Origin of the sequence: Methylophilus sp. 42 (genome assembly GCF_000384155.1) — a bacterium.
In the GTDB taxonomy this organism is placed as follows: Bacteria; Pseudomonadota; Gammaproteobacteria; order Burkholderiales; family Methylophilaceae; genus Methylophilus.
The window spans coordinates 1,035,440-1,093,110 of the sequence record NZ_KB913031.1 but is presented as its reverse complement, the minus strand read 5'-3'; the positions used below and the strand labels follow the sequence as shown (position 1 = coordinate 1,093,110).

Here is a 57,671-nt window from a genome sequence, read left to right as displayed (position 1 = left end):
GCCGCGCTGGCCTCGGCGCTGGCCTTTGCCAGTGGCGCCATCTTGCCACTGATCACCGCTTGGCTGGCACCGCATACGCAAGCACAAACCTGGTTGACGGTGAGCACCTTGCCATTTTTAGCCTTGCTGGGGATTGTCGCTGCGCGCACTGGCGGTGCGAGCATCGTGAAAAGTGTCAGTCGTGTCGTCGTTTGGGGTGCACTTGCCATGGCGGCCACGGCGCTGATCGGTCACTGGTTTGGCGTCAATCCGTGATCCGTCACCCCAATAAGCACTAGTCTTTAGCCGCTTTAAAAACCACGTGTGCCAGACCGTCCAGATTGCCGTCTGGCATGGGCTGGTAAGCCGCAATGGTATTGCGGTAGGCGACAAACTGTCCTTCATACCATAGCGGGATCACTGGCAATTGACTATGAATGCGCTGCGTCACCGCTGGCCAATCCTCTTTTTCCAACAATTGATCCAGCACGCCATCCTGATAGCGGCCACGGTTGAATCCCTGTGGCGGCAAGCTATTAGAAGCAAATACCTGGCTGTAAATCTCCGGTGTTTTAATACCAACCCAGGTCAGGCCATACAGCTGAAAATTACCTTTTTGCACATCGGCAAAAAAGGTGCCCCAATCCAGGCTCTTGATTTGCAGGTCTATGCCCGCCTCCTGCATTTGCGCCTGCAAAATCGTCGCTAGCCGCACACGCTGAGGATCGGTGCTGGTTTTATAAGTCAGCGTCAGTGGCAACTTAATGCCTGCAGACTGCAATAATTGCCTGGCCAGTGCCGGTTGATAAGGGTACGGCTGCAAAGCCGCATTGCCAGCATAATGCTCAGGCGGCAAGATCGCACTGGCCTGGCGGCTATGGCTGACCATGACTTTATCAATAATCGCCTGGGTATCAATCGCGTAGGCAATCGCGCGCCTGACGCGTGCATCGCGCAGAAAATCGGCCTGTACATTCAACCCTAGATAAGAATAATTAGCACCTACCCCGGTTTTCACCGTGATATTAGGCTGTTTTTGCAGATACTTAACCAGTTCAGGCGGCAAGTCTCCCTGGATCAAATCAGCTTCACCGCGTTTGAGTTTAAGTACCCGCACATTGGGGTCTTTCACTTCGTCAAAACGCACGTTGAGGCCATCACTTAAGCGCTGCAACTGCAATGCTGACTGCCACTGATCCAGTTTAAACGGCCCGCTCCCCACAGGCGCATGGCCAAAGTCATGCCCGGTCGCAATCAGGCGCGCTGGCAAAATGCCAACCATCAAGCGCGCAGCAAAGTGAGGGTCCGGGCGGCTGAGTTCAAAATCGATGGTGTTGGTATCCAGCGTTGTAATCTGCTGGATATGCTTGAATTCAGCGGTGTGCGGCGAATCCTTGAGTTGTAGCAGGCTGTCGTAGGTCGCTTTCACATCCGCGGCCGTCAAGGGCTGGCCATCGTGGAAGGTGGCAGATTGAGATAACTGGAAGCGGTAATGCGTCGCATCGCGCATCTGCCAGGTCGCCAGCCCTGGCACTTCGCGCGAGCGGCTGTCGAACTCCACCAGACGCTGGTAAATCAGGCGATTAATGCGTTCAGAAGCCGCATCCGTCGCATAACGTGGATCCAGATTCGCTGGTGCCTGCGCCACAGCAAACACCAGCGAACGCGGCTCGTTTGACGGCTGGCAACCAGTCAACGCCCACGCTAACAACACCCCCGGCAATAACCGGCCTAACATCCTGCCCATCGCCTTAAATCTTCTCAAAAATCGCGATAGATTCAACATGCGCCGTATGCGGAAACATATTCATCACGCCAGCAGCTTCCAGGCGATAGCCTTTAGACTGCGTCAGGATTGCCGCATCGCGCGCCAGCGTCGCCGGGTTGCAAGACACGTAGACAATACGCGATGGCGCATGGCCAGCGTTGGTGTCCTCCGCATCGGGCAGTGACTTGATCAACTCAATCGCACCATCCCGCGGCGGATCCACCAGCCACTTATCAAACGCGCCCAGCGACTGCAATGACTCCGGCGTCATATCGAACAAATCAGATTCAGCAAATTCAACATTGCTGACACCATTGAGCTGTGCATTTTCCACCGCGCGTTTTACCAACGCTTGCGATCCTTCCACGCCATAGACACTGGCGCCGCTGCGTGCAATCGGTAGGGTAAAGTTGCCCAGACCACAGAAAAAGTCAGCAATGCGTTCACCGGCTTGTGGCTGCAATAATTGCAGCGCACGACGAATCATGACGCGGTTAATCGCCGGGTTGACCTGTGTAAACTCAATCGGGCTAAACGGATATTGCAGGTTAAACTCAGGCAAACTGTAATGCAGCATATCGCCATGCGTGAACAAGGGCTTGACGGTGTCCGGACCCTTGGTTTGCGTCCACACCTGGGCACTGTGCGTGTCTTCAAAGGTTTGCAGCAAGGCGATATCGGCCTCGGTCAGGGCTTCCATAATGCGGAACACCAGTACAGTCGCATCTTCACCAACCGCCAACTCAATTTGCGGCACTGCCTGCTTGATAGACAGCTGGCCGATCAAGGCTTTCAACGGCACGATCAGGTCAGACACTGGTTGCGTCAGCACTTCACAGCTATCCATAGAAGTCACATAGCTGGTGCCTTTTTCATTAAAGCCGACCAGCACGCCGCCCTTTTTCTCGACATAGCGCACGCGCAAGCGAGCCTTGTGGCGGTAATGCCATGGCGTGCCCTGAATCGGCGGCAGGACTTTCTCAGCGCGCACGCGGCCGATATGCCATAAATCAGCCTCCAGCATGCGCTGCTTGGCTGCCACCTGCGCGGAAAACTCCAGATGCTGCATGGCGCAGCCACCGCAAGTGCCAAAATAGGCACAGCCGGGCGTCACACGCTGGCTGGACTGTTTCAACACCTCGACCGTCGTCGCCAACTCATAGGTCGCCTTGACATGATGCGAGACAAACTTCACCTCTTCAAATGGCAATGCGCCTTCAATAAAAATGACCTTGCCATCGACATGGGTGACACCGCGACCTTCCTGGTCGAGGGATTCAATGGTGGCAATGCGGGGAGTCTGCGCTGCCCTGGCGGCAGACGACAGGTTGGAGGATCTTTGACGGTTGTTTCTCATAACCTGTTATTTTACCTGAATTGGGCATACAATCATCCAGCAAACCAATCAAAATAAGGAGTCTGTGATGCTTAAACAATGGCGCTTAACCACGACACTGGTGGTAGCACTTTTTTCATCGTCTTTCTGCTTCGCTGACGAAGTGGCTATTCAGCAAGAGGTCCACGGCGTGGACTATGTCACCGGTGGCATAGGCTCAGAAGAAGTCGACGCCATGGAGTCCTTTAAAAAGCAATTCAATCTGTATTTCCTGTTTTCCGAAGGCAAAGTCGGCCGCGTGATTGATGATATCAACATCAGCATCGTCGACAGCAAAAATCAGACCGTATTTGCGCTGGAGCACGCTGCACCCAGGTTGTTGTTAAACCTGCCCAGCGGCAAATATCAGGCTATTGCCAGTTACCTTGGCAGTGAACAGCGTTACCGCTTTACGCATGACGCCAAAAAGCACCAACGCGTGATCCTGAACTGGAAAAACAAGATTGATGAAGATACTGTAGAACCAACAGTAGAAGATACTGCAGCACCAGAAGTGCCTGCCACTGAGACGCCTTAAAAACCTTAACCGCCGCTAAACGCCGTCAAGGGTTTATCGGCGGTAATATTAAGATGTTAGATATCGCCAAACCAGACGTTTAACCTCAAGCCCAGGCAGCCATAAACTGTTGCCAGTGCTCACCGCCGTAACCGGATAAGGTTTCGCGCACCAGCTGGATTTCAGCCGCATAATTGGCCTCATTCAAGTGACCGCGCATTTTGAGAAAGCGTAAATAGACCAGATGCGTGTTGGCGACATCGGTTTCGCAATAATCACGTATCGCTTTCACCTCTCCGTTCAAATAAGCCTGCCACACCTTGCTGCCATCCATACCAAGCTTGCCAGGAAAACCGCATAACTGCGCCATCTGGTCCAGCGGTGCGTTAGCGCGCCCACTATACATAGCCAGCACATCCATTAAGTCCAGATGACGCATGTGATAGCGACTGATGTAGTTATTCCACTTAAAGTCTTTGTCGTCTTCACCCAGATCCCAATAGCGCGGCGCGGCAATGCCATGCACCATGGCGCGATAATGCAGCACGGGCAAGTCAAAACCACCGCCATTCCAGCTCACCAGGTTAGGTGTGTATTTTTCAATGCCGTCGAAAAAGCGCTGGATAATTTCGGCTTCAGTCGACTGCTCATCGCCCAGGGTCCATACGCGAAACTGGCTGCCCTCGCGCAAAGCGCAAGATATTGCACAAACGCGCTGCAAATGGTGCGGCAAAAAGTCGGTGCCATTCTGCTGGCGGCGCTGGTGAAAAGCGATATTAGCCACGTCAGCATCACTTAAACTGGCAGGCAAGTCATGTAACTGACGAATCCCGTCCACATCCGGGATGGTTTCAATATCAAACACCAAACTTAGCATGACTATACTCGTGAAAAAATTGCTTTTTAAAATAACACAGCGCCCAGGCTTAGACCAGAAAACCTTATCTTCACGCGTCGTTTGTACAAAAAATGGGGCAATTGTATCAATTGATACAATCCACGGCCATTTGTATCAATTGATACATTTAAATAACTGATTTATAAATACTTTTTGTGTTTTTTCAAGCAATCAAAAAACCACGTTCCGCTTTAATCTGGCCATGTTCAGTTAACACGATGTATTGCCAGGGAGCAATCACATCAGCCCTGAACCTTTGACACTTACGGATTAAAATTTACGGAGCTCTCATCATGACATCAATCAGTTCACTAGGCAGTAACAGCAGTATTCAATCTTTGTCGCAGGTCAGTCAGCGTAGCGGCATGCAACCTCCACCACCGCCACCCGATGGCGAAGGTCAAGGCAAGGATGGTGGCGGTTTGCTGGGTGCCATTGATTCTGCACTGAAAAGCGCAGGCATTGAAGGTGGCCTGGAATCCATTTTTGGTCAGTCCGGCACCAGCAGCACAAGTACGAGCACCAGCGCAGACAGTACAGACACCTCTACCAGCAGCGACAGCACCACCGATGCCGCCAGTGCGCTGAATAGCTTTTTACAAAACCTGATCAGTGCCTTGCAGTCCCAGGGCACAACGAACACCAGCAGCACAGACAGTAGTGACAGCGACACTGAGGCCAGTGCAACTCAAGGCATGCCACCGCCGCCACCTTATGGTGGCCATGGCATGGAGGCCAAATTGCAAAGCCTGATTTCTGCTTTGGGGAATAGTGATTCAACGGATAGCACAACATCTGATACCAGTGCTGATAGCAGCACTAGCAGCGACCTGCAAAGCAGCTTTCAATCACTCGTGAGTGCGCTAGGTGGCAGCAGCGATAGTGCCAGCCTGAGCGGGTTCTTGCAGGCATTGTCTACCGGCATGCAACACCGCGGCCCGACTGGCAATGTGGTCAGTACCACTGCTTAAGGCACATTGACGCCTCGACTAGCAGCTGCCACATGCTTGTGGTCGCTGCTAGCGCCATTCATATGGGTCAGGCAAACTCCAGTTGCAGGATATCGGTTTCAGAGTCCTCGTCCAACCACTCGGCAGGTGCTTTATGCAAGCGAACCGGGGCTTTCATCTCTTCACCATCAAACGTCAGAATGGCGTAGCTGACTTCATGCGGCGCTTCGATCGGCGTGAACTTGGCAAAACCAAAATCAGCATTACGCATCACTTGCCAGGCGCCTGATGGTTCAGCATATTCTGCTTTGGAAAAGTAATGTGCAATTTGCCTGTCAGTCGCGGCTTTGAGGGCGCAGTCATTTTCGCGCGACATCACAGACCAGCGATAATCCAGACCATCGGCAATCGGCTGCAATTGCATCAGATACCAATGCACGTTTTCACGTGCCAGCTGTATCAAGGATCGCACACGGCCAGTATGGTGATTCAGGATGTAGTAAATCCCCAAATCCTGCTGGTGAATACTTTCACCCAAGCGAGGGAGAACGAAAAGATTAGCTGCCACAACGGACTCCTTTCATCGGAACATGCACTTAGATTGTATGCAATGACCATGCCTGAAACTGAAAGCCGATACTTTTACTGCGTTGTTTATCGAATTGCCATGACCGACAATCGCAGTGCGTCGCACAGGTCATTTCAGTATCCGACGCACCCCACATCAGCCAAGCTGTTGTTTTGCCAGTCTATTTACGCACCCACTGCCCATCACGTTGCACAAACCAGCCAGCTTGCGCTTTATCAATCCAGCGCTGGGCAAATGTACGTTGTATCTCGCCTTCCCATTCAGGGTGACCATTTGCGGCAGCCATGCCCTGATATAACCTGGCGCGGTCAGTGTTTTCATCTTTGACCAGCGCAGCTAACGCACTACGTTGGGACAATGGCACCAAACCGGCCTCTTTTACCGCGACAAAGCCGTCTGCGGTTAAACCCACAGTCCCAGACTGGTAGTGCGGCAGCAACTGCAAATGGCGGCTTTGCATGCTGGCTTTGACCGCAGCAACCGCCGGGGTATTCACATCAAGATCCGCCGCGGCATATACCGGCAACGCCTCAAAAAGCATCGCCAGGCAGCCCAAAAACACACCAACCTTCAAAGTGTGATAACCCTGGCGCAGGAATAGTTGCAACAAACGTGAACAATTATGTAGCAATCTCATCATGGGGCGGACTCCGGATTCACGGTCGGCGTTACCGGTGTTGCAGACGGGGTCACCGGGGTGGCAGTCGGCGCAGAATGCTGGCTCGATGCCGGGGATTGTCCGGCAGGCACCTGCCAGATTTCGTCTATGACTTTGTCCGCTGCTTTTTCTGCAGCGGCGGCCGGAAAGTAGATATTAATGGTGACACAAGCGCTCAAGCCCGTGGCCGATAGTACCAATAGCCACGTACGCATCCAGCCCTGTTTTATTAAAGTCAGGTTCAATCTGCTTCCTTTCTGACAACCGTTTTGTGCTTCATCATATAGTCAAGTTTAATCGATAATGATTTTACTATTGCTATCCGTCACGCGCTGCATGCGCCCCAACACGTCTTTCCAGCTGACATATTGCGTATAGCCATTGACGTTGACCGACGGCGCCCCTTTGCCTTTGACGATCACAAAGCCATCTGGCAGTGGTTCGACACCGCCCATTTTGCAAATATCGCCGCGCAACTGGCAACTCAGGCCAATTTTTTCATAACCGAACTCTTTAAAAAAGCGCAAGAAAGTGCGTTGCAAGGCCGCCGCCGTGCCCTCACCGCCCAAGGCCGTAATATTCTCTACCGCACGCTGCGAGATTTTCTTCTCGAACGGGCCGTCGGCAGTGCGCACAAAAGCATCCATAGATACCGGTTTCCAGTTTTGCAAGCGCAAATCCTTAATATCGCCTTCCAGCTTACCGCTGATGGAGCCAAAGTTAAATGTGCGCGTGATTTCACCTAGGTCAATCTCACGCATGGTGAAATTGGCGTGTAACTTGGGCACGGCGCCCAAAGGGTCATCAATATCTAGGTCAGACATGCCCACCATGCCATTAAACAGTTTGAATTGCATATCGCCCACCATACGCAATTCGTGGTTAGCGTACGTCACCAGGGGAATCGTGCCTGCAATCTGGCCGCGCATCACCGGCCAACCCAGCGCCTGGCTGAAGCTAGACATGCTGATCGGTTGCAAGTCCATCTTGACATGCCAGACCATGCTTTGGTTAATCCAGGCAGCGGAAATATCCTGAAAATCCAGTCCGCCATCCAGAATCGGCAACTGCAAACGCGGCGCCGTAATCGAAAAACGGTCCACCTCAGCCTGCCAGCGGGTTTCACCCAAGGGGATTTTTAGAATATGGCCGGACTGGTAACCCATGGCAATCTGCCTGGGACGATCATAATCCCAGGGAATATCGGCATTAAAGTGGCTAAAGCCAAACTTACCTGCCTGGTCTTCCACATTCGCGTCTGTGATATTGAGGTGAAACTTGAGCGGCTGCAAGCCTTTGGCCTCAAACGACCAGTCTGCCTTGCCAGATACATTCAAGTGGCCAAACGCTGAATGCGGAATCAGTGGCTGGATAAACGCCTGGTAAACACCGTTAAAATCCACCTCTTTGGCATCGACCTTTAAAAACTCAAATTCTTTGCTGATGAGGTTGATGCGGCTTTGGCTATGCAAGGTGCCCACGCCCTGCAATTCCAGAGTCGCCTGCTTGATATCAGCATAAGGTTGACGGTAAAAGCCACGAATCTCAAACCGCTTGCTGCCCTCGGCGAAATAAAACGGTTGCCAGAACAACTCGCCCTGCTGCCATTGAAACACGCCCTGCCAGCGCCAGCCACCGGCTTGTTCGTGCGCAGACAGATTGACCTTGCCGGTGAGTTTATCCCCTGCATGCAAACCCGATGCATCACTAAACCTGGCCTCGCGCACTGCCAATTCCAGGTCGACACCTCTGGCCGCTGGGCCAGTTTTGTCCTGTTCTTTCCAGGTTGGCGTCACCAGCACATTGAACGGCACATGCGAACGCACATCATGGTATAAGCCGTCTTCGCAGCGCCAGGGTTGTGTCGCTGCCTGCGCGGGGACCTGGCAATTCAGGTGAAACGTACCCCATACTTCATCCTGCAAGGCCTTAACCTCTGCATAAAAAGACAATACAGGCTGGCGAGTTTGTGGCCGCAAATCAAGAAATATCTTAGGCTGGCGTACCTGGTAAGGTTGCATTTGCAACTGGTCAGAGGTCACCAGCAAGGTCGGCCGCGTGCCCATATCCAGCCGAATATTGGGATTATCCAGGCGGGCATCGCCGAGTTGCAAACGATCAGCATGCACTTGTACCTGCTGCTGGGCCTGCAGATTGAGGACGGCATGCGGTTTATCGAGCTGAAACAGATCGCTGGAAATACTGTCTGCGCTTAGACTGATCTCGGTCATGGCACAGAGTGGCAGAGACCACGCCAGTAGCATCAGCCCCCAGATGCGCATCAGTCTGGAAACACCCCGGTAGACAAATAACGGTCACCGCGGTCACAAACGATACTCACAATCACGGCATTGTTGACTTCTTTCGACAATTGCAGCGCACTGTATAAAGCGCCACCACTGGAAATACCGGCAAAAATACCTTCTTTATTGGCCAGTTTACGCGTGGTGTCTTCCGCATGTTTCTGGCTGACATAACGTAGTTCATCAATGCGCTTGGCATCAAAAATGGATGGCATGTACTCTTCTGGCCATTTGCGGATACCAGGAATTTGCGCGCCGTCTTCAGGTTGCACGCCAATGATCTGGATGTCCGGGTTTTGCTCCTTGAGATAGCGCGAAGTGCCCATGATGGTGCCCGTGGTGCCCATGCTGGACACAAAATGCGTCACTTTGCCTGCCGTATCGCGCCAGATTTCCGGTCCGGTGCCTTCGTAGTGAGCCAAAGGATTATCCGTGTTGCCAAACTGGTCGAGCACGATGCCTTCACCTTCGGCTTGCAGCTTCAATGCGACATCGCGCGCCAGTTCCATACTGCCGTCCTTAGGCGTCAGCACCAGCTCTGCGCCATAAGCTTTCATGCTTTGACGGCGTTCAATCGACTGATTCTCGGGCATCACCAATACCATTTTATAGCCACGCATGGCAGCGACCATCGCCAGCGCAATACCGGTATTGCCGCTCGTCGCCTCGATCAGGGTATCGCCAGGCTTGATCTGGCCGCGTGCTTCTGCACGCAGAATCATGCTGTAAGCCGGCCTGTCCTTGACCGAACCGGCCGGGTTATTCCCTTCCAGCTTGAGCAAAATGGTGTTGCTCGGATTAGGGTTCATGCGTTGCAAAGCGACCAGCGGCGTATTGCCGACAAAGTCATCCAAAGTTTTGTATGGTTTCATAACAGACCGATGTTTGTTGTTTTCCAGACGGAACGGGGCCTGGCGCCCAAAATATTCTGAATTGAATCGATTAAAAGTAATACACGCAGATGCTTAATATATGTAAAATTCCAGTGTCGTTCCTGATTTAGCTGGTGAAGTACTAATTTTACATAAACTGCCTGCATCACAAAAACAATAATTACCAAGGAAACTGGATGTTAAAGAAGTGGATTAGCCAAGCGCTTGCCGTCATGTTGCGTCCGATCAAGTTTTTTCCAGAACTGAGCGAAGCCGATAACGTCCGCTACAAAGTCGTTTTCTTGAATAATGTGTTTGCATTCTCCGGCATTGTATCGCTGTCCATGGGGATTATCCGCTGGAACCTGCAACCCTTCATCGGCCGTGTCGATCTGGTCTCCGCCTTTCTTGCCTTTGGTTTGTTGTGGGTGCTCTATCGCTACCAGAAAAATATTGAGTTAATTGCCAGCACGGCCTTATGGCTTTGCTTTATGCAGTTTTTAACCGTCTTTTTCATGGGCATGGGCACCACCACCCGCAGTGCACTGCTGTTACTCATATTGGCCGCGGCGTTTTACCTCAAAGGCCGCGTGGCTGGTTACTATATGCTGGCATTATTGCTGATATTGGTGATCAGTAACCATGTCATGGGTATTTTCCCCTCGGAATACAGCAATCTCGACATCCTCAGCCTGTGCCTTTACCTGCTGGCCCAGTTCTTTATCATTCGCAACTACGAGTGCCTGCGTGAATCGCAAACCAGCCATTTAAAAGCACTCAATACCGATCTCGAAGCCTTGGTCAAACAACGCACCGAGCAATTAGCTGCAGCGAATACGGCGTTGGAAATTGAAAAAGAAAACCTGAAAACGCTTTCCAGCACCGACCATTTAACCGGCCTCAGCAACCGTCATCACTTTGAAACTGTCTTTGCTGAACATACGCCAGCGGTCACACGCAGGAAAATTTCTGATGCGCTGATTTTGATAGACATCGACCATTTCAAAAAGATCAATGATAGCCACGGTCATGTATTGGGTGATGTGGTCCTCAAATCTGTGGCCAGTTGCATTAAAAAACATAGCCGCATCTCAGACATCACCGTGCGCTGGGGCGGTGACGAACTAATTATTTATGCGCCGCGCACAACGCTTAAACAAGCCACACAACTGGCAGAAAAAGTACGCCATCAAATCAATGCCATGCACCTGGCGGGCGTAGGCAACATTACCATCAGCGCCGGGGTTGCTGTGCTGCATCCCGGCGATAACCTGTCACAACTATTACAGCGCGCAGACCAGGCATTGTATGAAGCCAAACAAGCTGGTCGTAACAGTGTCTATGCCGCCGCGCTAGACTAAGCCCCCACATTTAGGTACCTTGCCACCACTTTTGTCGTTTTCGTATTACTAAATCATGCTGAGATGTTCTGCTGTTGTATTTGCCCTTGCTTGCCTGCAATGCCTGTTATTCGCCTCAATGGCCCATGCCGAACAGTGGCAAACCGTGCCAGGCCGAGAAAAATTCCTCACCGTGGCAGTCGATCTCGACTCGCTACAAATTGGCCAGCATGAAGACATGGTTTTTTTCAAACTCCGCGCCGACGATCATGACGACACGATTGCGACCAGATATGTGCAAGCCTCTTGCAGTGAGTTCTCGCTGGAAGTAGAGCGCGAAACCGTGTTTCATAAATCCAGCCAAGGCTCAGAAAGTATGGACTGGAAAAATAATAATGCCCTCAAAAGCAGCCCGGCATTTGCCCAGGCACGTTTGTCTTTCTGGGGCGTGACGCAGGCCTATGGACAAGCCATCTCGCTGGCCTGTCGCCGCGTGGGCAACCGGGCGCCTGAACGGTTGCACATTCTGCAAGCAGAGAACTGCGCGCCCAGCAATCCTTTACGCAAAGTCGCCTGTGCCAATCACGCCAGTTGGCGCGCCAATTACAAACTCTATTTCTCGCGCTCGCATGACGTGATTCATAACTGCGGCATTTCAGAAGAACGCATGACCAAACAAGCTGCCTGGCTGCTGAAGAGCGTGATGCGTTGCCAAAGCGAGAGCTGCGGTAACGAGATTCTCGAAGACTGGATCCATAAACGCGGACAAGACATTGCCAATGTGATTCATATGCAAAAAGCAGACAGTGCCTGGCACGCTACCTCACAACCTGCCCCACTCTGCCAGTCACTCAACCAGGCAGACCAGGCGATTGCCAGCATGCAAACCGAAGAGATTTACGCTAAAGCCAAGTATCTTGGCTGTTTAAAACGCGAAACGGCCAAGCTACGCGCGGCCAACACGCCACCTGAAACGCTATCACAACAAGCCGAGCAATTATGTGACGCGCCATTTAAAGAATGGCATGAGGCGATTTCCAAGCAGTCAGCCATGTCAGACGTCACCAATAGACAACCCCTTTAACGCTCAACCATCATGGCATACACCCTAGAAAACAGATTAGTGATAGGCGTCGCATCGAGTGCGATGTTTGATTTGTCAGACTCTGACGAAATCTTTAAACGAGACGGTGAAGCGCTTTACCGTAAGTTTCAAGAGAACAACCTTCACAACCCGCTGCCCAAAGGCATTGCATTTTCATTCATCAAACGGCTGCTCTCCCTCAATGATCTAAGCCCCCACCCGGATGACCCGTTGGTTGAAGTGATATTGCTATCAAAAAACGACCCTGATACAGGCCTTCGGGTCATGAAGTCTATAGAGCATTACAATATCGGTATGACGAGAGCCATCTTCATGCAAGGCCAAGCGCCCTACAAATTCATTCCTGCGCTCAACATATCGCTCTTTCTCTCGGGGAACAAAGAGGATGTTGATTCTGCCATTCGCCTGAACATGCCTGCTGGCCATGTCATGAACTCAGCAATGATTGATGACGAAGAGGATGCTGCATTACGCATTGCCTTCGACTTTGATGGTGTATTGGTAGACGATGAGTCTGAAACCGTTTTTCAGGCCAGAAAAGACGTGAACGAATTCAAAGCGCACGAAGCAATGAATGTCATGCAGCCTCATAACCCCGGCCCATTACAGCAATTGCTTGTGCGTGTTTCCGCCATTCAATCCGCCGAGGAAGAAAAGAAAAAACTGGATCCTTCTTACAAAAACCGCTTGAGAGTTTCGATTGTGACAGCGCGGGATGCGCCAGCACATGAACGCGCCATGAACACACTAAAAAGTTGGGGTGTGATGGCGAATGACGCGTTCTTTCTGGGTGGCATTGAAAAAAGCAAAGTCCTGGCGGTATTAAGACCGCACATTTTCTTCGATGATCAGTCCGGGCATTTAAAAACAGCCTCTGAAGTGGTGCCTTCAGTACACATTCCTTTTGGCGTGACTAATCAAAAAGCAACCTAAACAGGCTGCTTAAATATTAAGCTCGCGCGCGGAACAGAAATACCGCATAGGCACCAAACAACACAAAGCTGATCAAGCCCAGTTGCGGCAAGGTCAGGCCGAGAAATGTCCAGTCGATTGCGGCACAATCGCCTGTGCCACGGAACACCAGCGTCAGGGCTTTTTTGAGCGGAAAATTTTCAAACATATAATCAAAGCCGACACCGCAGTCAGCGATAATTTCGTCTTTATGCGCTTGCAGCCACCAGTGACGAATGGCAACGCCGACACCGCCAAGCGCAGTGAGTACTTCTACCAGCGTCAGCCCGGCATGGGCCCAGGACTTGGGAGAAATAAAGGCATGTAGCAGAAACAATATCCCCAGGCTCATGAAGATAATGCGCTGGGAGATACATAGCGGACAAGGCTCCAACTGGTTTTGCACCTGTATAAACAAGGCCAGTGCCACAATGCCGAAACCAGCCAGAAAACCGAGCACATAGCCACCACGACCTTTAAACCACTGACACATTGCAAACTCCTGCGCGTTGAATAAAACTGAAATTGTAATAGATAACGCGCTTATGATGCTGGCAGTGTGCACATCGTTCCCTCTTTTTAACAGTGGAACGTGTTTTATCAGAAATCAGGAGGCCGCCTGTGCACTTTCAAGCTGATGCATAGCCGATTTCTGTTTGACTTCGTGATGTTTCTTTTTGTAATAGCGGGCAATGCGTTTCACATAATCCCGCGTTTCGGGATACGGCGGGATACCCTGATGTCGCTGCACTGCGTTTTCACCGGCGTTGTAAGCGGCTGCGACCAGCTCGACATCGCCTTTAAAATAAGTGATCAGCCAGCGCAAATAAGATAATCCACCCTTGATGTTTTGCTCGGGATCATAGGCATCCTTCACATGAAACCTGGCTTGCGTATCTGGCAATAACTGCATCAGGCCCTGCGCCTTTTTGCGCGAAGTGGCTTTCGGGTTAAAACCCGACTCTACTGCGATCACCGCCATGGCAAAGTCGATATCCACGCCATAGCTTGGCGCATGCTTTTTCACCAGCTGATAAATCGGGCCACGCTTGCGGAACAACACTTCCGCCGCAGAATTACCTTGTTTCAGCATACAGGCAGGCAATACAGCCAATTCAGCATTACCGGCCTCGTTATCCAGCCACTCCCTGGCATCACGGTGCCCTTGTATCGCCGCCAGACTGAAAAAGCGCGCAGCAACATCATGATTCGCTGTCACGCCTTTACCCGTGCTATAAAACCAGCCCATGGCAAATAGCGCATCGGGGTCACGCGACTCCGCTGCCAGCGCACAATAATGCGCATGTGCTTGCTCATAACTGCTCAGGCCAAGGGCATTTTTAGTCCCCGCCGCCAGGCTCACCTGCAACTTAATAAATTGTTTATAGGCTTCATTTTTGATGGCAGACTGCTCACGGCTATAGCCAGGGGCTGGCGCGCCACTCTCAGGGAGACTCGTCGTTTCTGGCGATGATCGCATTTCACTCGACGGCTGGGTTTCACCTGAAGATGGCTCAAGCAGCTCATCAGCCTCAGCGGCACGAGGTAACAGTGCCGCGCACACAAACGCTACACACATGGTCATCCATAAGCTTGCGCGGTGCATAGCAGTGTGAGGGATGTTCAATTGCATTCGGATAAAAATATCTCCAGGCCTTATTTATTTAATGACTCGTTTATTGGCATAAAGTGCCAAGCCTTGCGTTAAAACGGCGCAAAAACCGTGCGAAAGACATAGCCAAACAACAATCTGCTGTTGGATAATGCGGGGCTATGACCAACTTGTTATCGACGCCTTTTAAACAAATCTTGAATGTCAGCGACTTGACGCGGCTGACGAAAGAGCTGCTGGAAACCAGCTTTCCGCTATTCTGGATCAGTGGCGAAATCTCCAATTTCACGCGCGCGGCCAGTGGCCACTGGTATTTCTCGCTGAAGGATGATCGCGCCCAGGTACGCTGCGTGATGTTTAAAGGCCGTAATAGCCTGGTGGGCAGCATGCCCCGCGAAGGTGACCTGATAGAGGCGCGCGCAACAGTCACCCTGTATGAAGCGCGCGGCGACTTTCAACTGACAATTGAGTTTATGCAGCCAGCAGGCATGGGCAGGCTGTATGAAGCGTTTGAGCAATTGAAACAACGCTTGCAAGCCGAAGGCTTGTTTGACCTGTCGCGCAAAAAAGCCATTCCGTCTAACCCGCAACGCATAGGCGTGGTGACTTCACCCGACGCAGCAGCCTTGCGTGATGTGCTCACGGCCATCCGCAGGCGTTACCCAGGCATGGGGGTAATCATTTACCCGACACCGGTACAGGGCAAAGGCTCGGCAGAGCTGATTGCACAAGCGATTCAACTGGCCGACCAGCGCCAGGAAGTCGATACTTTATTGGTTTGCCGCGGTGGCGGCAGCATTGAAGATTTATGGTCATTTAACGAAGAGATCGTGGCGCGGGCGCTGGCGGCCTGCCGCTTGCCCACCATCAGCGGCGTAGGCCATGAAACTGACTTTACCATTGCCGACTTTGTGGCAGACCTGCGCGCAGCCACACCGACAGCCGCCGCCGAACTGGCTTGCCCGGATCAATCACAATTACGCCAGCAAGTAGCGCAATCACAACAACGCCTGATGCGTGCCATGCAATCATTGTTGCGCCAGCAATCACAAACACTGGACTATTTGTCGCGCCGCCTGATTTCGCCTGCACAGCAACTGCAGCAGCAGAAACAATCATTGCAACAATGGCAACATCGCTTAAAACTGGGCATGCAACAATATTTGCAAGCACGTCAGCGCAGGCTGGAATATTTGGCCACCAGTTTGCAACAGCTGAATCCGCACCAGGTGCTGGCACGTGGCTACGCCATTGTGCAAAAACAAGATGGCATCGCCGTGACAGACACCAGCCAGCTCACGATAGGCGAACGCCTGCAATTAACGTTGCATCATGGTCGGGCGCAAGTCATGGTTGAAAAAAGTGGTGACTGAAAAAACAAGGCTTCTGACCAGCAGGCTTTTCATGCAATCGTCCACAAAAGCACCCACTGACAAATTAAAGGCACTTAACTGACAGATTATTTGTGTCAAAGTCATTGGTGAAGTTTTAGAATTAACCGATAATCATTGCTTGTCTTCAGCTGTTCACACAATGGACCATACAAAAAATCAGCAAACGGCGCTCCACACCATGGCACTCGCCGCGCTAGGCGTCGTTTTCGGGGATATTGGCACCAGCCCCCTTTACACCATGAAAGAAGTCTTTGCAGTTGGCCATCACCCACTGTTACTGACACAAGATAATGTATACGGCATCTTGTCATTGATCACTTGGGCACTCTTGCTGATCGTTTCGTTCAAGTATGTGGCGTTTATTATGCGGGCAGACAACCGCGGCGAAGGCGGCATCATGGCCTTGCTGTCACTGGCTAGCCGTTATGCCGGCGGCGAGCCTGACCAGCGCAAGCGCATCATGATGCTGGGCATTGTCGGTGCCTGCATGTTTTACGCCGATGGCATGATTACCCCCGCCATCTCGGTGCTGTCTGCCGTTGAAGGACTGGAAGTCGCCGCACCTCAGCTCGATAGCTGGATTGTGCCAATTACACTATGCGTGCTGTTTGTATTGTTCTGGGCACAAAGCAAAGGCACCGCCGTCGTCGGTGCTTTTTTCGGCCCGGTGATGCTGACCTGGTTTGCAGTACTCGGCATCCTTGGCGTCATCAATATCAACCACCACCCGGAAATCCTCAAAGCCCTGAGCCCCGCTTACGCTTTCCTGTTTTTTTATACCCAACCGAAAATTGCCTTTATTGCGCTAGGCGCAGTGGTGCTGGCCGTGACTGGTGCCGAAGCACTCTACGCCGACATGGGCCACTTCGGCCGCAAGCCGATTCGACTGGCCTGGTTTTTGTTTGTGCTACCGGCGCTGATCTGTAACTACTTTGGGCAAGGTGCACTGATCCTGACAGAACCGGAGTCGATCCAGAACCCGTTTTATCACCTGGCGCCCGACTGGGCCTTGTTCCCGCTGATTATCCTGGCCACATTGGCGACTGTGATTGCGTCGCAGGCCGTGATTACCGGCGCATTTTCCGTGTCACGCCAGGCGCTGCAACTCGGCTTTATTCCGCGTATGCACGTCGCGCATACCTCAGAAAAAACCGAAGGCCAAATCTATATGCCGCGTGTTAACTGGGGCCTGATGGTTGCCGTGATGGGCCTGGTGATTATTTTTGGCAGTTCTGGCGATTTAGCCGCCGCTTACGGCATTGCAGTGACAGGCGACATGGTGATCACCACCCTGCTGGCGGCCGTGGTTTTTCACCACCTGTGGGGGTGGAGCAAACTGAAAACAGCCTGCCTGATTATGCTGTTCCTGGTCATTGACTTGTCCTTCTTTGCCGCCAACATCCTCAAAATTCCGGATGGTGGCTGGGTGCCACTACTGATCGGCCTGATTATTTTCACCCTGATGCGCACCTGGAAAACTGGCCGCAGATTGTTGTATGGCATCCTCAAATCAGAGTCTATGGAACTGATTCCCTTTATTCAGGCCATTGGTGCGCACCCACCAGCACGCGTTAATGGCGCGGGGGTATTCATGACGCCTAACCCGGACGGCGTACCACATGCCTTGCTGCATAACCTCAAGCATAACAAGGTGCTGCATGAAACCATGGTCATCCTGACGGTGCGTTTTGAAGATTACCCTTATACCAGTCAGGAAGAACGCGTTGCCGTCGAAGCGTTACCGTACGGCTTTTATCGTGTCACGCTACGCTACGGCTATATGGACGAACCTGACTTGCCTAGAGACCTGGTACTCACCGAGCCATTAGGATTGACGCTGGATACCATGGACACCTCGTTCTTTGTCGGCAAAGAAAGTCTGATTGCCTCAGACAAACCGGGTATGGCGTTCTGGCGCAAAAAGATTTTTATTGGTTTGTTCCGTACCGCGGAAACCATCACCAACCAATTTAAATTACCGCCTAACCGCGTGGTTGAACTGGGCTCACAAGTTAAAATCTAAATTCAAAAAATTGCAAACTAAAGTTAATCATCCGGGCGTAAAATACACTTTTTAGCTTGCTAGGCGATGTTGCGACCGATTGGTGTCAACGGATCATGCAAGCCATACGATAAAGCATGATTGCAACGAGTGAGGGAACATATGTTTAACTTAAAAACCATTTCAGTCGCCGTGATGTGTGCATTGCTCACCGCGTGCGCCAGCACCACCAACAACAGCGTCTCTGGCGTGCAACGCAGTCAGTTATTGCTATTACCTTCTGCCACCGTAGACAAAATGTCTGCGCAGTCCTATACCCAAACGCTGCAAGAGGCACAAAAGAAAAGTACGCTGAATGCAGATAAACCATTATTGAATCGCGTGACGACAATTTCTCACCGCCTGATTGCCCAGGTCGGCGTATTCAGGCCCGATGCTGCCAAGTGGAAATGGGAAGTCAATGTCGAAAAGAATGACCAGCTCAATGCCTATTGCATGCCAGGTGGCAAAATCATGGTGTTTTCCGGCCTGGCCGAGAAGCTGAATGCCACTGACGATGAACTGGCCGCAGTGATTGGCCACGAAATTGCCCATGCGTTGCGCGAGCATGGCCGTGAACGCATGTCACAAGCGTATGTACAACAATTTGGCCTGCAGGCCCTCGCCTCCTTTGTCGGTGGTACGGCGGGCAGCATGGCCGCGCAGGGCGCAGGCATGGGTAGCCAGTTGCTATTCTCATTGCCTAACGGCCGCGAACAGGAACGTGAAGCTGACCGCATGGGGCTGGAGCTGGCTGCACGCGCAGGTTACAACCCGGAAGCAGCCGTGAGCTTATGGAAAAAAATGATGGCAGCCAACAAAGAGGCACCGCCTGAATTCCTCAGCACCCACCCTTCCAGCGAAAACCGTATCAAAGACCTGCAAGCGTTAGCGCCCAAAGTCATGCCGCTCTATCTCGCAGCCAAAAATAAATAAATTCTTGCTGGCAGGGGCTGCCTGACATCTGCGGCCCCTGACCCGTCAAAATTAGGTTAAAATTTCGGGTTTACTGTTATTCAACCGAACTATTTCATCGAACAAGAGAACATCATGGATCCACGTCAAAGCATTATTGAAGCGGCTTTTGAAGACCGCGCCAACATCAACCCGGCCAATGCACCAGCCGATATCAAAGCCACCGTGGCTTCTGTGCTGGATGACCTGGATGCAGGTAAATTGCGTGTAGCGACCCGCATTGGCGATACCCAGCAATGGGAAACCCATCAGTGGATTAAAAAAGCCGTTTTATTGTCTTTCCGCCTGAAAGACAACTATCTGATGGATGACGGCGTGACACGCTACTTTGACAAAGTGGATCCAAAGTTTGCCAATTACACTGAAGAAGACTTTAAGGCAGGCGGTTTCCGCGTGGTGCCTAATGCCATCGTCCGTAAAGGCTCATTCATCGCCAAGAATGCAGTATTGATGCCTTCTTACGTCAACATCGGTGCTTATGTCGGTGAAGGCACCATGGTCGACACCTGGGCGACTGTCGGTTCCTGCGCGCAAATTGGTAAAAACGTACACTTGTCCGGCGGCGTTGGCATTGGTGGCGTACTGGAACCAGTACAAGCGGGCCCAACCATTATTGGTGATAACTGCTTTGTGGGCGCGCGCTCAGAAGTGGTTGAAGGTGTGGTGGTTGAAGATAACTGCGTGATCTCCATGGGCGTATATATTGGTCAATCCACCAAAATTTATGACCGCGAAACCGGTGAAATCCACTTTGGCCGCGTACCAGCAGGTTCTGTGGTCGTGTCTGGCAACCTGCCATCCAGCGATGGCAAATATAGCTTGTACTGCGCAGTCATCGTGAAAAAAGTCGATGCCAAAACCTTGGGTAAAGTAGGCATCAACGAATTATTACGCGGCGTTTAAGGCTTAAACGCCAAGCGTATTGGGAATCACGCCTTAAAACGACTCCGTCCCTCAAGTTATGCAGAGGACGGGTCGATATTAAGAGTGATTCTCACCTGACGATATTCGATATAGGGTTGTCGATCATCGTTTTATGTTATTCGGAGTGTTAAAGGACGGAGAGTCAGCAGGCAAGAAACAAAACGCAGTAGAGTCACACCACTAACAATCACAATGACCGTGCAACTTTTATGATCACAACTCACATGCTTATTTTGCTGCTCTTCACATCCAGTGTCATTGGATGTTTTTTTGCATTTAAGCTCGTGGACAAGCTGCGTATCGCCGCGGCAAAAGATCATGATGCCTTGCTCAAAAAATACGCTGCACTCACCGCTGCTGGCATTTTCCTGCTGCATGCCGGTTACCAGCTTGCAGCAGATAACTTTCCCAAAATCACTCAACATCCGGTCGATTTTATCGGCAGCCTGCTGTGCGCTTACCTGCTGTCACTGTCTTTACTCAAAACCGTTAATAAAAAGAAATTGCCGCTGCGCGATTTGCTGTATGCCTCCTTGGCGGCGGGCGTCAGCGGCTATTTACTATCTTACTTCTTTCAGATCAGTGCTGGTGCCATCAATATCCGCATTGACACCTGGACCGCATTATTCGCGCTATTTCTCGCTTGCCTGACCTCGGCACTGGCGATTGTGACCATCCTTTGGCTGAAAGGCTACGAAGGCAAAGCGCTGCATCGCCTGAAATGGATGTTTTCGGTCGAAATTGCACTGGGTTTCCTCGCCTCGCACACCGCCATTAACCTGAGCATTGTGCATAACAATATGCTGCTCAGCCAGCCAACTGACCAGACAGGCAACTACCTCATGCTGTTGCTGGTGCTGGTACCGGTGCTGCTATTTATCACCTCGTTTATCCTGGTGATTTTCTATGAGCGCAATGTCGATATTACGCAAAGCAAACTGACATTCCGCAATACGCAGACAGTGAACAAAAAGTTTCTGGCCTACGACCCGCTCACACACCTGCCTAACCGTGATGCCTTGAACCAGCATCTGATCATCAGCGCCAAACGCTGTGACCGCAATGGTGAGTCGCTGGCATTAGCCTATATCGACCTCGACCATTTCAAACCGGTCAACGACCAGTTTGGCCATCACATCGGCGACCTGTTGCTAATTGAAGTTTCCAAACGCATCAGCAATGCCATCCGCAATTGCGACTATGTGGCGCGTGCCGGCGGCGATGAATTTATTGCTGTGCTCAGCGAAATCGAAAATCATCAAAGCGTGGTCACCGTGACACAACGGATCGTTGATGCCTTGCGTGAGATTTTCATTATCGAAGACCACGTCATCGAAATCTCCTGCTCCATTGGCGTCTCCATGTACCCGCAGGATGGCAACCTGCAAAAACTCAAATTAAATGCTGACGCAGCGATGTATAAAGCCAAGGAAAACGGCAAAAACCAGTATCGTTTCTTTGATGCTGAAATTGAGCAAGCATCAGATGAAATGCAACAAACGCGCGTGGAGCTCAAACAAGCCATTACGCACCAAGAGTTCAGGTTGCTATTTCAACCAAAAGTCGATGCTCTGACGCGTATCGTGCATGGTGCAGAAGCCCTCTTGCGCTGGCAACATCCCACACGCGGCCTGCTCTCGCCCAATAATTTCATTGAGGCGGCCGAGCGCTTTGGCATGATTGAAGAAATCAATGCCTGGGTGATTTCGCAAGCCTGCAGCACCATCAAACAGGCACGTGAACGCAGCATAGACTTGAGTATTTCGGTCAATATGTCCAACCAGCAATTCCGCAATAAACAGCTCAGTTCACTCATACAGTCGATTCTTGAGCAACATGAAGTCGAAGCACGAAACCTGATCCTGGAAGTCTCAGAAACCAATGCCATCCATCACCAGGCGCAATTCCAGGAAACCTTGCGCCACTTTAAGCAGCAAGGCCTCAAAATCTCGCTGGATGACTTCGGCCTGCACCCTTTCAGCCTCACGCATCTGCAAGACCTCGAAATCAGCGAAGTCAAACTCGACCGCACCCTGACCAAAGGGGTAGCAGCCTCCAATACGGCACTGCTGATTGTAGAAGCCATTGTCAAACTGGCGCACGCGCTGGACTTGAATGTGGTGGCAGAAGGTGTGGAAGACGAAGACCAGCGCAAAGCCCTGGTCAGCATCGGTTGCGACCAAATGCAAGGTTTTCTGTTCTCCAAGCCAGTTGAGCAAAAATTCCTGTTTGACGTTTTCAGTGAACTACAGTTGAAGTCGACCACGCAAAGCCTGTTTTAAAGCCAGTGCTGTTGCAACAATAAATTGCAACGCCCGCACTTCTGGCTGGTAAAATAAGCTTTTTACCTGATTATCCGCCATGAAACTGTACGGCATCCCTAATTGCAATACCGTCAAAAAAGCCCGCGACTGGCTTGAGCAACATGCCGTTGCTTATGAATTCCATGACTTTAAAAAACTCGGGCTGGACAATGCCACCGCGCAATCCTGGCTGCAACAGCAACCATGGGAAAAACTGGTCAACCGTAGCGGCATGACCTGGCGCAACCTGACTGAAGCCGAGAAAAATGCGGTTGTGGATGCTGCTTCTGCGCAGGTTTTAATGCAAGAAAAAACCTCGGTGATCAAGCGCCCTATCGTCGTTAACAACGACAAAATCGTCGCCCTCGGCTTTAATGAAGCCGACTATGCCCAACTGTTTGCCAAAGAATAAGCCTATGTCAAAAACACTGGATCTTGCCATTGACCTCCTGAAACGCCGTTCGCTGACACCGGAAGATGCGGACTGCCAGGAAACCATGATTGCCCGTCTGGAACCGCTGGGATTCAAGATTGAGCGTATGCGTTTTGGCCAGGTAGATAACTTTTATGCGCGCCGCGGCACGACCGGCCCATTGATCGTATTCGCCGGACATACCGACGTCGTACCAACCGGCCCGCTGGATCAATGGCACACGCCACCGTTCGAACCAACCATTAAAGACGGCATGCTGTATGCCCGTGGCGCAGCGGATATGAAAACATCTTTGGCAGCCTTTATTACCAGTATTGAAGAATTTGTGGCAGCACACCCAAACCACCCAGGCTCGATTGGCCTGCTGATTACGTCAGATGAAGAAGGCATTGCCATTGAAGGTACGGTAAAGGTGGTTGAAGCGCTACAAGCGCGTGGTGAAACCTTTGACTACTGCATCGTTGGCGAGCCGACCAGCAACAAAGTGGTTGGTGACATGATCAAGAATGGCCGCCGTGGCTCATTGTCTGGCAAACTTACAGTCAAAGGTATCCAGGGCCATATTGCCTACCCGCACCTGGTCAAAAACCCGATTCATTTGGCCGCTCCAGCAATCAAAGACATGGTGGAAACCGTGTGGGATAATGGTAACGAATACTTTCCGCCAACCTCGTGGCAAATCTCCAATATGAATGGCGGCACCGGTGCGACCAACGTCGTGCCAGGCGAGGTCGAAATCCTGTTTAACTTCCGCTATTGCCCCGAGGTCGATGGCCAGGGCAGCTCTGAACAAAGTCTGCGTTCGCGTGTACATGCCATTTTGGATAGCCACGGCTTTGATTACGCGCTGGAATGGGAGCACAACCAATCCTACATCACACCACGCGGCCAGCTGGTAGCCGCCATCAGCCAGGCCATTACGCAAAGCTATGGTGTGACACCTGAACTATCCACCACAGGCGGCACCTCTGATGGCCGCTTTATTGCCGACATTTGCAAAGAAGTGATCGAATTCGGCCCGCTCAACGCGACCATTCATAAACTGAATGAATGTGTCGCGGTGGCAGATATTGAACCGCTGAAAGAAACCTATAAGCGCACCATGGAACTGTTACTACTAAAATAATATGACAAGCAATTTACACACTATCCGCGACTGGCTGCGTTATGCCGTCAGCCGTTTTGAAAACTCTGATATTTTTTATGGCCATGGCACCGACAACAGCTACGATGAAGCTGTCTGGCTGGTCATGAGTGCGCTGCATTTGCCGCATGATACGCTGGATAATTTTCTCGATGCGCGTTTAACCACAGAAGAGAGCCAGCACTTGGCAAGCTTGATCGAAAAACGCGTCACCGAGCATACGCCAACGGCCTACCTGGTGAATGAAGCCTGGTTGCGCGGCTATAAATTCTACGTCGACGAGCGCGTGATTGTGCCACGCTCATTTATTGCAGAACTGCTGGAAGATGGCCTGCAACCTTGGGTAGAGTTTCCGGAAATGGTGGAATCGGCAGCTGACATTTGCACGGGCTCCGGCTGTCTGGGTGTATTGCTGGCAGAGACCTTCCCTAACGCGCATATTGACGTGGTAGATATTTCGCCAGATGCGATAGATGTCAGCAATATCAATATCAAGCGCTACGGATTGGAGCACCAGGTGCAAGCCGTGCAATCTGATATGTTTACCGCGCTCAAAGGCCGTAAATACGATGTGATTATCAGCAATCCGCCTTATGTTGACGCGCCCAGCATGGCAGAATTACCTGCGGAATACCGTCAGGAACCGCAGCTGGCTCTGGGCAGCGGCATTGCCGGGCTGGATCATACGCACACCTTATTAACGCAAGCGGCTGACTATTTAAATGATGGCGGCGTACTCGTGGTCGAGATTGGTCACAATCGCGACGCTTTGCACGACGCTTATCCGGACTTGCCATTCACCTGGCTGGATACCAGCGCAGGCGACCAGTTTGTGTTTATGCTGACGAAAGAAGACCTGGTCGAAGCAGGCTTGCACATCGAATAAACAGAGTAGCCTCTGTTAACCACAAAAAAAGCACTTCAAAAGAAGTGCTTTTTTTATAACTCGAAACAGCTTAACCACGTCCGCGATCACTGCGTTTCTTAGCGCCCGTATTCAGGCGCGCATTCTGGCGTGATGCCTGTAGCAGATCTGATTCCTGACGAATACGGCGGTTAGCCGTTGGTGCGCGTGCCGGGCGCTGCTCAGGCGTGGCGGGGGCGTTCGCAGTTTCCAGCAAGCTGCGGCGCTGTTTACGCACTTTAGGCACAAACACGCGTGTGGCACGGTCTTTTTCGTGTGGACTCAATTGCTTGAGCGGTTTACGTGGCACAGGTAACCCTGCCCACTCCAGCAAAGCGACTACCTGTTTTTGCTCCAGTTTAAGCATGGTGCCACGTTTGAGGCGTGGCGGCAGTGCCACCGGGCCAAAACGTACACGCATCAAGCGGCTGACCGGCAAGTGATAGGCCTCGAATAAACGACGCACCTCGCGGTTACGGCCTTCTTTAATCACCACCTGATACCACTTATTGGCGCCTTCGCCACCACTGGCATAAATGCTCTCAAAGTTGGCTGGGCCATCTTCAAGCTCAATGCCTTGAGTCAGTTGAGCCATCTGATCCTGGTTAAGTTCGCCCAGAATACGCACCGCATACTCCCGCTCCACTTCGTAGCGTGGATGCATGAAACGGTTGGCCAGCTCGCCAGAGTTGGTAAATATCAGCAAACCACTGGTGTTCATATCCAGGCGGCCAATGGCAATCCATTTACCTTGTTTGATGCGCGGCAACTTATCGAATACGGTGGCACGGCCTTCCGGGTCATCCTGGCTCACCAGTTCGCCTTCCGGCTTGTGGTAAAGCAATACCTGCGGCAGTTCAGCCTCAAACGGTAAATGCAGAATGCGGCTATCCAGACGGACGATGTCATGCTCATCCACCACCGCACCGACTTGCGCCACCTGGCCATTAATCGTGATACGGCCACTTTCAATCAATGTTTCCATATCGCGGCGTGAGCCAAAGCCCGCCAGTGCCAGCAATTTGTGTAAACGCTGGCCTGAACGCGATGCGGATGGCACCTCATCGCCAACCGTCTCTACCGGAGCGGCTGGGGGCGCTTTAGGGGGACGTGTCGCAGAAGTGGCTTTAGGGGATTTAAATGGGCGAGCCATGCTTAACCTCTTGAATGAAGGCTGTATTTTACCGTATTTAGGGCATTCACTCTAAGGCTAAATGCAATTAGCAGCCAGAGGCCGCACAGAGGCCCACTTTAGGCGGTCACGGCATGTACGACTTGCAACTGCAAATTGCGCGCACCATTAAACTCATTCACTTGTAAGGCATAGGCAATCTCTACCTGCTCAGGCAAAAACTCGGCATGCTGAAAATAAATCGCATCGAACTGCTGATGCTGTTTTTGCAGGCGTAATTTCAAGTGTTTTTCGCCCAGCACCTTTTGCTGCAGCACCTGAAAAGTGTCGTAGAACACGGGTTGCGGAAAGCCCTGGCCCCACACTTGATCTGCGATCGCTTCTGCGGTTTGCATGGTCATCTCTTGCGCAACCAATGCACCGTCTGTTTCCAGTACTTCCTGCAAGATTTCAGCATCGATCAGGCTTTGCACCACGTGCTCAAATGTTTGCTGAAACCGGGCAAAATCATCGGCGCGTATGCTGAGGCCTGCTGCCATCGCATGACCACCAAACTTGATAATCAGGTCAGGCTGCTGCTTGGTGACCAGATCCAGTGCATCACGCAGATGCAGACCAGCGATGGAGCGGCCAGAACCCTTGATCAAGCCATCACCCGCATCAGCAAACGCAATCACCGGCCGATGAAAACGCTCTTTAATGCGCGAGGCAAGAATGCCGATGACCCCCTGGTGCCAATCCGGCTGGAACACGCTAATCGTATATTGATCATCACGAAAATCCTGCGTCAAATCCGTCATCGCATCCCATTGCATCTCGGCTTCAATCTGCTTGCGCTCGGCATTCAACACGTGCAATTGCTGCGCATATTGCATCGCCTCCTGCGGTGTTTCTGCCAGCAGACAACGAATGCCGATAGTCATGTCATCCAGCCTGCCTGCGGCATTGAGGCGTGGCCCGACATAAAAACCCAGATCCTGTGCATTCACTTGCGAAGCATCACGGCCTGCCAATTTTAAAATAGCTAGGATGCCGGGGCTAGCCTGGCCTTGCCGGATACGTTTGAGCCCTTGCCTGACCAGAATGCGGTTATTGGCATCAAGTTTCACCAAATCGGCCACTGTGCCTAAAGCCACCAGGTCGAGCAGACTGCCCAGATGAACGCCCTCATCGCTTAATTGGCCACGTTGCTTGAGCTCGGCACGCAAGGCAATCAGCACATAAAACATCACCCCTACGCCAGCCAGGTGTTTACTCGGGAAATCACAGCCGCGCTGGTTAGGGTTAACGATACAATCTGCGGCCGGCGTTTGCTCGGCGGGCAAATGGTGATCGGTAATCAGCACCTGTAAACCGAGCGCTTTCGCCGCAGCCACGCCATCAATGCTGGCAATGCCGTTATCCACCGTGAGAATCACATCTGGCTGCTGTTTAACCGCCAAGGCAACAATTTCAGGTGTGAGGCCATATCCATATTCAAAGCGGTTAGGCACCAGAAAGTCGACCTCAGCACCCATCATCCGCAAACCACGCATGGCGACACTGGTGGCTGTGGCGCCATCGGCATCATAATCGCCAATGATCAAAATCCGTTTTTTCTGCGCAATTGCATCTGCCAGTTGCTTCGCCATGTCAGCCGCGCCTGTCAAAGCGTCCGGCTTGAGCAAATGCGGCATTTCCTGCAACGACCAATCCTCAGCAGTGACCGACCTTGCGGCCAGGAGCCTGGCTAACAAGGGGGACAAGCCTTGCGTTTGCAGGGCTGCAAAGGTGGTGTCGGAATAAACGCGTTGCTGAATTTTCATCTTGTGTTCATCATGGGTCATTAACAACTATCCGCTAGTGGGTTCTCATCAGCGTTGCTTCAAGTTGTTGCAATAAAGTTTCGAGGTCAGGTGATTTTCGCCAGAACTGCCAGCGTAATTGTTTTTTATAATGCACTTCAACGCTGCGCTCGGCAAACGGCAACACCAGTTTCAATGCTGAAATACGACCAGCCTGTAAGGCGTTTGATAAAGCGGGCCAATCACACGTTTGCCATGTGTCTGCAACCCATAGCGCTTGCTGCATGTGTTCATCAGCCAGCATCGCAAATGGTCGAATGGCTGGTAATGCGCTGGCTTGCAGCCCGTCGAATACTTCGCCCTGTCCCGCAACCGCATCCCACTCATGTTGCCAGGCGGGGATATCGCCGACGCTGGCAAACCATAAACTGTTTAATTCAGTTGGCCAGTCAGCAGCCTCCGCAGAATGCGCTGCCTGATGCAGCAGCATTTGTATTTCATTGGTCCATTGCCTGATCACCGCCGCATCCGGCCCTTGTGGTTGCCATTGAAAAGCCTGCTGATACAAACAATCCTGCGGCCATTTGCACTGTGCCTGCATGTCGCGCACAGGCTGCACCCACCAGAATCTGCGACTGCTATCCTGCTGCATCACAAAATCATCAGCAAAATGTGTTTGCAAACGCTCAGTCAATGCGGCGTAGACGGCTTCTGCCAAAGGCACCACCGCCTGCAAGCTAAATGTATCCCGCCGCATCCCTAGATGCACCGGTAACAAGCAAAATGCCGGTCGAGTTGGCCACATCTGCCGGGCTGACAGCACGGCTGACACAGGCATATCAGACGGACTATCTTCAGGCACGGCGAGTACATCGAACAATGCGCGCAGTGGCGGCAGCGGGCTGACTTTCCATTGTGCTTTTAGCAACATCGGGCATTGCGCAATCACGGATTGAATCATCTCAACCGGCTGGGCAGCGGCATCAGACAGGTAATCTGTGATATAAATTTGCTGTATCATGCGAAAACAAATACACTAGGTTGATGATAAAAAAACTTAACAATTTGACGCATTTAAGCTACAAGCCAAGAAAATTGTTACTGCTATAATCATTGCGACTTATACACGAAATCTGGGGGGATGTCATGAATCGAAATCTATGGCAATGCTGCCAGCCTGTGTATATGCCTGCTGATTCAATTTAAACAGACTCCCTGGAATCCATGCCTTTCTTCCAAAACTTAAGTATCCAGTCCAGATTACTGTTATTCGTCATCGGACCGGTATTCGCGTTATCCTGTATTTTATTGTTGTTTGATTTCAAGGAACAACTGCAACGGGAAGAAGACAAGCTTAGCCAGCATGCCCTGACCACTGCAAAATTTCTGTCTGCGGTGATACATAATCAAACTGAATTGCATAGCAAAGACTATATCGGCCGGTTGCTCAAAGCCAGCCAACTTAACCGGGAACCCTATTTATCCCTGATTATTTCCGATGCGGATAATCACGCCATCGCCACTCTTGGCACCTCTTTCAACATTAGCGAAACCTTGCCGCAACAAGACACCATCGTCATGCAACAAAACACGCATGACATCACCATGGTGAAAGTATTTTCAACCGAATCCACACACCGCTTGCTGGGATATGTGTTTGTCGCCATCGACAAAGGCTCGCTGATTGAAGATCACCGCCAGGCGTTTATCAAAAATGTCGGCTACATCACCTTGGCACTTATATTATGCTCCATCCTCGTCAGCTGGGTGAGCCGCTCAATCAGCCAGCCGATTCGAGACATGACCTCGGCCCTCAAACGCTTTGTCATCGGTAGCCAGCAAGTCAGCCAGGGCAAAAATACCCTGCCAGAAATCCAGTCGCTGCAAAGTACGATCAATCAAATCTCAAGAGATATGCAGCATGTCGAAGCTGATATGCGTCACCGCATTCAAGACGCGCAAGCGCAGCTGCGCTACCAGGCGCGCCACGATGCCTTAACCGGCCTGGTCAATCGACAAGAGCTGGAAAGACGGTTGCAACAAGCGTTGCAGGACGTCAAACAACACCGCGCCAATCATGTATTCTGTTACATGGATCTTGACCAGTTCCGCGTCATTAACGACACTTGCGGCCACTTGGCCGGGGATGAAATGCTGCGCCAGATCAGCATGATTCTCAGCCAGCGCATACGTGCAGAAGACACGTTTGCACGCCTGGGCGGCGACGAATTCGGCCTGTTACTCAGTTACTGCCAAGTCGAAAAAGCCATCGAAATTGCGGCACAACTGCGGCAAATGGTTGAGACTTTCCGCTTCATGCATGAAGGCCGTTTGTTCCAGACCGGCATCAGTATCGGCATTGTCGAAATCACCACTGCTTTAAAAGATGTGGGTGAAATCACCCGCCATGCCGACGCAGCCTGCTACGTGGCCAAAGATAATGGCCGCAACCAGATCCACCTGTTCCATCCTGAAGACGACGTTTTACTCAAACGCCACGTTGAAATGGAATGGGTATTACGCATTAACGAAGCCATTGAGCACAATGATTTTGTGCTTTACTGCCAGGGCATTTTCCCGCTGCAACAAAAAGAATTGCCGCCTTTTTATGAGATTTTGATCCGTAAACGCGACGAGCATGGCGGCATTATCCCTCCGGCTGAATTCCTGCCATCGGCAGAGCGCTACCACCTGATGACCAAGATTGACCGCTGGGTCATTCAGCATGCTTTTATGGCGCTACAACCGTTGTTTAAAATGCAATCCAGCGTCAACCCTTTCATTGTCAGCATCAACCTGTCCGGCATGTCCTTAGGGGATGCTCAACTGCTGCCTTACATCCAGAGTTGTTTCGAAACCTACGATATATCGCCTGGCCATGTCTGCTTTGAAGTCACTGAAACCTCAGCCATCATCAACATCGACAATACGATCAAGCTGATTAAAGAACTGCAAAAGATGGGCACACGTTTTATGCTGGATGACTTCGGAAGCGGCATGTCGTCATTCAGCTACTTGAAACACCTGCCAGTCGACTTTCTTAAAATGGATGGCGCTTACGTCAAAGACATCACCAGCAACCAGGTGGATCTTGCCATGGCCAAAGCCATCCAAAGTGTGGCGCAATCGATGGAAATCCAGACCATTGCCGAATACGTCGAAGACGAAGCCACGCTGGACTGCCTGAAAGACATGGGCGTCGCTTATGCCCAGGGTTTCTATTTAAACCGCCCGATGCCCCTCAGCGAAGCATTGGCACGCCATATTGGCACCATCAGCACTCAGCAACAGATCGCTGCCGCAATCGCACCAGATATGACTATTTAAGCAGAATTGTAGCGACCAGTGACCGTGATGTTGCTGGTCATAGGCTGACGTCAGTTTTATTTAGTAATTCAAGATCAATGTAGATATGGGCCAAGAGTACAAGAGCGCCCTGAAACAGATTTTTCTGCGGATACGTATTAACTACAGAAATGTTTGATTGGTCGGAACGGTGTGATTCGAACACACGACCCCTTGCACCCCATGCAAGTGCGCTACCAGGCTGCGCTACGCCCCGACGTTGGACTCGAACAGGAACCTGCTCGAAAAAGAAGGCTGCATTATAAAACAAAACCGCATATTCGCTAAGCAGAATATGCGGTTTTATCAGCGCGCGAGCCAGTTCAGGCTGGGGCTTTTAACAGTTGAAGTACTTGTTGAATTTGATCCCTGAGGGCGGCAACATCGACCACCGGCAGTTTGGTATCCTCGGCAATTAATGACGACGTATTCGTGGTTGCTGCACTGGACACCTCAGCCGCAGATCGAGATTTGTCCATTTTTTCATCTACGCCATCCAGTCGATTGCGTGCGCCGCTGATGGTAAAGCCTTGCTCGTAGAGCAGCTCACGGATTTTACGGATCAGCAATACTTCATGATGCTGGTAGTAACGACGGTTACCGCGGCGTTTAACCGGTTTGAGCTGGGTAAACTCCTGCTCCCAGTAACGCAAGACATGCGGCTTGACCCCACACAACTCGCTGACTTCACCGATAGTGAAATAGCGTTTGGCAGGGATAGGCGGCAAGGTGACTTTTTGCGTTTCTACCATGTTTGGGAGTCAGATCAGGCTTGTGCTTGTAATGGTTGTTCTGCGTAGTGTTCTTCTACGCGTAATTTTAATTTCTGACTGGCGTGAAAAGTCACCACACGACGTGCAGAAATTGGAATTTCTTCACCAGTTTTCGGGTTACGGCCAGGACGCTCGGATTTGGTACGCAACTCGAAGTTACCAAAACCAGACAGCTTAACGCTATCGCCTTGCTCCAGCGCATTGCGAACTTCTTCAAAAAACGCTTCCACCATGTCTTTGGCTTCACGCTTGTTCAGCCCGACTTGTTCAAACAACAAATCGGCCAAGTCAGCTTTTGTGAGTGTCATTAACGATCCCCTGAACCTTCTTATTATGCGAGATGCTTGTGTTGTATCAACTGTTATCCTTGGTACTATCTAACGATGATCCCAATGATATTATCTTAGTGACGCAGCAAATTTGGATGACCAGTTGTTGAGGATTTTTGCCACGATGGTATCCACTTCCTCATCGACCATTGTCTTGCAAGTATCTTGCATAAGTACAAGAAATGCAAGGCTTTTTTTGTTTTCGGGCACACCTTTACCATGATAAACGTCGAACAATTTCACCTGTTTTAGCTGAGAAATGTTCTCATTCATCACCGCATCAATCATCGCTTGAGCTGATACAGATTGCTCAACGACCATCGCTAAATCTCGACGAACCGGCAGGAATTTGCTGACCTCACTATAGGCAGGCACCTGGGTTGCCAATGCAGCATCGGCATCCAACTCAAACAGGTAACAGGCACTGGTTAATCCATATTGCTGCTGCCATTGCGGATGCAATTTACCCAGCCAGCCCACTGCTTTATCGCCCAGGTAAATACGGGCAGACTGGCCCGGGTGCAGAGCAGGATGCTGTTCGACCACAAAGCGCACAGGCTGTGCAAACAATGCCTCGACATGGGCTTTGGCATCATAAAAATCAAACGTTCTGGCTTCGGCCGCCCACTGCTCTGGTTGCTGGCTGCCATAGACCAGGCCGGATAAAGTCAGCGTTTCAGCAAACCCTTGCGCACCCTTTTCATAACGTGCACCGAGCTCAAACAACATGGCACGTGTTTGCTGGCGTTTGAGGTTGTAATCCAGCGCATCCAATAATCCACCCCACAAGCCGGAGCGCATGACGCTCAGGTTGCTGGCAATCGGATTTTTAAGCGCGATGGGCTGGGCATTACCGTACAAATCACGCTCCCAGTTGGCATCGACAAAGCTATAAGTCACCACTTCTTGATAACCTTGATTCACCATCACGTCGCGCAGCCAGTGTTTGCTGCGTGTCGCTTCTGGTGCCACCAGCATGCTTTGCGGGGCAACCGGAGTCAGTGCAGGAATATGCTCGTAACCATGCAGGCGGGCGACCTCTTCAATCAAGTCTTCTTCACGCGCAATATCAAAACGGAAGCTAGGTGCGCTCACCTGAAATACGCCATTAGCCTCAGTGTAGGCAAAGCCTAATTGCGTTAACAATTGGCCTACTTGCACCAGGCTCACATCAATGCCCAGCACGGATAACAAATAAGCATGGCGTAAAGTCACCTGCTTGCGTGCTGGCAATTGTGCGGTGACCGCAGTCACGGCACCAGCCTGACCGCCACAAATCTCCAGCACCAATGCTGTCGCACGCTCCAGCGCATTCAAGGTATTACCGAAATCTACACCGCGCTCAAAACGGTAAGACGAATCTGTGCTTAAACCCAAACGGCGTGCTTTGCCCGCCATGACATCAGGTGTAAAGAAAGCGCTTTCGAGGAAAATCGCTTGTGTGGCATCAGTCACCGAGCTTGGTTTGCCGCCCATGACGCCTGCCAGCGCGACCGGGCCATTGCCATCGGCAATCACCAGATCATCTGCCTTCAAAGTCACTTCTGTGTCATTTAGCAAGACCAGTTTTTCACCGGCCTTGGCAAAACGGACTTCGACCTCGCCCTGCAATAGCGCATGGTCAAACGCATGCATAGGCTGGCCGAGTTCAAGTAATACATAATTGGTGATATCCACTAAGGCACTGATACTGCGGATGCCGCTGCGCTCCAAACGGCGCACCATCCAATCGGGCGTCTTGGCTTGGGCATTCACACCGTCAATCACGCGGCCATAATAAGCCGGGCAAGCATCTGGTGCATTCAGCGTAACAGTTTTGGCAAGATGGCTGCTGACAGCTGCCGCGTCAATCACAGGCACGGTTATTGGTGCGCCAGTCATGGCAACCACATCGCGGGCAATGCCCAAAATGCTTAAACAATCAGCGCGGTTAGGCGTCAGTTTCAGCGTATACGTACTGTCATTCAATGCCAGATATTCACGGATATCCTGGCCAACAGGCGCATCGGCTGGCAGCTCCAAAATACCATTGGCTTCTGTCGCAATACCCAGCTCTTTGGCAGAGCACATCATGCCGAAAGACTCTACGCCACGCACTTTGGCTTGTTTGATCTGAATCCCTGGCAACTCGGCGCCCACCAACGCACAAGGCGCTTTCAGGCCTGCGCGTGCATTCGCTGCACCACAGACAATCTGCAGAATTTCTTCGCCGACTTTCACTTTACACACTTGCAAGCGGTCTGCATCCGGGTGTTTGGCAGCTTCCAGAATCTCCGCCACCACCACATGGCTAAACGCAGGGGCGACCGGGGTTAACTCTTCAACTTCCAGACCAGCCATGGTCAATGCGTGACCAAGTTGCGCGGTATCCAGTGATGGATTCACCATGGAACGTAACCATTGTTCGGAGAACTGCATATGTGTCTAACCCTGTATTAATTCGGTGTTTAAAGTGCGTGGAGGCTGGATTATTTAATAAACTGCTGCAAAAAGCGCAAATCATTATTAAAGAAATGGCGCAAATCATTGACGCCGTAGCGCAACATGGCCAAGCGCTCTACGCCCAGGCCAAAAGCAAAGCCACGATATTTATCGCTATCGATATTCACGTGTTTGAGCACCTCAGGGTGCACCATGCCGCAACCACCAATTTCCAGCCAGCCGCCATTCCAGCTCATATCCATTTCGGCTGAAGGCTCGGTAAACGGGAAGAAGGATGGGCGGAAACGCACGGTCAAATCATCGCGTTCAAAGAATTTTTGCAGAAAATCCTGCACCACGCCCTTGAGGTTGGCAAAGCTGATTTGCTCATCCACCCACAACCCTTCCACCTGGTGGAACATCGGTGAATGCGTCGCATCGGAGTCGACGCGGTAAACACGACCTGGTGCAATAATTTTCAATGGTGGCGTATTGTTTTCCATGTAATGCACTTGCACCGGTGACGTATGCGTACGCAAGACGTGCTCCATGCTGTCATTACCGCTATCAATGTAAAAAGTATCATGCATGGCACGTGCCGGATGGTTATCCGGAATATTCAGCGCCGTGAAATTATAAAAATCGGTTTCGATTTCAGGGCCATCCGCCACACTGAAACCAATCGAATGAAACAGCTCTTCTACACGGCGTAAGGTCAATGTCACCGGATGCAAACCACCGGTCGATTGCGCGCGCGCAGGCAAAGTCACATCGATGGTTTCACTCGCCAGCTGTTTGGCCTGTGCAGCGGCCAGGATACTGTCACGGCGGTCATTCAAGGCTTGCTCAACGGCTTGTTTAACCACATTAATCGCTGCACCAGCTGCTGGACGCTCTTCAGCAGTCAATTTACCCAGCCCTTTCAAGGCTTCGGTCAGCGCGCCAGATTTTCCCAGGTATTTGGCCTTGGCGTTTTCCAGTGCAGGAACATCATGACAAGCCGCAAAGTCTTGTGCGGCTTCTGCGATTAAGTGATTGAGATCAGCCATCGTGCGTATTCTTTAAGTTTTGAGTCACATTAAAATAAAAAAAGAGGCCGCAGCCTCTTTTTTTGGTAGGTCTGATTAGGCGCTTAAACCTGTTTTAGCCAATTCTACGAATTTAGCAAAAGCAGCTTTATCGAACACGGCCAGATCAGCCAGTACTTTACGGTCAACTTCAACCGCAGATTTTTTCAGACCGTTCATGAAACGGCTGTATGTCAAACCAGCTTCACGGGCTGCCGCGTTGATACGGGCAATCCACAATGCTCGGAATTGACGTTTTTTCTGACGACGGTCACGGTATGCGTATTGACCGGCTTTCATTACCGCCTGTTTGGCAACACGGTAGACGTTCTTACGACGACCACGGTAACCTTTAGCAGCATTTAAAACTTTTTTATGTCTTGCGCGTGCGACGACACCACGTTTTACTCTAGGCATGTCGGTCTCCTTATTGTGTTGGCATCATTGCGCGGACGCGTTTCACGTCAGTCGCAGAAATAATGGAAGTACCGCGCAGCTTACGCTTTTGCTTGGTGGTTTTCTTGGTCAGAATATGGCGCAAGTGAGAGTGTGTACGCTTCACTTTACCGTTACCCAAGAACTTGAAGCGCTTTTTGGCGCTGCTCTTTGTTTTCATCTTTGGCATTTTTTTCTCCTTAGAGGTTGAATAGAGAGTAACTGGGCAGCCAATTTAGCCGTATTACTCCAAAAAACTGTTGTACTACTTAAAACCTTATTCTTCGCTTGGTGCTGCTTTTTCAGCTTTTTTGGCCACAGGCACAGCTTTCTTCGCTGGCGCCAACACCATCACCATCTGGCGGCCTTCCATTTTAGGATACTGCTCCACCAATGCGTGCTCTGTCAGATCAGCTTCCAAGCGTTTCAATAACGCCAGACCGAATTCCTGGTGCGTAATTTCGCGACCACGGAAGCGCAAGGTAATTTTTGCTTTATCGCCATCACCCAAAAAGCGGATGATATTGCGTAATTTAATATTGTAATCGCCGTCATCAGTGCCAGGTCTAAACTTGACCTCTTTAATCTGCACCTGTTTTTGTTTCAGTTTTTGCTCGTGCATACGCTTGCTCTCAGCGTATTTGAATTTGCCGTAATCCATCAAACGGCACACTGGTGGTGCGGCATTTGGTGCAATTTCAACAATATCAATATCAGCTTCTTCCGCTTTGGCAAAAGCCTCTTTGAGACTCATCACACCTAACGGTTCGCCATCCACACCAACCAAACGCACTTGTGGCGCAGTGATGTCGCCATTGATGCGTGTATCTTTATCTTGAGCTATAACAATCCCCTAACAATAAACAAAGCCGCACGAATACCCGAAATTAGACCCGGTTTTGGATGTCTTCTTGCAGGAGCGCTACAAACGCCTCTACCGACATCACACCCAGATCTTCACCTTTTCTGGTACGTACGGCCACATGACCATTTTGCATTTCTTTGTCGCCTACCACAATGAGGTATGGCAACTTTTGCAAGCTGTGTTCGCGTATTTTATAGGTAATCTTCTCATTTCTCAAGTCAAAATCGCATCGAATGCCATTTTTCTTCAATTTTTCAACCACTTGGCGGACATAATCAGCCTGGTTATCTGAAATATTAAGCACCATGACTTGCACTGGCGACAACCAGACTGGCATCGCACCGGCAAAGTTCTCGATCAAAATACCTAAAAAGCGCTCCATAGAACCGACAATGGCGCGGTGCAACATGATAGGCCGCTGACGCGTATTGTCTTCAGCCACATACTCCGCGCCCAGGCGTTCAGGCAGGTTAGGGTCAAGCTGGATAGTACCGCATTGCCACATACGGCCCAGAGAGTCTTTGAGGGTAAACTCAATTTTCGGGCCGTAAAATGCGCCCTCACCCGGCTGATATTCAAACTCAAGACCATTAGCTTTAATCGCGTTGGCCAGGGCAGTTTCTGCCATATCCCAGGCTTCTTCCGTGCCCACGCGCTTTTCCGGGCGGGTAGACAATTTGACGATCACATCATCAAAACCAAAGTCTTTGTACACTTCATACAACATCTTGATAAAGTCTGCTACTTCAGCCTCGACTTGTGACTCCATACAGAAAATATGGGCATCATCCTGGGTAAAGCCACGCACGCGCATCAAGCCATGCAAGGAGCCAGATGGCTCATTACGATGACAGGAACCGAACTCTGCCAGACGCAACGGCAAATCACGATAGCTGTGCAAACTGCGGTTGAAAATCTGAATATGGCCAGGGCAGTTCATCGGTTTCACCGCATAATCGCGGCTTTCCGACTGCGTGACAAACATATTGTCGCGGTAGTTTTGCCAGTGGCCGGATTTTTCCCACAGGGTTTTATCCAGCACCGTCGGCGTACGCACTTCCTGGTAATCGTACTCTTTAAATTTGGCGCGCATGTACTGCTCGACCTCTTGCCAGATCACCCAGCCACGAGGATGCCAGAACACCATACCTGGTGCATCATCCTGCATATGGTAGAAGTCGAGTTGCTTGCCCAGTTTGCGGTGGTCGCGCTTTTCAGCCTCTTCCAGCATATGCAGATAAGCTTCCAGCTCATCCTTGTTGCGCCAGGCGGTGCCGTATACGCGTTGCAACATTTCGTTGTTGCTGTCGCCGCGCCAGTAAGCACCGGCCAGCTTCATTAATTTAAACGCCTTGAGTTTGCCGGTATTCGGCACGTGCGGGCCACGGCACAAGTCAGTGAAGTTGCCTTCAGAATACAAAGACACGTCCTCATTGCTTGGAATGCTGGCAATGATCTCGGCCTTATAATGCTCGTTAATGCTTTTGAAGTAAGCCACAGCTTCATCACGTGGCAATACCTTGCGCTCGACTTTTTCGTCTTTCTTCGCCAGCTCAGCCATTTTCTTTTCAATGGCTGCCAGATCGTCCGGCGTAAACGGGCGCTTGTAGCTAAAGTCATAGTAAAAGCCATTATCGATGACCGGACCGATGGTCACCTGCGCATCCGGGAACAGCTCTTTGACCGCATAAGCCAGCAAGTGGGCGGTCGAGTGACGAATCACTTCCAGGCCTTCATCGTTCTTATCGGTAATGATGGCGAGGTCTACATCCTGCTCAATCAGATGACTGGTATCGACCAGTTTAGCTTCCTGACCTGTGTACGTGACCTTACCCGCCAGTGCGGCTTTCGCCAGACCAGCGCCAATATTCATCGCAACATCGGCCACGGTCACCGGCTGTTCAAAACTTCTGGATGACCCATCAGGCAAGCGGATTACAGGCATGACTCCCTCTCTTTAAACATTAAACAACCAAACAAAACAAGCACATGGCACCTGTTTTTGGTCAAACCTCGATTATCTCACAGCGCACGAAAATTCCGCAATCAGAAACCGAGTGCAGTCACATTTAAAGCATTGATACAAAGCGATACACACCGATACAAAACCTGCATTCAGGCGCGGCATACCCAGTCGTTAAAACAGTTGACAGGCAGACGCGCCTGCCGAAACCAATGTAAAGGCGAACCACCAAGGGAGAACCACTATGACCAGCATCAGTTTAAGCAGTGTGAGCAGTCAAATCACCAACAACATCTTTAGCAAACTAGATACCTCTAACCAGGGCACGATTGATGCCACCTCTTTAAGCAAAGCACTGAGCGAATCGGCTGATGACCAAGCCAGCGATGAGGTCAGCGATCTCGTCAGCAGCATAGATACGGACGGCGACAGTAAAATCAGCAAAAGCGAGCTGACAAAAGGAATCGAAAACCTGTTCAGCCAGTTGCAGAGCGCCAGCAACCAGGCTGGCGGCGCCCCAGGCGGGCCACCCCCACCGGGCGGCGCAGGTGGCCCACCGCCGCATCGCGGCGGAGACGAGGAAGATAGCGGCCTCACACAGGACCAGATGCAGGAAATGGCTTCCTCTACTGACGACAGCAAACTGTCAGAGTTGCTGAACAATGTCGCCAGTAATTTTGAGGCCGCTGATACGAATGGTGATGGCAAGGTAACCCAGCAAGAAGCCATGGAGTATCAACAAAGCCAGAACAGCGATAGCAGCAATCCATCCAGCACCAGCACACAACAAAGCAATGCCCTGGAGCAAGTGGCCAAGTTGATTAAAACCTACGGACTGGATCAGGACACATCCAGCAGCTACTTGACCACCTCCGCTTAAGTCCACACCAGCCTAACAGATGAGAAAAACAAAAAGCCACCAGAGATTCTGGTGGCTTTTTTAAATTTTTCCATGTTTTATTTGGTAGTCGCGAATGGACTCGAACCATCGACCCCCACCATGTCAAGGTGGTGCTCTAACCAGCTGAGCTACGCGACTATTGTATTGCGCAGCAGTTGCTGCGAATCAATAAGGTTGCGCATTCTATCCGAAAGCCATCGGTTAGGCAATGGTATCGCGCTTATAATATGCGCATGACAAGCACTGCAGCCCTACCGCCTTTACTCTCAGATCGCATAGTAGACCTTATCATCGACACACTGTCCGAACAGCAATATTGCGTGATTGATCAGTTTCTACCTATCAATCTGGTTGAAGCACTGCGTACCATCGCACTTGATCAACAACAGCAAGGACTAATGCACCAGGCCGGCACCAGCCAGTCAGCGGTTAGCAACCCCAAGTTGCGCGGCGACCAGATTGCCTGGCTGGAGCCCGGTGATCCGCATCCAGCGATCCAGAACTATCTGGCATTTCTGGCTGAAGTGCAACAAGCCGTCAACCGGCAATTGATGATGGGGCTGGACAGTTTTGAAACGCACTTTGCCATTTACCCGGCAGGCTCCTCCGGTTATGCCACTCATATAGACCAGTTTCACCAACACCGTGAGCAGGCAAGGCCTGGCGCAAGAACGCTGACCTCGATTATTTATTTAAATGATGACTGGCCAGAACAAGCTGGCGGCGCGTTGCGATTGTATTTGGACGAGCACGCACAAACACCCGCACAAGATGCAAGACACATTGATATAGTGCCAACAGCGGGCAGGCTGGTGTTGTTTCTATCCGCCAGGTTCTGGCATGAAGTGTTACCCGCCACCTTGCCACGCGTCAGCGTCACCGGCTGGTTTAAAACACGCTAGTTTTTACGTCGCTACTGTGCCGACTGCACTTGCGCCGTCAATCGGCTAAACATATCTGCCCCGGCATAACCATCTTGTGGCAACCCTTTACTGGCCTGGTAACGCCGGATAGCCGCTTGCGTTTTCGCCCCCGGGAAGCCATCCGGCGACCCGCAATCAAAGCCTCTGGCATTTAGCGCCTCCTGCAAAGACCACATCTGCTGATAACTGAGTGCAGGCGGCTCTGGCGGCATCATCAGCGTGTACGTGTCCTGGCGCAGTTGCTGACTCAGTAAACTGACACTGAGCGCATAATTAATAGAACGGTTCCACTGCATGATCACATCAAAATTCGGGAACACCATATACGCCGGGCCCTCATAGCCTTGCGGCAACAAAATAGCGGCCTGCGGCAAGCCCAGCGCGCTGTCAGGCACACCAGCAACCCCCGCTTTTATCCAATCACTGACTGGCTTGTTCAACTGCCATTGCGCCTGGCTGTAGTCAAATCCGGCAGGCAAGGCCACCTGAATGCTAATCGGCTTGCCTGGCTGCCAACCTGCTTGTGACAGATAGTTGGCCGCCGAACTGAACACGTCAGGATAAGAATTCCAGATATCTATTTTGCCGTCAGCATCGGCATCCACACCATACTTGAGCAAGGTAGATGGCATAAACTGCATATGCCCGGTTGCGCCTGCCCAGGAGCCCACCACCGGGCTGTCATAGCGCTGCTCGCGCTCGACCACGCGCATCAGGTTCAATAATTCCCGTTTAAAAAACTCGGCCCGGCGCCCTTCATAAGAAAGTGTGGCCAAGGCAGAAGCCAATGGGATATCGCCCATAAAACCACCAAAATTGGTTTCCAGCCCCCAAAAAGCCACCAGCACCTCGCGCGGCACTTGATACAACTCTTCGACCACATAAAGCACGCCCTGGTAGTCCTGCGCCATCTGCTTGCCTTTGGCCACCACCCGTGGGTTAATGCGGCGGTTTACATAGGCTGAAAAACTGGTGACAAACTCTGGCTGCTTGCGGTCCAGCTCAATCAAACGTGGCAAGAAAGTCACCTGGTTGAGTGTCGCATCCACCGCGGCTGGTGCCACATGTAATGCCAGCGCCTCCTGGCGCATGGCTGTCACCCACAACTTAAAGCCATCGTCATCCTCAGCACTGCTCAAATCGCTGGTGATAGCGAGCCCCGCCACCAATAACCCGCTCCATACAGCTTGCCACTTCCCGGTTCTTTTTACGTTCTTCATAGACACTAATTCAGGCTGGATAAAATGGATGCATAGCCTGCCTGATAATCGGCAAATTGCGGCTTGAATCCTGTGTGTTGTAAGAAGCGGTTACGGATACGTTTACCAGACTGCGGCTGCAATGGCGGCGTTGACGGTGCAGGCACTTGCTGCTGCGCGGCCAGCCACTGCAACACCTCATGCTGCATGGCGGGGACACCGTCAGTCAAAATACAATGTTCTGGTAATACCACACCATCCATGACTTGCTGATACAAATGCACCACCGCCGCGGCCACATCCAGCTCATGCATACGATTGGTCCAATGCACCTGCGTGGGCCAGCTTGCGCTGTTTTGCAGCAACCGTAACAAATAAAGCCGTTGTGGGCCATAAATCCCCGACACCCGCAGCGCCGTATGGCCACAAGGCAACTGTGCCAGTAGCTGCTCGGCTTCCAGCATGACGCGCCCACCTTCATCCGCGGGCAAGGCTGGCGTCTCGTCATCAATCCACCCTCCCTGATCCTCGCCATAAATGCCGGTGCTGGAAATAAAAAAGACGTGTTTTAATGCAGTCACTGCCACGCTTGCCAGCACCTGACGCAGACCTTGCACATAGGTTTGCTGATAACTTTGCCCTTCTACGGGCGCCAGACAATACAGCAGGATTTCCGGCTGCAAAGTAGAAAGTACTGACAGATATTCTTCGGCAATCACATCCAGGTATATCGCCTGCGCCCCGGCAGGGACCGGCAGCTGGGAGCGCCTGACGATGGTCAGTGCATGCCCCTGGGCCAGGCTTGCCTCTGCTATCAAGGTTCCCAAACCACCACAACCAATTTGCAATATGCGCATACTTTACTAACCCTTGATCTCTGGAAGCGGGTGTTTACGCAAATAGCGCTCAGCCAGCAACATGGCAGACAAGGTCTTGCTATCCGTGATGTCGCCCGCCTCAATGGCCTGCATCACCTGCTCAAATGGCCAGGTAAATACATCCATGGCTTCGTCGATATCGCGCGCATGCTCACCAAGTGACAAACCCGTTGCCAAGTAGATATGAATGACTTCGTTGGAATAACCGATACAAGGATGTTGCACGCCCAATTTAACCCAGCTTTGCGCCGTGTAACCGGTTTCTTCCAGCAACTCACGCTGGCCGGTAGTTAGCACGGGCTCGCCGGAGTCGATTTTGCCTGCTGGCAATTCAATAAACACCTGCTTGAGCGGATAGCGGAACTGGCGTTCCAGCACCACGTCACCTGAGGGCGTCAGCGCAACCACCACCACAGCGCCGGGGTGTATCACATACTCACGGCCACTAACCACACCATTCGGCAAACGCGCCTCGTCATAACGTACTGTCAGCATTTTGCCCTGCGCCATGATCTCGCTGGACACCGTGGTTTCAATCAAATGGGTGTCAATTAACTGTTGATCCTGCTTGAATCCTGTTTCTTCTGCCATCACTCACTTCTACCGCTTAAACTGCATCTTTAAATGTATTGCAATCGTTCACCTGGCCAGACTGCAAGCCTTGCTTAAACCAATGCACACGCTGCTCCGAACTACCATGGGTAAAGCTGTCCGGTACCACATAGCCTTGCGCCTGTTTTTGCAGGGCATCATCACCAATCGCGGTGGCGGCACGCAAGGCCTCTTCAATATCACCGGTTTCCAGAATACGGAACTGCTGGTCAGCATGATGCGCCCAGACGCCTGCGTAACAGTCCGCCTGCAATTCCAGCCGCACTGAATAGGCATTGGAGGCAGCTTCAGAACGTGCCTGTTGCCTGGCTTGCTGTACCTTTTCCGAAGTGCCCAGCAAGTTTTGCACATGATGCCCAACCTCATGCGCAATCACATAGGCCTGGGCAAAATCCCCTGGCGCCTTAAAGCGTTCCTGCAGTTCCTGGTAAAAACTTAAATCGATATACACCTTCTGGTCTGCCGGGCAATAAAACGGCCCCATCGCTGCCTGCCCTTGTCCGCAAGCCGTTTGTGTCGCACCACTGAAGATTTCCAGATTGGGTGCAGTGTATTGCTGGCCGACCGCTGAAAACGTGCTTTGCCACACTTGCTCGGTACTCCAAAGCACGCGGGAGACAAACTTGACCTTGGGGTCATTGCTATCCGCAGGCACCGTTTGCGACTCGGCCGCAGGTTGCGCTTGCTGCGCGATATTCAACACCAGGCTGGGGTCCACGCCAAAATACATGGCCACCAGCGCAATCGCAATGGTACCGATGCCGATACTGCGGCCACCGACCATTCCACGGCCACGACTGTCTTCGACATGCTGGCTTTCTTCTAAATCATCCAGGCGCACAAGAATCCCCCGACCATTACTATTGAAAAATGTTGATGGAATGTGATTACTTTAGCATGCAGCACTGATAAAATCACACCATGTTTACTGGGATTATTCAAACCGTCGGCCGGATTGCCGAAGTGGTTCCGCATGGTGAAGATTGCGCATTACGCATTGAAGCCGCGGAACTGGGAATGCAAGATGTGCAACTGGGAGATAGCATCGCCGTTAATGGCGTATGTCTCACCGTGACTGAATTCGATATGCACGCTTTTCAGGTCATGGTGTCAAAAGTCACGCTGGACGTGACCACGGGGCTGGGTCAACCAGGCCCGGTCAACCTGGAAAAAGCCTTGCGCCTGGCGGACCGCCTGGGCGGCCACCTGGTCACCGGCCATGTCGATGGCATAGGCACCATTACCGCCTTGCAAGAGGTTGGTGAATGCTGGCTGCTGAAGATACGCGCCCCGCATGCCATCAGCAAATACGTCGCGAAGAAAGGCTCTTTGTGTGTAAACGGCATCAGCCTGACCGTGAACGAAATCAGCCAGGACGAGGTCAGTATTAACCTGATCCCGCACACCATGCAACACACCATCATGCAATACGCCAAGGCCGGAGACCCGGTCAACCTCGAAATCGATTTAATTGCACGCTATGTTGAGCGTATGCAAGCCTGGGAGCAAGAATAATGTCGGCGCAGATTAGCCCTATTGAAGCCATCATTGCCGATATCCGTGCCGGAAAAATGGTCATCCTGGTCGATGACGAACACCGTGAAAATGAAGGTGATTTTGTCATTGCCGCTGAGTTTGTCACCGCAGAGCATATCAATTTCATGGCCAAATTTGGCCGCGGCCTGATTTGCCTGACCCTGACCGAGCAACGCTGCCGTCAGCTGGATTTACCGCCCATGGTGCAAAAAAATGGCACCCGCCTCGGCACCAATTTCACGGTATCCATTGAAGCAGCCGAAGGCGTGACTACCGGCATTTCTGCGGCTGATCGCGCCACAACGATACGCGCAGCGATTGCCAAACAAGCCAACGCCAGCAGCCTGGTTAGCCCTGGCCATATTTTCCCGCTCTCAGCGATGAATGGCGGCGTGCTGGTCCGTGCCGGACACACGGAAGCAGGCTGCGATCTGGCACAACTGGCCGGCTGCGAACCTGCCAGCGTCATTTGCGAAATATTGAAAGATGACGGCGAAATGGCACGCTTGCCAGACTTGATGCAGGTCGCAGCTGAGCATGATATTAAAATTGGCACCATTGCCGACCTGATCCATTACCGCGCCTCACACGAGACCCTGATTGAGCGTAGCGCCGAGCGCAATATCGAGACCGTGTTTGGCCCGATGCGCCTGATCGCCTACCGCGACAATATCGCACAGGAAACACATCTGGCGCTGGTCAAAGGCGATCCGCAAACCAGCGAAGAAGCGCTGGTAAGGGTGCACGAACCCTTGTCCATGATAGACCTGCTGGATAGCAGCCACCAGGCGCATAGCTGGAACCTGTTACACGCCATGCGTATTATCAGCACCGCGCCTTGCGGCGTGATTGTGCTGATCAACCGCGATGAAGACGGGCTGGGACTGACCGACCGCATTTTGCGCGCGGACCAAAAGCTGGTGGTGAACCAGGAATTACGCAATTACGGCACCGGCTCACAAATCCTGCTCGACCTTGGGGTGAAGAAAATGCGCCTGATGGCCGCCCCGCGCAAAATGCCAAGCATGGATGGCTTTGGCCTGGAGATTACCGGCTATTTGAGCGCGGAAGAAGCTAGCCCTGTATGAGTGAACAGTTATCGTTAGACAGCAATGACATGCGCCTGAACCTCACCGGCCAGATTTTGATTGCCATGCCGGCCATGGAAGACCCCTACTTCAGCAAAAGCGTGATTCTGGTGTGTAACCACGACCAGGATGGCGCCATGGGCATGATACTCAACCACCCTTTGCAGCTAAATGTAGGCGACCTGTTTGAGCAACTGGATATGGAATGCCATGCCAACTACCAGCAGGAACGGCAAGTGCATTTTGGCGGCCCGGTGCAAGTAGAACGCGGCTTTGTGCTGCATACGCCAGCCACTGAATTCAACACCACCATGGAGTTGTCAGAAGGCCTGGCCATGACCTCCTCCAAAGATATCCTGGAAGCGGCGGCGCGTGATGAAGCACCGCCAGACATGTTTATCGCCCTCGGTTATACCGGCTGGTCCGCAGGTCAGCTGGAGGAAGAAATTCAGGCCAATGCCTGGCTGACGTTGCCGCTCGAGGACAACCAGCAGCTCCATAAGCTGATTTTCAAACTGCCCAATGATGACAAGCTCTCCTGGGCCATGCAGCAATTAGGCGTAGACTTTGCCACCCTGTCCGAGGTCGCTGGCCATGCCTGATGCGGTCAAGCACGGCAAACAGCCTCTCAATCAAAGCCATTTACCGATTACCCAACGCCGTTACCCGGATGTCAGTGGCACGGTGCTTGCCTTTGATTTTGGTGAAAAACGCATAGGCGTGGCCGTTGGCGACACCCTGCTCAAGCTGGCACACGCACTGCTCACCATAGAAGCAGAAGAAAATGCCGCCAAATTTGCGCACATTGATGCGCTGCTGCAAGAATGGCGTCCTGTCTTGCTGGTCGTTGGTTTGCCGATGTCTATGGATGGCGAAGCCCATGCCATGACTGCGCTGGCGCAAAAATTTGCCCAGCGCCTCGAAGGCCGCTTCAACCTGCCGGTCGTGATGGTGGACGAGCGCCTGTCTTCTGCTGAAGCAGCACAGTCGCTGTATGAAGCGGGTGTGAGAGGCCGTGCACAAAAGCCGCTGCTGGACCAGGTTGCCGCACAAACTATATTACAATCCTATTTTGATGCTTATCATGGACGTGCATAGCACAATCCCCTCATGACATTACCTGATCCCGAACAACTACTAGAGCATTTATACCAGCAACTCAAGCCACGCATACAGGAAAATACTGCTCTGGTCGGTATTTACACCGGCGGCGTCTGGCTCATGGAGAGGCTGCTCAAGCGCCTGCAAACTGAGCTAGGGCATGACATCCTGTTTGGCAAGCTGGATGCAGCCATGTACAGGGACGATTATGCACAACGCGGTTTGAAAACATCCGCGCACCCGGCTTATATCCCGTTCGATATCAATGGCAAGCATATCATCCTGATCGACGATATTTTTTATACCGGTCGTACCACGCGTGCGGTCATGAATGAACTGTTTGACTATGGCCGTCCGGCCTCGGTACAACTGGCTGCCCTGATCAACCGTGGTGGCGCACAGTTACCAATCCGGCCAGACATGGTCGGTGCCGACCTGCCGTTACAGGCGCATCAATCGTTTGACCTGGCCATGAACACGCTGGGGCGCTTAAGCCTCAGCATTTCTGAATCGGCCTCGCCTGCCAAGAGTGGAGCTGACGACCATGCATAACCCGCAACTCAACGCGCAAGGACAACTACAGCATCTGCTGAGTATCGAAGGATTACCCAAACGCATTTTGACCGACATTCTGGATACGGCCGAAAACTTTGTCGGCGTGGCCGAGCGTGAAGTCAAAAAAGTGCCGCTGCTGCGTGGCAAAACCGTTTGCAATATTTTCTTTGAGAACAGTACGCGCACGCGCACCACGTTTGAAATTGCCGCCAAGCGCCTATCGGCCGATGTGCTTAACCTCAACGTCAGCACCTCGTCGCAATCCAAAGGCGAGACGATTTTAGACACGGTAAACAACCTGATTGCCATGCACGCCGATATGTTTGTTGTGCGTCACCAGCAAAGCGGCGCCGCGCACTTTATTGCGCAGCACGTGCCACCGCATATCAGCGTCATTAATGCGGGCGATGGCCGTCATGCGCACCCGACACAAGGCTTGCTGGATGTATTTACCATCCGCAAATACAAACCTGAAATGCACAACCTGCGCGTGGCGATTGTCGGCGATGTACTGCACTCCCGCGTCGCCCGCAGCGAAATTCATGCCTTGACGACACTGGGCGTACCCGAAATACGTGTCATCGCACCACGCACCTTGCTGCCAACAGACGTGGAAAAACTCGGCGTGCAGGTATTCCACAATATGGAACAAGGCCTGAAAGACGTTGATGTGGTCATGATGCTACGCCTGCAAAACGAGCGTATGTCTGGCGCCTTGCTACCCAGTTCGCAAGAGTTTTTCCAGACCTTTGGCCTGACGCCAGAGCGGCTGGCGCTGGCCAGGCCGGATGCCATTGTGATGCACCCTGGCCCGATGAACCGTGGCGTAGAAATTGATTCGGCAGTTGCAGATGGCAAACAATCAGTGATTCTGCCGCAAGTGACTTATGGTATCGCAGTCCGCATGGCGGTGATGGCAATTCTGGGAGGGGGCAACGCCGCATGAACATCGTAATTAAACAAGGCCGCCTGATGGATGCCAGCCAGCAACTAGACCAGGTCAAAGACCTGTATATCAGTGCTGGCAAAATTGTCGCCATCGGTGAGGCACCGGCAAACTTCAAGGCAGACCAAACGCTGGATGCCAGCGGCAAATGGGTGTTACCTGGCCTGGTCGATTTGTGCGCCCGCCTGCGCGAGCCCGGCAGTGAATATAAAGCCACGCTACTGAGCGAATTACGCGCGGCCATGGCTGGCGGCGTCACCAGCCTGGCTTGCCCACCAGACACTGACCCGGTGCTTGATGAGCCAGGCCTGGTCGAAATGCTCAAACACAGGGCCAAATCACAGGCACTAGCGCATGTCTATCCGCTAGGCGCAGTCACGCGCCAGTTGCAAGGCCAGTTGCTCACAGAAATGTACGCCTTGACTGCCGCCGGTTGCGTAGGCTTTTCGCAGGCAGATACCACCATTGTCGATACGCAAGTACTGTGGCGCGCCTTTGAATATGCGGCTTCTTTTGGCTACACCCTGTTTATGCGTGCCGAAGACCCTTACCTGGCCAAAAATGGTGTCGCGCATGATGGCGAGGTCGCTTCGAGATTAGGCCTGAAAGGCATTCCTTCTGCGGCAGAAAGCATCGCTTTGCAAACCATGCTGCGCATTGCGCAAGCCACCGGCGTCAGGCTGCATATCGCCCGCGTCTCTACCGCAGAGTCCGTGGAACTGATTCGCCAGGCCAAACAATCCGGCATGCAGGTGACGGCAGATGTGAGTATTCAGCATCTGCACCTGACAGATATGGATATCGGCTTTTTTGACAGCATGGTGCATTTAAAACCACCCGTGCGTACCCAGCGCGACCGCGACGCGCTGCGTGCAGGCTTGCTGGATGGCACGCTGGATGCCATTTGTTCCGACCACACGCCGGTGGACGATGACGCCAAGGCGCTACCGTTTGCCGAATCACATCCGGGCGCCTCTGCGCTCGAACTGTTACTACCACTGACCTTAAAATGGGCGGCACAAGCCAAGCTATCTCCCACACAAGCGCTGGCCAAAATCACGCAAGCACCAGCTAATATCCTTGGCGTTAATGCAGGTGATTTGCAGGTAGGGGCAACGGCAGATGTCGTGATTTATGACCCGGAAATGGAGTGGCGTGTTGACGGCCGTGCCCTGCTGAGCCAAGGCAAGAATACGCCGTTTGTGCATCATGCAGTCACCGGCAAAGTGACCACCACCTTCACGCAGGGCAACCTGGTGTTCCAGCAAGAAACCTTGCAAACTACTGTGTAAACCAGCGTGTAAGCCTCAACAAAAACGCCTGCGATGTATGACCACATCGCAGGCGTTTTTATGTACAGCGTTTTGAAACCGGGCGTGGGCTGACTACAAGATATCCAGGTCAGAAATCTTGCCGCGCTCCTGATTCTCAGGGTTCGCCATCTTGCTGTTAAGCTTAAACTTGAGGCGTAAATCATTGACCGAATCGGCATTGCGCAAGGCATCGTCATAACTGATCTGGCCCGACTCAAATAAATCAAACAAGGCCTGGTCAAAGGTTTGCATGCCCAGTTCGCGTGATTTGGCCATGATCTCTTTAATCGCGTGCACATCACCTTTGTAGATCAAGTCAGAAATCAACGGTGAATGTAACAACACTTCCACCGCAGCCACGCGCCCACTGCCATCAATTTTTGGAATCAATCGCTGCGAAGCGACACAGCGCAGGTTAAGCGACAAGTCCATCAATAACTGTTGCCGGCGCTCTTCAGGGAAAAAGTTAATAATCCGGTCCAGCGCCTGGTTGGTACTGTTGGCGTGCAAAGTGGCCAGGCACAAATGGCCAGTCTCAGAGAAGGCAATCGCGTAATCCATGGTTTCACGGTCACGGATCTCGCCGATCATAATCACATCCGGCGCCTGGCGTAGCGTGTTCTTAAGCGCCGCATGCCAGCTTTCAGTATCCACACCAACTTCACGCTGAGTCACAATACAATTGCGGTGGCCGTGAATAAACTCAACCGGGTCTTCAATGGTAATAATATGGCCGTAGCTACTTTCGTTTCTATGCCCCAGCATGGCTGCCATTGAGGTTGACTTACCAGAGCCGGTGCCGCCGACAAAAATGATCAGGCCACGCTTGGCCATCACCACGTCTTTAAGAATCGGCGGTAACTTTAATTCATCAAATTTGGGGATGTTGGTATTGATCACCCGGAACACCAGGCCGACCGCACTGCGCTGAATAAAGGCATTGACGCGGAAACGGCCGACGGACGGCATACTGATGGCAAAGTTACATTCCAGCGTCTGCTGAAACTCCAGCGCCTGCTTATCGTTCATCACCGCCCGACCGATCTCGGCGGTTTGCTGGGTATTCAGGGTTTGTGAGGACACCGGCGTCAGCTTGCCGTCTATCTTCATCGCTGGTGGAAAGCCCGCCGTGATAAACAAGTCTGAAGCCTTGCGCGTGACCATCAGTTTCAGCAGGTCAGTGACGAACTTCTCCGTCTGGGCGTGATCGCCCGTCGTTTGCGTGCTGTCCATATTGTTAGCCGATGATAGCGTCACGGTTCGCCGCCTTGGTGCGCGCTTCAGCAGCACTGATGACATTGCGTTTTACCAGGTCTTGCAGGTTCTGGTCCAGGGTTTGCATGCCCAGGCTCTGGCCGGTCTGGATCGCAGAATACATTTGGGCAATCTTGTTTTCACGAATCAGGTTACGAATGGCCGGGGTGCCCATCATGATTTCATGCGCGGCGACGCGGCCTTGCTCATCCTTGGTTTTACACAGGGTTTGTGAAATCACGGCACGCAACGATTCAGACAACATGGAACGCACCATTTCCTTCTCCGCCGCCGGGAACACATCGACCACCCGGTCTATGGTTTTTGCCGCAGAACTGGTGTGCAAGGTACCAAATACCAGGTGACCGGTTTCGGCCGCAGTCAACGCCAGGCGGATGGTTTCCAGGTCGCGCATCTCACCCACCAGGATCACATCCGGGTCTTCACGCAACGCAGAGCGCAGCGCATTCTCAAACGATTGCGTATGCGGGCCGACTTCACGCTGGTTGATCAACGACTTTTTCGAGGTGTGCACAAATTCAATCGGGTCTTCCACCGTCAGCACATGCGACATCTGTGATTCGTTGATGTAATCAATCATCGCAGCCAGTGTGGTGGACTTACCGGAACCGGTTGGCCCGGTCACCAGCACAATGCCACGTGGTGTATCGGCAATGTCCTTGAATACTTTGGGGGCATTCAGTTCATCCAGCGTCAGCACCTTGCTCGGAATGGTACGGAACACCGCGCCGGCACCACGTTGCTGGTTAAAGGCGTTAACCCGGAAACGCGCCAGATCAGGAATCTCAAACGAGAAATCACATTCCAGGGTTTCCTCATAAATCTTGCGCTGGCTGTCGTTCATGATGTCATACAGCATGCGGTGTACTTCGGCATGATCCATGGCTGGCAAATTGATCTTGCGCACATCGCCATGCACACGAATCATCGGTGGCAGGCCGGAGGACAAATGTAAGTCCGACGCTTTATTTTTAACTGAAAATGCCAATAAATCTGAAATATCCACAATCGACTCCAGTGATTATTTATATAATGTTGCTTTAGTTTTGTATTCTTAGTTCTTCAACACTTGTTTAGCTGCCATGACTGCCCTCTCTGACAATCTTGCCTGTATCCGCCAACAGATCGCAGACGCACAGACACGTTTTCAGGCTACGCAACCTGTCACGCTATGCGCGGTGAGCAAAGCGCAACCGGCAGCGGCGATTCGCGCCGCCTATGACGCTGGTCAAACCGTGTTTGGCGAAAACTACCTGCAAGAAGCCCTGCAAAAGCAGGCTGAGCTTGAAGACTGTGCTATAGCATGGCACTTTATCGGGCCAATTCAAAGCAATAAAACACAGCCAATTGCCCGTCATTTCGACTGGGTACACTCGGTAGATCGCCTTAAAATTGCACAACGCCTGTCTGATGCACGCCCGTCAACGCTGGCGCCACTCAATATTTGCCTGCAAGTGAACATTAGCGAAGAGGCAAGCAAAAGTGGTGCCAGTGGCCAGGAGTTATTGGAACTCGCCTTAAATATCAAACAGTTGCCACGCTTGCAGCTACGCGGTTTGATGGCAATTCCGGCACCTTGCAGTGACATTGAGCAACAGCGTGACCAATTTCGGCAGGTGCGCGCCTTGTTTGAACACCTGAACAGCCATGGCCTGCAACTGGACACATTATCCATCGGCATGAGTGGCGACTTTGCGGCGGCCATTGCCGAAGGCGCCACATTGGTACGCATAGGCACCGCCATTTTTGGCGCACGCATCCCCTCTTTACCCACAGATTCAGTGATAAAAGGAACCTGATCACCATGCAATCACTTTCAGCCACACGCATTGCCTTTATTGGCGGCGGCAATATGGCACAAGCCTTGATGATAGGCCTGCAACAACGTGCATTTAATATGCAAAATATCACCGTGATTGACCCGGACACGGCCAAACACCCGCATTTGCAAACCAGCTTGGGCATCAACACCAGCGCCAGCCTCACGGCAGAATCACTGGCGGCAGATATCATTGTGCTAGCCGTCAAACCGCAACAATTACAAAGCGTGGCGCTGGCGCTGGCGCCCTTGCTGCAATCACAGTTAGTGGTGTCAGTCGCTGCGGGCATACGCACGGCGGATCTGAGTCGCTGGTTAAATGGCTATCAAATCATCGTGCGCACCATGCCGAATACCCCGGCGCAGATTCAGGCCGGCATTACTGGTGCTTATGCCTTGCCTGCGGTCTCGGCCGCGCAACGCGCATTGGCCGATGCGGTGTTACAAGCCGCAGGAGAAGTGGTATGGCTGGACGATGAAGTGCAACTGGATGCCGTGACTGCCATTTCTGGCAGCGGCCCGGCCTATGTGTTTCTGATGATAGAAGCATTGACTGCGGCGGGCGTTGCATTAGGCCTCAGTGAAGCACAATCGCTCAAACTGAGCCTGGCGACGTTTAAAGGCGCCAGCCTGCTGGCCGCTGGCAGCAGCACGCCGATCTCGACCTTGCGTGAGCAGGTCACCTCCAAGGGCGGCACGACCGAGCAAGGGCTGCTCAGCATGCGCCAGCATGATATTCATGGCATGATGCAAGATGCCGCTGCGCAAGCCGCACGCCGCGCCAAAGAACTGGGTGATCAACTGGGAGCACAAGCATGATGTTGCAAAACATGACGACTTTTTTACTCAATGCCGCCTTCGGCATGCTGACGTTTTTATTGGTACTGCGTTTTTTAATGCAATGGACACGCACTTCGTTCCAAAATCCGTTGGGTCAAATGACCATGGCACTGACCGACTTTATGGTCAAACCCGCACGTAAATTGATTCGGCCGATCAAGCAGTGGGATTTATCGACATTGCTGCTGGCCTTATTGATGCAGATTATTTTGTTTGCCCTGCTGGCCTTGCTGACTGGCGCACCTGCCTCACCGTTGTTCTGGGTATGGCAAGCAGTGTTTGGGGTGCTGGGGCAAATGGTTGATGTGTTTTTCTATGCGATCTTGCTAATGGCAATTTTAAGCTGGGTCAACCCTTACAGCCCGATTTACGGTGTCTTGAACCAACTGTCAGCCCCTATTCTGGAACCATTACGCCGTATTTTGCCACCGATTCAGGGCTTTGACTTTTCTGCACTGGTCGCGCTGATTTTATTGCAAATGATCAGCCATATTGTGCTGCCAGGCCTGGCCGTGAGTATTCTTTAAGGCAAGCAATCAAATAAAAAAGGACGACAGCTTGTCGTCCTTTTTTATTTATATCCACACAATATCAAACTCTTCCCGTCCGTACTGCGTATCCGGATGCAGCGACAACGGTTTTTTAATAAAGTCAGACAAACTGGCCAGGCTCTGCGACTCTTCGTCACCTAGCATATTAATCACTTCAGGTGACGCCAGAATCTTGAATTCTTTGGCGCTTTTAAACTGCTTGGACTCACGCAATACTTCGCGCATGATTTCATAGCAAATGGTTTGCGCAGTTTTGAGTTCGCCACGACCCTGACAGACCTGGCAAGATTCACACAACAAATGCGCCAGGCTCTCGCGTGTGCGCTTGCGCGTCAACTCAACCAGGCCCAGTGCAGAGAAGCCGTTGACATTGATACGCGCCCTATCCAGCGTCACCGCCTTGCGTAACTCCTCCAGCACCGATTCACGCTGCGCATCTTCATCCATATCAATAAAGTCGATAATGATAATGCCGCCCAGGTTGCGCAAACGCAGTTGCCGCGCAATGGTTTGCGCCGCTTCAAGGTTGGTTTTAAAAATGGTATCAGACAGGTTTTTGCCACTGACAAAACTGCCGGTATTGACGTCTACCGTGGTCAGTGCCTCGGTCTGGTCAAAAATCAGGTAGCCGCCGGATTTAAGTTCCACCTTGCGCGACAAAGCCTTTTCAATTTCGCTTTCAATGTCATAAAACTCAAACAGAGAACGCTCGCCCTTGTAGTGCATCAGCGGCTTGACGGCGTGTGAGACATACAACTCGGCAAACTCTTTCAAGCGCTCAAACATCTCGCGCGAGTCAACGCGGATACTGGTCGTTTCAGTACACACCACATCGCGCAAAATACGGCGCGGCAAACTCAGGTCATAAAAAATCAGCGAACGCTCACCGACTTTTTTGCTTTCGGCCTGGATTTTTTGCCAGACTTTGCGCAGGTACTCAATATCCGCAAGCAACTCTTCATCAGTCGCATTCTCAGACATGGTGCGGATAATGTAGCCGCCTTCACGATCTTCCGGCAACAAGCCCAGCAGGCGATTGCGCAAAAACTCGCGTTCTTCTTCAATATCAATGCGCTGGGAGACACCAATGTGCTTCTGGTATGGCAAATAGACCAGAAAGCGGCCCGCAATACTGATTTCAGTGGTCAAACGTGCGCCTTTAGTGCCGATCGCCTCTTTAATCACCTGCACGATAATCGACTGGCCTTCATGCAAGACCTCCTGAATCGGCCTGGCGGTTTTAACCGCGCCATCCTCTGAATGGCACTCCATGATATCCGCCGCATGCAGAAAGGCCGCACGCTGCAAGCCAATTTCGACAAACGCCGACTGCATGCCTGGCAATACGCGCACCACGGTGCCGCGATAGATATTGCCGACAATACCCAGTGATGAAGCCCGCTCAATATGCAACTCCTGCACAATGCCCTGCTCCAGAATCGCCACGCGCGTCTCTTGCGGCGTGACGTTAATCAGTACTTCTTGCGCCAATGACATATTGCTTTACCCGATCCCGATTCATTATCTTTTATACAAAGTTTACCATGCGTGCAGCAACTGCGCCGTTTCATGCAGCGGTAAACCCATCACGCCGCTATAACTGCCATCAATGCGCTTGATCCACGCCCCGGCGCGCCCCTGTATGCCATAGGCACCCGCCTTATCCATTGGCTCGCCCGAGGCGATATAGTCCTGCAACACCGCTTGTGGCACCTGCATCATCTCAACCTCGGTCGTGTTCAGCAAACAGCGCACCGCCCCTGCGCGATACACGGCTACCGCCGTATGTACCAGATGCACGCTGCCACTCAGGCGCGACAACATATCCAATGCCTCGCTGGCATCGGCAGGTTTGCCTAGAATATCCAGCCCTAACGCCACGGTCGTATCAGCGGCCAAAATCGGCACGCCCTGTTCGCCATGCGTGGCAGCAATGGCCAATGCCTTGGCGCTGGCTAAACGCTGCACATATAACGCGGGATCCTCACCCGGCAAACTGGATTCGTCGATATCCGCAGGCACAATTTCGCATTGCACGCCCAACTGTGCCAGCAATTCCACACGACGCGGACTGCGTGACGCCAGGATGATCTTTTGTTGATGCATGAACATTCCACCAGCTTAACAAACAAGCCGCACAAGGTAACACAAACACAGTCTATTTTGCGCTAAAGGCAGTCCCAATTGCGACCCAACTTGTACTAACAGGGGCCTGTCGCATTGTGTACAATAACCGCTCGTTTGTCTTTTCTCATCAAGCTATCCGCATGAACTCACTTGAACACTTGCTGCAGCGTGCCGAACAACTCATCACGCGCCTGGAAACCCTGCTACCCGCACCGCCCGCCGACATCAACTGGCAGGCCATCGCCTGGCGTTGGGTCAAACACGGCGCACAAGGCCAGCTACAAGCCGTGGACCACCCACATGCAGTATTGCTGCAAGACATACAATTTATTGACCGGCAAAAAACCGAAGTTGTGCGTAACACCCGGCAGTTTTTGCAAGGCTTGCCAGCCAACCACGTGTTGCTCACAGGCGCACGCGGCACCGGCAAATCATCATTAGTCAAAGCTCTGCTCAATAGCTATGCCGCCGAAGGCCTGCGCCTGATCGAAGTTGAAAAGCAGGATCTCAATGACCTGCCACAAATTGCGCAACTGATACGCCAGCGGCCGGAAAAATTTATTATTTTTTGTGACGACCTCACGTTTGAAGCCAACGACACCGGCTACAAAGCGCTCAAAGTGATCCTCGATGGCTCGATTGAAGATGCATCGCCTAACCTGCTGGTATATGCCACCTCCAACCGAAAAAACCTGATGCCGGAATACATGGCCGACAACCAGCCAATTGTGGACAAAGGTGAAATCCGCCAAAACGACACCATAGACGAGAAAACCTCGCTGGCCGAGCGCTTTGGCCTGTGGCTCTCGTTCTACAGCTTTGACCAAGACGAATACCTGAGCATTGCCGAGCACTGGC

The 57,671-nt window shown here is 51.9% G+C and carries 57 protein-coding genes and 2 tRNA genes (2 of these 59 running past the window's edge); 28 read left to right on the top strand and 31 right to left on the bottom strand.

Annotated features, from left to right (window positions below; all coding sequences use genetic code 11):
- Positions 1-255: the final stretch of a VIT family protein gene (locus tag MET42_RS0105355; protein ID WP_019881786.1), read on the top strand. 435 nt of this gene lie to the left of the window's left edge; only the last 255 of its 690 coding nucleotides appear in the window; the start codon falls outside the window, past its left edge; its stop codon occupies positions 253-255.
- A 19-nt stretch (positions 256-274) separates the two neighbouring features.
- On the opposite strand, the gene MET42_RS0105350 is transcribed toward MET42_RS0105355, so the two are convergent.
- Together MET42_RS0105350 and rlmD are read right to left on the bottom strand one after the other, a co-directional pair.
- The gene (locus MET42_RS0105350; protein ID WP_019881785.1) at positions 275-1,717 is read right to left on the bottom strand and encodes an ABC transporter substrate-binding protein; all 1,443 of its coding nucleotides are present in this window, start codon (positions 1,715-1,717) and stop codon (positions 275-277) included.
- Positions 1,718-1,730: 13 nt separating this feature from the next.
- Entirely contained in the window at positions 1,731-3,104 is a 1,374-nt protein-coding gene (rlmD, locus tag MET42_RS0105345; RefSeq protein WP_019881784.1) for a 23S rRNA (uracil(1939)-C(5))-methyltransferase RlmD, read from the bottom strand.
- Positions 3,105-3,171: 67 nt separating this feature from the next.
- On the opposite strand from rlmD, the gene MET42_RS0105340 reads away from it, so the two are divergent.
- Complete coding sequence (locus MET42_RS0105340; RefSeq protein ID WP_019881783.1) at positions 3,172-3,660, top strand: hypothetical protein; 489 nt, start codon at positions 3,172-3,174, stop codon at positions 3,658-3,660.
- A gap of 85 nt (positions 3,661-3,745) precedes the next feature.
- Here the strand turns inward: MET42_RS0105340 and MET42_RS0105335 are convergent, their stop codons facing one another.
- Entirely contained in the window at positions 3,746-4,516 is a 771-nt protein-coding gene (locus MET42_RS0105335; RefSeq protein WP_019881782.1) for a 3'-5' exonuclease, read from the bottom strand.
- Between the two features lie 314 nt (positions 4,517-4,830).
- Here MET42_RS0105335 and MET42_RS0105330 point away from each other — a divergent pair, with 314 nt between their 5' ends.
- The gene (locus MET42_RS0105330; protein WP_019881780.1) at positions 4,831-5,508 is read left to right on the top strand and encodes a hypothetical protein; all 678 of its coding nucleotides are present in this window, start codon (positions 4,831-4,833) and stop codon (positions 5,506-5,508) included.
- 67 nt (positions 5,509-5,575) lie between these two features.
- Here MET42_RS0105330 and MET42_RS0105325 read toward each other — a convergent pair whose 3' ends face one another.
- The 5 genes from MET42_RS0105325 to cysM form a co-directional block, all read right to left on the bottom strand.
- Positions 5,576-6,055, bottom strand: coding sequence for a hypothetical protein (locus MET42_RS0105325; protein WP_019881779.1), 480 nt, complete (start codon positions 6,053-6,055; stop codon positions 5,576-5,578).
- 181 nt (positions 6,056-6,236) lie between these two features.
- Positions 6,237-6,716, bottom strand: a complete 480-nt coding sequence (locus tag MET42_RS0105320; protein ID WP_019881778.1) for a YdbL family protein — start codon at positions 6,714-6,716, stop codon at positions 6,237-6,239.
- Positions 6,713-6,949 (bottom strand): hypothetical protein, encoded by a 237-nt coding sequence (locus tag MET42_RS0105315; protein WP_198289761.1) that lies wholly within the window; start codon positions 6,947-6,949, stop codon positions 6,713-6,715. Before MET42_RS0105315 ends, MET42_RS0105320 begins: the two co-directional genes overlap by 4 nt.
- A gap of 78 nt (positions 6,950-7,027) precedes the next feature.
- Complete coding sequence (locus MET42_RS0105310) at positions 7,028-9,016, bottom strand: hypothetical protein (protein ID WP_019881776.1); 1,989 nt, start codon at positions 9,014-9,016, stop codon at positions 7,028-7,030.
- Complete coding sequence (cysM, locus tag MET42_RS0105305) at positions 9,016-9,909, bottom strand: cysteine synthase CysM (RefSeq protein WP_019881775.1); 894 nt, start codon at positions 9,907-9,909, stop codon at positions 9,016-9,018. The genes MET42_RS0105310 and cysM overlap by 1 nt, the downstream gene beginning before the upstream one ends.
- Positions 9,910-10,106: 197 nt before the next feature.
- On the opposite strand from cysM, the gene MET42_RS0105300 reads away from it, so the two are divergent.
- The 3 genes from MET42_RS0105300 (at position 10,107) to MET42_RS0105290 (ending at position 13,287) form a co-directional block, all read left to right on the top strand.
- A complete protein-coding gene (locus tag MET42_RS0105300) occupies positions 10,107-11,270 on the top strand; it encodes a GGDEF domain-containing protein (protein ID WP_019881774.1) in 1,164 nt (387 codons plus the stop codon).
- 118 nt (positions 11,271-11,388) lie between these two features.
- Positions 11,389-12,333, top strand: coding sequence for a hypothetical protein (locus tag MET42_RS0105295; RefSeq protein WP_019881773.1), 945 nt, complete (start codon positions 11,389-11,391; stop codon positions 12,331-12,333).
- Between the two features lie 12 nt (positions 12,334-12,345).
- Entirely contained in the window at positions 12,346-13,287 is a 942-nt protein-coding gene (locus MET42_RS0105290) for a 5'-nucleotidase (protein WP_029512336.1), read from the top strand.
- 16 nt (positions 13,288-13,303) lie between these two features.
- On the opposite strand, the gene MET42_RS0105285 is transcribed toward MET42_RS0105290, so the two are convergent.
- Positions 13,304-13,798, bottom strand: a complete 495-nt coding sequence (locus MET42_RS0105285; RefSeq protein WP_019881771.1) for a disulfide bond formation protein B — start codon at positions 13,796-13,798, stop codon at positions 13,304-13,306.
- A 114-nt stretch (positions 13,799-13,912) separates the two neighbouring features.
- Positions 13,913-14,884, bottom strand: a complete 972-nt coding sequence (locus MET42_RS0105280) for a lytic transglycosylase domain-containing protein (protein WP_232411337.1) — start codon at positions 14,882-14,884, stop codon at positions 13,913-13,915.
- Between the two features lie 194 nt (positions 14,885-15,078).
- Between MET42_RS0105280 and xseA the strand changes: the two genes are divergently transcribed.
- The 8 genes from xseA (at position 15,079) to prmB (ending at position 25,017) form a co-directional block, all read left to right on the top strand.
- Positions 15,079-16,290, top strand: coding sequence for an exodeoxyribonuclease VII large subunit (gene xseA / locus MET42_RS0105275; protein ID WP_019881769.1), 1,212 nt, complete (start codon positions 15,079-15,081; stop codon positions 16,288-16,290).
- A gap of 160 nt (positions 16,291-16,450) precedes the next feature.
- Positions 16,451-18,334 (top strand): potassium transporter Kup, encoded by a 1,884-nt coding sequence (locus MET42_RS0105270; protein WP_019881768.1) that lies wholly within the window; start codon positions 16,451-16,453, stop codon positions 18,332-18,334.
- Between the two features lie 141 nt (positions 18,335-18,475).
- A complete protein-coding gene (locus MET42_RS0105265; RefSeq protein ID WP_019881767.1) occupies positions 18,476-19,288 on the top strand; it encodes a M48 family metallopeptidase in 813 nt (270 codons plus the stop codon).
- 114 nt (positions 19,289-19,402) lie between these two features.
- A complete protein-coding gene (gene dapD, locus MET42_RS0105260; protein ID WP_019881766.1) occupies positions 19,403-20,230 on the top strand; it encodes a 2,3,4,5-tetrahydropyridine-2,6-dicarboxylate N-succinyltransferase in 828 nt (275 codons plus the stop codon).
- 305 nt (positions 20,231-20,535) lie between these two features.
- Positions 20,536-22,533: a bifunctional diguanylate cyclase/phosphodiesterase gene (locus MET42_RS0105255; RefSeq protein ID WP_232411334.1), complete on the top strand. Its 1,998-nt coding sequence runs from the start codon at positions 20,536-20,538 to the stop codon at positions 22,531-22,533.
- 79 nt (positions 22,534-22,612) lie between these two features.
- Entirely contained in the window at positions 22,613-22,966 is a 354-nt protein-coding gene (locus MET42_RS0105250; RefSeq protein ID WP_019881762.1) for an ArsC family reductase, read from the top strand.
- A 4-nt stretch (positions 22,967-22,970) separates the two neighbouring features.
- The gene (dapE, locus tag MET42_RS0105245) at positions 22,971-24,113 is read left to right on the top strand and encodes a succinyl-diaminopimelate desuccinylase (protein ID WP_019881761.1); all 1,143 of its coding nucleotides are present in this window, start codon (positions 22,971-22,973) and stop codon (positions 24,111-24,113) included.
- 1 nt (position 24,114) lies between these two features.
- Positions 24,115-25,017: a 50S ribosomal protein L3 N(5)-glutamine methyltransferase gene (gene prmB, locus MET42_RS0105240; protein ID WP_019881760.1), complete on the top strand. Its 903-nt coding sequence runs from the start codon at positions 24,115-24,117 to the stop codon at positions 25,015-25,017.
- Between the two features lie 70 nt (positions 25,018-25,087).
- Here prmB and rluB read toward each other — a convergent pair whose 3' ends face one another.
- The 3 genes from rluB to MET42_RS0105225 all read right to left on the bottom strand — a co-directional run bounded on the left by rluB (position 25,088) and on the right by MET42_RS0105225 (position 28,972).
- Entirely contained in the window at positions 25,088-26,188 is a 1,101-nt protein-coding gene (gene rluB / locus MET42_RS0105235; RefSeq protein ID WP_019881759.1) for a 23S rRNA pseudouridine(2605) synthase RluB, read from the bottom strand.
- 98 nt (positions 26,189-26,286) lie between these two features.
- Positions 26,287-27,972 carry a single-stranded-DNA-specific exonuclease RecJ gene (gene recJ, locus MET42_RS0105230; RefSeq protein ID WP_029512335.1) on the bottom strand — a complete coding sequence of 562 codons (1,686 nt, stop codon included), beginning with the start codon at positions 27,970-27,972 and terminating at the stop codon, positions 26,287-26,289.
- A 34-nt stretch (positions 27,973-28,006) separates the two neighbouring features.
- A complete protein-coding gene (locus tag MET42_RS0105225) occupies positions 28,007-28,972 on the bottom strand; it encodes a hypothetical protein (RefSeq protein ID WP_019881757.1) in 966 nt (321 codons plus the stop codon).
- Positions 28,973-29,175: 203 nt separating this feature from the next.
- On the opposite strand from MET42_RS0105225, the gene MET42_RS0105220 reads away from it, so the two are divergent.
- Positions 29,176-31,278: a bifunctional diguanylate cyclase/phosphodiesterase gene (locus MET42_RS0105220; RefSeq protein ID WP_019881756.1), complete on the top strand. Its 2,103-nt coding sequence runs from the start codon at positions 29,176-29,178 to the stop codon at positions 31,276-31,278.
- Positions 31,279-31,436: 158 nt separating this feature from the next.
- Here MET42_RS0105220 and MET42_RS0105215 read toward each other — a convergent pair.
- From MET42_RS0105215 to thrS, 9 genes are all read right to left on the bottom strand, one after another.
- Positions 31,437-31,513, bottom strand: a tRNA-Pro gene (locus MET42_RS0105215).
- 106 nt (positions 31,514-31,619) lie between these two features.
- Positions 31,620-32,048: a MerR family transcriptional regulator gene (locus tag MET42_RS0105210; RefSeq protein ID WP_019881755.1), complete on the bottom strand. Its 429-nt coding sequence runs from the start codon at positions 32,046-32,048 to the stop codon at positions 31,620-31,622.
- A gap of 14 nt (positions 32,049-32,062) precedes the next feature.
- Positions 32,063-32,377: an integration host factor subunit alpha gene (locus MET42_RS0105205; RefSeq protein ID WP_018985782.1), complete on the bottom strand. Its 315-nt coding sequence runs from the start codon at positions 32,375-32,377 to the stop codon at positions 32,063-32,065.
- A 90-nt stretch (positions 32,378-32,467) separates the two neighbouring features.
- The gene (gene pheT, locus MET42_RS0105200) at positions 32,468-34,816 is read right to left on the bottom strand and encodes a phenylalanine--tRNA ligase subunit beta (RefSeq protein WP_029512334.1); all 2,349 of its coding nucleotides are present in this window, start codon (positions 34,814-34,816) and stop codon (positions 32,468-32,470) included.
- A gap of 50 nt (positions 34,817-34,866) precedes the next feature.
- A complete protein-coding gene (gene pheS, locus MET42_RS0105195; protein ID WP_019881753.1) occupies positions 34,867-35,868 on the bottom strand; it encodes a phenylalanine--tRNA ligase subunit alpha in 1,002 nt (333 codons plus the stop codon).
- A gap of 75 nt (positions 35,869-35,943) precedes the next feature.
- Complete coding sequence (gene rplT / locus MET42_RS0105190; RefSeq protein WP_019881751.1) at positions 35,944-36,303, bottom strand: 50S ribosomal protein L20; 360 nt, start codon at positions 36,301-36,303, stop codon at positions 35,944-35,946.
- A gap of 10 nt (positions 36,304-36,313) precedes the next feature.
- Positions 36,314-36,511, bottom strand: a complete 198-nt coding sequence (rpmI, locus tag MET42_RS0105185; RefSeq protein WP_019881750.1) for a 50S ribosomal protein L35 — start codon at positions 36,509-36,511, stop codon at positions 36,314-36,316.
- A gap of 87 nt (positions 36,512-36,598) precedes the next feature.
- A complete protein-coding gene (gene infC / locus MET42_RS0105180; RefSeq protein WP_198289779.1) occupies positions 36,599-37,165 on the bottom strand; it encodes a translation initiation factor IF-3 in 567 nt (188 codons plus the stop codon).
- Positions 37,166-37,208: 43 nt separating this feature from the next.
- Positions 37,209-39,131 carry a threonine--tRNA ligase gene (thrS, locus tag MET42_RS0105175; protein ID WP_019881748.1) on the bottom strand — a complete coding sequence of 641 codons (1,923 nt, stop codon included), beginning with the start codon at positions 39,129-39,131 and terminating at the stop codon, positions 37,209-37,211.
- A 262-nt stretch (positions 39,132-39,393) separates the two neighbouring features.
- On the opposite strand from thrS, the gene MET42_RS0105170 reads away from it, so the two are divergent.
- Positions 39,394-40,029 carry an EF-hand domain-containing protein gene (locus MET42_RS0105170; RefSeq protein ID WP_019881747.1) on the top strand — a complete coding sequence of 212 codons (636 nt, stop codon included), beginning with the start codon at positions 39,394-39,396 and terminating at the stop codon, positions 40,027-40,029.
- Between the two features lie 82 nt (positions 40,030-40,111).
- Here MET42_RS0105170 and MET42_RS0105165 read toward each other — a convergent pair.
- A tRNA-Val gene (locus MET42_RS0105165) sits at positions 40,112-40,188 on the bottom strand.
- A gap of 95 nt (positions 40,189-40,283) precedes the next feature.
- On the opposite strand from MET42_RS0105165, the gene MET42_RS0105160 reads away from it, so the two are divergent.
- Complete coding sequence (locus MET42_RS0105160) at positions 40,284-40,952, top strand: 2OG-Fe(II) oxygenase (protein WP_232411332.1); 669 nt, start codon at positions 40,284-40,286, stop codon at positions 40,950-40,952.
- A gap of 11 nt (positions 40,953-40,963) precedes the next feature.
- Here the strand turns inward: MET42_RS0105160 and MET42_RS0105155 are convergent, their stop codons facing one another.
- From MET42_RS0105155 to MET42_RS0105140, 4 genes are read right to left on the bottom strand one after another with little or no spacing between them, the layout of a single operon-like run.
- Entirely contained in the window at positions 40,964-42,193 is a 1,230-nt protein-coding gene (locus tag MET42_RS0105155) for a lytic murein transglycosylase (protein WP_232411331.1), read from the bottom strand.
- Between the two features lie 5 nt (positions 42,194-42,198).
- Positions 42,199-43,029, bottom strand: coding sequence for a hypothetical protein (locus MET42_RS0105150; RefSeq protein WP_019881744.1), 831 nt, complete (start codon positions 43,027-43,029; stop codon positions 42,199-42,201).
- Positions 43,030-43,035: 6 nt separating this feature from the next.
- A complete protein-coding gene (locus MET42_RS0105145) occupies positions 43,036-43,641 on the bottom strand; it encodes an NUDIX domain-containing protein (RefSeq protein WP_019881742.1) in 606 nt (201 codons plus the stop codon).
- 16 nt (positions 43,642-43,657) lie between these two features.
- Positions 43,658-44,503 carry a neutral zinc metallopeptidase gene (locus tag MET42_RS0105140; RefSeq protein ID WP_019881741.1) on the bottom strand — a complete coding sequence of 282 codons (846 nt, stop codon included), beginning with the start codon at positions 44,501-44,503 and terminating at the stop codon, positions 43,658-43,660.
- An 80-nt stretch (positions 44,504-44,583) separates the two neighbouring features.
- On the opposite strand from MET42_RS0105140, the gene MET42_RS0105135 reads away from it, so the two are divergent.
- Genes MET42_RS0105135 through MET42_RS0105105 form a run of 7 tightly spaced genes read left to right on the top strand, consistent with a single transcriptional unit; the run spans position 44,584 to position 50,180 of the window.
- The gene (locus MET42_RS0105135) at positions 44,584-45,177 is read left to right on the top strand and encodes a riboflavin synthase (RefSeq protein ID WP_019881740.1); all 594 of its coding nucleotides are present in this window, start codon (positions 44,584-44,586) and stop codon (positions 45,175-45,177) included.
- On the top strand, positions 45,177-46,286 hold the full coding sequence (ribBA, locus tag MET42_RS0105130; RefSeq protein ID WP_019881739.1) for a bifunctional 3,4-dihydroxy-2-butanone-4-phosphate synthase/GTP cyclohydrolase II: 1,110 nt from the start codon (positions 45,177-45,179) through the stop codon (positions 46,284-46,286). Before MET42_RS0105135 ends, ribBA begins: the two co-directional genes overlap by 1 nt.
- A complete protein-coding gene (locus MET42_RS0105125) occupies positions 46,283-46,888 on the top strand; it encodes a YqgE/AlgH family protein (RefSeq protein ID WP_019881738.1) in 606 nt (201 codons plus the stop codon). Before ribBA ends, MET42_RS0105125 begins: the two co-directional genes overlap by 4 nt.
- Positions 46,881-47,384 (top strand): Holliday junction resolvase RuvX, encoded by a 504-nt coding sequence (ruvX, locus tag MET42_RS0105120; RefSeq protein ID WP_019881737.1) that lies wholly within the window; start codon positions 46,881-46,883, stop codon positions 47,382-47,384. The genes MET42_RS0105125 and ruvX overlap by 8 nt, the downstream gene beginning before the upstream one ends.
- Before the next feature lie 12 nt (positions 47,385-47,396).
- Positions 47,397-47,939 carry a bifunctional pyr operon transcriptional regulator/uracil phosphoribosyltransferase PyrR gene (gene pyrR / locus MET42_RS0105115; protein WP_019881736.1) on the top strand — a complete coding sequence of 181 codons (543 nt, stop codon included), beginning with the start codon at positions 47,397-47,399 and terminating at the stop codon, positions 47,937-47,939.
- On the top strand, positions 47,932-48,888 hold the full coding sequence (locus tag MET42_RS0105110) for an aspartate carbamoyltransferase catalytic subunit (protein WP_019881735.1): 957 nt from the start codon (positions 47,932-47,934) through the stop codon (positions 48,886-48,888). The genes pyrR and MET42_RS0105110 overlap by 8 nt, the downstream gene beginning before the upstream one ends.
- Positions 48,885-50,180, top strand: coding sequence for a dihydroorotase (locus MET42_RS0105105; RefSeq protein WP_019881734.1), 1,296 nt, complete (start codon positions 48,885-48,887; stop codon positions 50,178-50,180). Before MET42_RS0105110 ends, MET42_RS0105105 begins: the two co-directional genes overlap by 4 nt.
- A 93-nt stretch (positions 50,181-50,273) precedes the next feature.
- Here MET42_RS0105105 and MET42_RS0105100 read toward each other — a convergent pair whose 3' ends face one another.
- Both MET42_RS0105100 and MET42_RS0105095 read right to left on the bottom strand, forming a co-directional pair.
- Positions 50,274-51,434, bottom strand: a complete 1,161-nt coding sequence (locus MET42_RS0105100) for a PilT/PilU family type 4a pilus ATPase (RefSeq protein WP_019881733.1) — start codon at positions 51,432-51,434, stop codon at positions 50,274-50,276.
- Positions 51,435-51,438: 4 nt separating this feature from the next.
- Positions 51,439-52,482, bottom strand: coding sequence for a type IV pilus twitching motility protein PilT (locus tag MET42_RS0105095; protein WP_019881732.1), 1,044 nt, complete (start codon positions 52,480-52,482; stop codon positions 51,439-51,441).
- A gap of 76 nt (positions 52,483-52,558) precedes the next feature.
- Between MET42_RS0105095 and MET42_RS0105090 the strand changes: the two genes are divergently transcribed.
- The 3 genes from MET42_RS0105090 to MET42_RS0105080 are packed head-to-tail and all read left to right on the top strand — an operon-like array spanning position 52,559 to position 54,662.
- On the top strand, positions 52,559-53,275 hold the full coding sequence (locus MET42_RS0105090) for a YggS family pyridoxal phosphate-dependent enzyme (protein ID WP_019881731.1): 717 nt from the start codon (positions 52,559-52,561) through the stop codon (positions 53,273-53,275).
- 5 nt (positions 53,276-53,280) lie between these two features.
- Positions 53,281-54,114 carry a pyrroline-5-carboxylate reductase gene (gene proC / locus MET42_RS0105085; RefSeq protein WP_019881730.1) on the top strand — a complete coding sequence of 278 codons (834 nt, stop codon included), beginning with the start codon at positions 53,281-53,283 and terminating at the stop codon, positions 54,112-54,114.
- The gene (locus MET42_RS0105080) at positions 54,114-54,662 is read left to right on the top strand and encodes a YggT family protein (RefSeq protein WP_019881729.1); all 549 of its coding nucleotides are present in this window, start codon (positions 54,114-54,116) and stop codon (positions 54,660-54,662) included. The genes proC and MET42_RS0105080 overlap by 1 nt, the downstream gene beginning before the upstream one ends.
- Positions 54,663-54,710: 48 nt before the next feature.
- Here MET42_RS0105080 and rng read toward each other — a convergent pair whose 3' ends face one another.
- Positions 54,711-56,177, bottom strand: coding sequence for a ribonuclease G (gene rng, locus MET42_RS0105075; RefSeq protein WP_029512331.1), 1,467 nt, complete (start codon positions 56,175-56,177; stop codon positions 54,711-54,713).
- A gap of 48 nt (positions 56,178-56,225) precedes the next feature.
- Positions 56,226-56,798 carry a nucleoside triphosphate pyrophosphatase gene (locus tag MET42_RS0105070; RefSeq protein WP_019881727.1) on the bottom strand — a complete coding sequence of 191 codons (573 nt, stop codon included), beginning with the start codon at positions 56,796-56,798 and terminating at the stop codon, positions 56,226-56,228.
- Positions 56,799-56,953: 155 nt separating this feature from the next.
- Here MET42_RS0105070 and MET42_RS0105065 point away from each other — a divergent pair, with 155 nt between their 5' ends.
- A protein-coding gene (locus MET42_RS0105065; RefSeq protein WP_019881726.1) for an ATP-binding protein crosses the window boundary here: on the top strand, positions 56,954-57,671 show its 5' portion. It continues 140 nt past the right edge of the window; 718 of the gene's 858 nt are visible here — the first part of the coding sequence; it begins with the start codon at positions 56,954-56,956; the stop codon falls past the right edge of the window.

Coding starts and splice junctions, on each gene's coding strand:
- MET42_RS0105350 (WP_019881785.1), bottom strand. CDS start 1,717: ATGTTAGGCCGGTTATTGCCGGGGGTGTTGTTAGCGTGGGCGTTGACT.
- rlmD (WP_019881784.1), bottom strand. CDS start 3,104: ATGAGAAACAACCGTCAAAGATCCTCCAACCTGTCGTCTGCCGCCAGG.
- MET42_RS0105340 (WP_019881783.1), top strand. CDS start 3,172: ATGCTTAAACAATGGCGCTTAACCACGACACTGGTGGTAGCACTTTTT.
- MET42_RS0105335 (WP_019881782.1), bottom strand. CDS start 4,516: ATGCTAAGTTTGGTGTTTGATATTGAAACCATCCCGGATGTGGACGGG.
- MET42_RS0105330 (WP_019881780.1), top strand. CDS start 4,831: ATGACATCAATCAGTTCACTAGGCAGTAACAGCAGTATTCAATCTTTG.
- MET42_RS0105320 (WP_019881778.1), bottom strand. CDS start 6,716: ATGATGAGATTGCTACATAATTGTTCACGTTTGTTGCAACTATTCCTG.
- MET42_RS0105315 (WP_198289761.1), bottom strand. CDS start 6,949: ATGCGTACGTGGCTATTGGTACTATCGGCCACGGGCTTGAGCGCTTGT.
- MET42_RS0105310 (WP_019881776.1), bottom strand. CDS start 9,016: ATGCGCATCTGGGGGCTGATGCTACTGGCGTGGTCTCTGCCACTCTGT.
- cysM (WP_019881775.1), bottom strand. CDS start 9,909: ATGAAACCATACAAAACTTTGGATGACTTTGTCGGCAATACGCCGCTG.
- MET42_RS0105300 (WP_019881774.1), top strand. CDS start 10,107: ATGTTAAAGAAGTGGATTAGCCAAGCGCTTGCCGTCATGTTGCGTCCG.
- MET42_RS0105295 (WP_019881773.1), top strand. CDS start 11,389: ATGGCCCATGCCGAACAGTGGCAAACCGTGCCAGGCCGAGAAAAATTC.
- MET42_RS0105290 (WP_029512336.1), top strand. CDS start 12,346: ATGGCATACACCCTAGAAAACAGATTAGTGATAGGCGTCGCATCGAGT.
- MET42_RS0105285 (WP_019881771.1), bottom strand. CDS start 13,798: ATGTGTCAGTGGTTTAAAGGTCGTGGTGGCTATGTGCTCGGTTTTCTG.
- MET42_RS0105280 (WP_232411337.1), bottom strand. CDS start 14,884: ATGTGTGTAGCGTTTGTGTGCGCGGCACTGTTACCTCGTGCCGCTGAG.
- xseA (WP_019881769.1), top strand. CDS start 15,079: ATGACCAACTTGTTATCGACGCCTTTTAAACAAATCTTGAATGTCAGC.
- MET42_RS0105270 (WP_019881768.1), top strand. CDS start 16,451: ATGGACCATACAAAAAATCAGCAAACGGCGCTCCACACCATGGCACTC.
- MET42_RS0105265 (WP_019881767.1), top strand. CDS start 18,476: ATGTTTAACTTAAAAACCATTTCAGTCGCCGTGATGTGTGCATTGCTC.
- dapD (WP_019881766.1), top strand. CDS start 19,403: ATGGATCCACGTCAAAGCATTATTGAAGCGGCTTTTGAAGACCGCGCC.
- MET42_RS0105250 (WP_019881762.1), top strand. CDS start 22,613: ATGAAACTGTACGGCATCCCTAATTGCAATACCGTCAAAAAAGCCCGC.
- dapE (WP_019881761.1), top strand. CDS start 22,971: ATGTCAAAAACACTGGATCTTGCCATTGACCTCCTGAAACGCCGTTCG.
- prmB (WP_019881760.1), top strand. CDS start 24,115: ATGACAAGCAATTTACACACTATCCGCGACTGGCTGCGTTATGCCGTC.
- rluB (WP_019881759.1), bottom strand. CDS start 26,188: ATGGCTCGCCCATTTAAATCCCCTAAAGCCACTTCTGCGACACGTCCC.
- recJ (WP_029512335.1), bottom strand. CDS start 27,972: ATGAAAATTCAGCAACGCGTTTATTCCGACACCACCTTTGCAGCCCTG.
- MET42_RS0105225 (WP_019881757.1), bottom strand. CDS start 28,972: ATGATACAGCAAATTTATATCACAGATTACCTGTCTGATGCCGCTGCC.
- MET42_RS0105220 (WP_019881756.1), top strand. CDS start 29,176: ATGCCTTTCTTCCAAAACTTAAGTATCCAGTCCAGATTACTGTTATTC.
- MET42_RS0105210 (WP_019881755.1), bottom strand. CDS start 32,048: ATGGTAGAAACGCAAAAAGTCACCTTGCCGCCTATCCCTGCCAAACGC.
- MET42_RS0105205 (WP_018985782.1), bottom strand. CDS start 32,377: ATGACACTCACAAAAGCTGACTTGGCCGATTTGTTGTTTGAACAAGTC.
- pheT (WP_029512334.1), bottom strand. CDS start 34,816: ATGCAGTTCTCCGAACAATGGTTACGTTCCATGGTGAATCCATCACTG.
- pheS (WP_019881753.1), bottom strand. CDS start 35,868: ATGGCTGATCTCAATCACTTAATCGCAGAAGCCGCACAAGACTTTGCG.
- rplT (WP_019881751.1), bottom strand. CDS start 36,303: ATGCCTAGAGTAAAACGTGGTGTCGTCGCACGCGCAAGACATAAAAAA.
- rpmI (WP_019881750.1), bottom strand. CDS start 36,511: ATGCCAAAGATGAAAACAAAGAGCAGCGCCAAAAAGCGCTTCAAGTTC.
- thrS (WP_019881748.1), bottom strand. CDS start 39,131: ATGCCTGTAATCCGCTTGCCTGATGGGTCATCCAGAAGTTTTGAACAG.
- MET42_RS0105170 (WP_019881747.1), top strand. CDS start 39,394: ATGACCAGCATCAGTTTAAGCAGTGTGAGCAGTCAAATCACCAACAAC.
- MET42_RS0105160 (WP_232411332.1), top strand. CDS start 40,284: ATGACAAGCACTGCAGCCCTACCGCCTTTACTCTCAGATCGCATAGTA.
- MET42_RS0105155 (WP_232411331.1), bottom strand. CDS start 42,193: ATGAAGAACGTAAAAAGAACCGGGAAGTGGCAAGCTGTATGGAGCGGG.
- MET42_RS0105150 (WP_019881744.1), bottom strand. CDS start 43,029: ATGCGCATATTGCAAATTGGTTGTGGTGGTTTGGGAACCTTGATAGCA.
- MET42_RS0105145 (WP_019881742.1), bottom strand. CDS start 43,641: ATGGCAGAAGAAACAGGATTCAAGCAGGATCAACAGTTAATTGACACC.
- MET42_RS0105135 (WP_019881740.1), top strand. CDS start 44,584: ATGTTTACTGGGATTATTCAAACCGTCGGCCGGATTGCCGAAGTGGTT.
- ribBA (WP_019881739.1), top strand. CDS start 45,177: ATGTCGGCGCAGATTAGCCCTATTGAAGCCATCATTGCCGATATCCGT.
- MET42_RS0105125 (WP_019881738.1), top strand. CDS start 46,283: ATGAGTGAACAGTTATCGTTAGACAGCAATGACATGCGCCTGAACCTC.
- ruvX (WP_019881737.1), top strand. CDS start 46,881: ATGCCTGATGCGGTCAAGCACGGCAAACAGCCTCTCAATCAAAGCCAT.
- pyrR (WP_019881736.1), top strand. CDS start 47,397: ATGACATTACCTGATCCCGAACAACTACTAGAGCATTTATACCAGCAA.
- MET42_RS0105110 (WP_019881735.1), top strand. CDS start 47,932: ATGCATAACCCGCAACTCAACGCGCAAGGACAACTACAGCATCTGCTG.
- MET42_RS0105105 (WP_019881734.1), top strand. CDS start 48,885: ATGAACATCGTAATTAAACAAGGCCGCCTGATGGATGCCAGCCAGCAA.
- MET42_RS0105100 (WP_019881733.1), bottom strand. CDS start 51,434: ATGGACAGCACGCAAACGACGGGCGATCACGCCCAGACGGAGAAGTTC.
- MET42_RS0105090 (WP_019881731.1), top strand. CDS start 52,559: ATGACTGCCCTCTCTGACAATCTTGCCTGTATCCGCCAACAGATCGCA.
- proC (WP_019881730.1), top strand. CDS start 53,281: ATGCAATCACTTTCAGCCACACGCATTGCCTTTATTGGCGGCGGCAAT.
- MET42_RS0105080 (WP_019881729.1), top strand. CDS start 54,114: ATGTTGCAAAACATGACGACTTTTTTACTCAATGCCGCCTTCGGCATG.
- MET42_RS0105070 (WP_019881727.1), bottom strand. CDS start 56,798: ATGTTCATGCATCAACAAAAGATCATCCTGGCGTCACGCAGTCCGCGT.